Origin of the sequence: Pseudomonas sp. D47, from assembly GCF_045447305.1 — a bacterium.
Taxonomy (GTDB): Bacteria; Pseudomonadota; Gammaproteobacteria; order Pseudomonadales; family Pseudomonadaceae; genus Aquipseudomonas.
On sequence record NZ_JBJGXU010000017.1, the window covers coordinates 1 to 57671 of the forward strand.

Here is a 57671-nt window from a genome sequence, read left to right on the forward strand (position 1 = left end):
GCGACAACCCAAGAATTCACCCCATAAAAAGTTGCGTAGATACCCATGCCCAGGCCCTACCCAACCACCCTGGCACGACGCAACTCGGCTATCCGCTGAGCATCTATCCCCAGCTCAGCCAACACTTCATCCGTATGCGCCCCCACCGCCGCACCAATATGCCGAGGCTCTGGCAACCCCTCTGAAAATTTCAACGGGCAGGCGATTTGCGCCTGGGCCGAGCCATCGCCGCGTGGCACCTGGCAGACCAACTCCCGCGCTTTCAGGTGCGGATGCTCCACCGCTTCACTCAAACGGAGCACCGGCTCCACACACGCATCCACCCCGGCAAACAGCTCGCACAATTCATCAAAGCTGCGCTTTTCAAACTCAACCTGCAGCGCCCGCTTGAGGGCTTTTTGCTGTTCCGGCTGGGGAGACAGGCCGTGCGCTGCCAACTCCGGCCGCCCCAAGGCCGCGCACATTTGCTGCATAAACGCGGGTTCCAGGCTACCGACCGACATCCAGCGCCCATCCCGGGAGCGGTAGTAATCATAGAAACTGCCACCGTTAAGCACATGGGTTTCCCAACCCGGCTCGACCCCACAGGCCAGGTAACCGGCGCCGGCCATGGCGTTCAGGCTGAACGAACAATCGGTCATGCTCACGTCCAGGTATTGGCCGACCCCGCTGTGCTGCCGCGCAATCACCGCCGCCAGCAAACCCACCACCGCGTGCAGCGAGCCACCGCCGACATCCGCCAATTGCACGCCCAGCGGCAGTGGCCCGCTGTCCTGGCGCCCGGTGTGACTGGCGATGCCCGCCAGCGCGAGGTAGTTGATATCGTGCCCAGCGCGGTCCTTATAAGGCCCCGTCTGACCGTAGCCGGTGATCGACACATAAATCAGCCTGGGATTGATCGCCTTCAACGCCGCATAACCCAACCCCAGACGCTCCATCACCCCAGGGCGGAACTGCTCCAGGACGATGTCGTAGTCCTTGACCAGCGCCCGCACAATCTCCAGCGCCTCGGCCTGCTTGAGGTCCAGCGCCAAGCTGCGTTTGTTGCGATTGAGGTAGGCATGGCTCGCCGACGTGCCCTGATCATGGGGCGGCAGGACCCGCAACAAGTCCATGCGCGTGGGCGATTCGATGCGCAACACTTCAGCGCCCATGTCCGCCAGCATCAAGGACGCGAAGGGGCCAGGCAGCAAGGTGGAAAAATCCAGCACTTTGAGGGACGCCAAGGGACCTGACATGAGCACTCCAATTCGGTTTTGAATGCCCACAGCGTAGGCAGGCTTAGTGCTACCGGCAATCGTCAGAACGATCAGCGACAGTGACCGTTTTGATCACGGCGGGCTTTTTCGCGGCGGCGGCTTTATCATTGGCCCACGTTTATTTGCAGAGTGCTCCATGAAGTTTGCGATTGCGCTGTTTTCCGCCGCCCACGCGCCCTCCTCGCGCCGCGCCTTGCTGTTCGCCCAGGCGGCGCTTGCCGGTGGGCATGAGATTGTGCGGCTGTTTTTTTATCAGGACGGCGTGTACAGCGCCGCCAATAACATCGTTGCGCCCCAGGATGAGCAAGACATCGCCCGGCAATGGCGCGAGTTCGTCAGCCAGCACCAGCTCGACGCCGTGGTGTGCATCGCCGCGGCCTTGCGCCGTGGCGTGCTGAACAACGAAGAAGCCACGCGTTATCAACGCAGCGCGGTGAACCTGGCTGCGCCGTGGGCGCTGTCGGGCCTTGGGCAGTTGCATGACGCCGCCCAGGCCGCCGACCGCCTGATCTGTTTTGGAGGGCCGTGACATGTCCAAATCCTTATTGGTGATCAGCCGCCAGGCACCGTGGTCCGGGCCGAGTGCGCGCGAAGCACTGGATATCGTGCTGGCCGGTGGTGCGTTCGATCTGCCGATTGGCCTGCTGTTTATGGACGACGGCGTGTTTCAACTGGCGCCGCACCAACACGCCAAGGCCGTGCAGCAAAAAGACCTCAGCGCCAACCTGCAGGCACTGGGCCTGTTCGGCATTGATGACGTGTTCGCCTGCAGCCACAGCCTGGCCGAGCGCGGGCTCACACCTCCCGCCAGCGCTCAAGCCATGAGCAGCAACGATATTTCCAAGCTGATTGACCGTTACGACCAGGTGATTACCCTCTGATGTCGACTTTACATGTGGTGTCTCACTCCCCGTTTACCGACAGCCGCCTCGCCAGTTGCCTGCGCGTGTGCGGCGCCGCCGACGCGATCCTGCTGTGCGGCGACGGCGCCTATGGCCTGCACAACCCGGCCCTGCAAACCAAGGGCCTGAAGGTTTTTGTGCTGGCCGAAGACATGCAGGCGCGCAACTTGCCGCTACCGGACTGGGCCGACAGCGTGGACTACCCAGGCTTTGTGCAGCTGTCGATCGATTACGACAAGGTCAACACCTGGCTATGAACACCTTGACCGTAGGTTCACGCACCCTCGAACTGGACAAGGACGGCTACCTCGTCGACCTGAATGACTGGTCCGCCGAGGTCGCCACAGCCTTGGCCGCAGCCGAACCCCTGGAATTGACCGCCGCGCACTGGGAAATCCTCGAACTGCTGCGCGGTTTCTATGCACAATTCCAGCTGTCCCCCGCCACGCGCCCGCTGATCAAGTACACCGCCTTGAAGCTGGGCCCGGAAAAGGGCAACAGCCTGCACTTAAACAAACTGTTTAACGGCACTCCCGCCAAACTCGCCGCCAAGCTGGCGGGCCTGCCCAGGCCGACGAATTGCTTATGACCGACTTTGCCCCGCTGACCCTTGAAACCCCTGCCGAGCACCCGTTTGCGCAGTTCGTGCGCATCCTGGGCAAAGGCAAACGCGGCGCGCGCAACCTGACCCGTGAGGAAGCCCGCGAAGCCATGGGTATGCTGCTCGACGAAAAAGTCGAAGACACCCAGCTCGGCGCCTTCCTGATGTTGCTGCGCCACAAGGAAGAAAGCCCGGAAGAACTCGCCGGTTTCACCGAGGCCGTGCGCGAGCGTTTGAATGCGCCGGCGCTGAACGTGGATGTCGACTGGCCAACCTACGCCGGTAAAAAGCGCCACCTGCCGTGGTATTTGCTGGCAGCCAAGTGCCTGGCGCAAAACGGTGTACGCATCCTTATGCATGGCGGTGGCGCCCATACCGCTGGCCGGTTGTACACCGAGCAATTGCTGGAAGGTTTGCAAATCCCGCTGTGCCGTAACTGGCAGCAGGTCGAGACGGCTTTTGAACAAGGCAACCTGGCGTTTATCCCGCTGGGTGACTGGGCGCCGCCATTGCAGCGCATGATCGACCTGCGCAACACCCTGGGCCTGCGCTCGCCGATCCACTCGCTGGCGCGCTTGCTCAACCCGCTGAGCGCCCGTTGCGGCCTGCAAAGTATTTTCCACCCTGGCTACCAGGGCGTGCACCGCGATGCCAGCGGCCTGCTTGGCGACAACGTGATTGTGGTCAAAGGCGATGGCGGCGAGGTCGAGATCAACCCGGACACGATCAGCCACCTGTATGGCACCACCGGCGGCGCAAGCTGGGACGAAGAGTGGCCTGCGCTCTCCGCTCAACGCCATGTCAAACCCGCGACCCTTGAGCCTGAACAGTTGAAGGCGCTCTGGCGTGGCGATATCGAAGACAGCTACCCGCAACTGGCCCTGATCGCCACCATGGCCCTGGCCTTGCGCGGCCTCGGCCACCCACGCGTGCAGGCCTTCGAATTGGCCCAGCAATACTGGGACGCACGGGACAAATCGATTTAATCGATTATTCACGCCCGGTCTTTGCGCTTTTAGTTCGAACTCATCCCTTTAGACTGGGCTCCAACGCTTATTAGCCAAGGAGCCAGTCATGGGTTTGCTGATCGAAGGACACTGGAAAGACCAGTGGTACGAAAGTAGCGCAGACGGCGCGTTCCAGCGCGAACAAGCGCAGCGCCGCCACTGGGTCACCGCCGACGGCCAGCCTGGGCCGAGTGGCGAAGGTGGCTTTCAGGCCGAAGCCAGTCGCTACCATCTGTACGTTTCCCTCGCCTGCCCCTGGGCGCATCGCACTCTGATTTTGCGCAAGCTCAAGGGCCTGGAAAGCCTGATTGGCGTGTCCGTGGTCAGCTGGTTAATGCTGGAAAACGGCTGGACCTTCGACAAGGCCCACGGCTCTACCGGCGACAAGCTGGATGGTTTCGACTTTATGCACCAACGCTATACCGCCGACACCGCCGACTACACCGGGCGCGTGACCGTGCCGGTGCTGTGGGACAAAAAGCTCAAGCGCATCGTGAGTAATGAATCGGCGGAGATCATCCGCATGTTCAACAGTGCGTTTAACCAACTGACCGGCAATACCCTGGACTTCTACCCCGAGGTGTTACGCCCGAGCATCGACGCGCTGAACGATCGCATCTACCCGGCCGTGAACAATGGCGTGTACCGCGCAGGCTTTGCCACCTCGCAAAAGGCCTATGAAAGCGCGTTTGATGAGGTATTTGCCGAACTGGATCACCTGGAGCAGCACCTGGGCGAGCATCGCTACCTGGCCGGTGAGTACCTGACCGAAGCCGATGTGCGGCTGTTTACCACGCTGATTCGCTTTGACGCGGTGTATTACAGCCACTTCAAATGCAATTTGCGGCGGATTGCCGATTATCCGAATCTGTCGAATTGGTTAAGGGAGATGTATCAGTGGCCGGGAGTGGCCGAAACGGTGGATTTTGCCCACATCAAAGGGCATTACTATGCGAGCCATCGCACGATTAACCCGACGGGGGTTGTGCCGAAGGGGCCGTTGCAGCGTTTTGATGTTGGCCATGATCGTGAGCGATTAAGTGGCAAAGGCGTCTGGAACTGATGATGATCGTTCCCACGCTCTGCGTGGGAATGCCGCCCTGGACGCTCTGCGTCCGCTCTTAAAAGCATGACGCGGAGCGTCATAGGGTGCATTACCACGCAGAGCGTGGGAACGAGCGATGTCAGACCTGGGACTGAGCGCCTTCAAACCACTTCAGCTTCTCGCGCAACATAACCACCTCACCGACGATCACCAATGTCGGCGCATGCACTTCATGCTCCGCCACCATGCGCGGCAAGTCCGCCAGGGTGCCGGTGAACACTCGCTGGTTGGACGTAGTGCCCTGCTGGATCAACGCCGCCGGCGTATCCGCCGCACGCCCATGCTTGATCAGCTGTTCGCAGATGATCGGCAAACCGATCAGCCCCATGTAGAACACCAAGGTCTGCGACGGGCCAACGAGATCATGCCAAGGCAGGTCCGAGGTACCGTTTTTCAAATGCCCGGTGATAAACCGTACCGACTGCGCATAGTCGCGATGGGTCAGCGGGATCCCGGCATACGCCGCGCAACCACTGGCCGCAGTGATCCCCGGCACCACCTGAAACGGGATGCCATGGGCCGCCAGTTCTTCGATTTCTTCGCCGCCCCGGCCAAAGATGAACGGATCGCCCCCCTTGAGGCGCAGCACGCGCTTGCCTTGCTTGGCCAAGTCCACCAATTGCTGGTTGATCTGGTCCTGCGGCACAGCATGGTCGGCGCGACGCTTGCCGACATAGATACGCTCGGCATCACGACGGCACAGTTCGAGAATCGCCGGCGCCACCAAGCGGTCATACAGCACCACGTCGGCTTGCTGCATCAGGCGCAAGGCACGGAAGGTCACCAGGTCAGGATCGCCTGGGCCGGCACCCACCAAGTAGACTTCGCCCGGCGCATGCGGCGGCGCGCCGTTGACCTTGTCGATCAGCAGACGCTCGGCTTCATCGCCCTGCCCGGCCAACTGGCGGTCAGCAATCGGGCCTTGGAAAACCTCTTCCCAGAACGCACGGCGCTGCTGCACATTCGGGTACAAACCTTTGACCTGGGCACGAAAACGCGCCGCCAACCCGGCCAACTGGCCATAGGTGGACGGAATCCAGGTTTCCAGCTTGGCGCGGATCAAGCGCGCCAGCACCGGCGCATCGCCGCCGCTGGAGACTGCAATCACCAATGGCGAACGGTCGACAATCGCCGGGAAGATCACGCTGCACAAGGCCGGCGCATCCACCACGTTGACCGGTACGCAGCGACGCTTGGCATCACTGGACACTTGCGCGTTCAGTGGCTCGTCGTCGGTCGCGGCGATGATCAGGGTGCAACCGTCGAGGTCGGGCTCCTGATAACCGCGCAAAATCAGTTCCCCGCCACTGCCCAGCACCAGTTCACGCAACTGGTCTTCGATCTGGGGAGCAACCACCCGCAGCAACGCACCGGCGTCGGCCAGCAGCCGGGATTTGCGCAAGGCAATCTCCCCGCCACCGACGACCAACACACGACTGCCGCGCAGGTTATGAAACAGCGGCAGAAATTCCATTTAGCCGATGACCTCAACGCCCGCCATGTAAGGCTTAAGCACCTCAGGCACACGGATCGAACCGTCGGCCTGCTGGTAGTTTTCCAGCACCGCCACCAGGGTACGGCCTACGGCCAGGCCCGAACCGTTGAGGGTGTGTACCAGCTCCGGTTTGCCGGTTTCCGGGTTACGGAAACGCGCCTGCATGCGACGGGCCTGGAAATCACCGCAGTTGGAGCACGACGAAATCTCGCGGTATTTGTCCTGGCTCGGCACCCACACTTCGAGGTCGTAGGTCTTCACGGCGCTGAAACCCATGTCGCCGGTGCACAGCGCCAGAACGCGGTACGGCAGCTCCAGCAGTTGCAGGACGCGTTCGGCATTGGCGGTCAGGCCTTCCAAGGCCTCCATGGAGGTCGATGGCTCAACCACTTGCACCATCTCGACCTTGTCGAACTGGTGCTGGCGGATCATGCCGCGAGTATCACGACCCGAAGCACCGGCTTCACTGCGGAAGCACGGCGAATGGGCGACAAACTTCATCGGCAGTTGCTTGGCGTCGAGGATCTCGCCAGCCACGATGTTGGTCAGCGACACTTCGGCGGTCGGGATCAGGTACAGGTCGGCTTCGCCATCGCGGCTGATCTTGAACAGGTCTTCTTCGAATTTCGGCAACTGGCTGGTGCCCATCAACGCCGGCGCCTGCACCAGGTACGGGGTGTAGGCTTCTTCGTAGCCGTGCTCGCCGGTGTGCAGGTTGATCATGAACTGTGCCAGGGCACGGTGCATGCGCGCGATGGGGCCGCGCAGCAAAGCGAAGCGCGCACCGGACATTTTGGCGGCGGTTTCGAAATCCAGGCCACCGGTCAGCTCGCCCAACGCAACGTGATCCTTGATCTCGAAATCAAAGGCTTTCGGGGTGCCCCAGCGGCGCACTTCGACGTTGCCGTCTTCGTCTTCGCCAATCGGTACGGATTCGTGCGGCAGGTTGGGAATGCCCAGCAGGATCGAGTCCAGCTCGCTCTGAATGCCTTCCAACTCGACTTTACCGTCAGACAGCTCAGTGCCCATGCGCTCGACGTCCGCCATCAGCGGCGCGATGTCTTCACCGCGCTGCTTGGCCTGACCAATGGATTTGGAACGCGCATTACGCTCAGCCTGCAGTGCTTCGGTGCGGGTCTGGACGGTCTTGCGCTGTTCTTCCAGCGCTTCGATGCGCGCAACATCCAAGGCAAAGCCACGGGATGCCAGGCGGTCCGCTACGTCCTGAAGGTTGCTACGTAACAGTTTGGAATCGAGCATGTCGGTCTCTCGTTTATCAAAGTTTGGTCAAGGACAGGCCGGCCCAGGTGGCGAGCAGCCCGCCGAACACGCTGATGCCCAGGTACCCGAAGGCCACCAGAGCTTGCCCGCTTTCCAGCAGGCGCAACGTATCCAGTGAAAAGGATGAAAAGGTCGTCAGACCGCCTACAAAGCCGACAATCAAGCCGGCGCGAATCTCAATCGGCACTTCCGGGCGCAACAGGAACCAGCCGTACAACAGCCCGATAATCAAACAACCCACCAAGTTGACCGCCAAGGTCGCCGCATAAAAATGCTTTGGCCAGTTGGCGCTCACCCACGTACTGGTGGCGAAACGCAATAATGTACCAGCGATGCCGGCTACGGACACGGCAAGAATCGTCTTGAGCACTACTTTCTCCGCTGTTTGGGGCTGAGGCGATCGAGTTGAGCCAGGTGATTGAGCTTTTCGCCGATCTTCAGTTCCAGGCCACGGGGCACCGGCTGGTAGAACGGCTGTGGTTCCAGCTCATCGGGAAAATAATCTTCGCCGGCGGCATAGGCGTCCGGCTCGTCATGGGCATAACGGTATTCGTCGCCGTAGCCCAGCTGCTTCATCAGCTTGGTCGGGGCGTTGCGCAGGTGCAGCGGCACTTCCAGCGAGCCGTGTTCGGCGGCGGCGCGCAGAGCCGACTTGAAGCCCATGTACACCGCGTTGCTTTTCGGCGCGCAAGCCAAGTAGGTGATGGCCTGGGCCACCGCCAACTCGCCTTCCGGGCTGCCCAGGCGTTCCTGCACTTCCCAGGCAGCGAGGCACAGGCTCAGCGCGCGCGGGTCGGCGTTGCCGATGTCTTCGCTGGCCATGCGCACCACGCGGCGCGCCAAGTACAGCGGGTCGCAGCCGCCGTCGATCATCCGCGCAAACCAGTACAACGCACCGTCGGGGTTGGAGCCGCGTACGGATTTGTGCAGCGCCGATATCTGGTCGTAGAAGGCTTCGCCGCCCTTGTCGAAGCGCCGGCGAGTGTCGCCGAGCAGGCTTTGCAACAGGTCGACGCCAATCTCGCTGTTGTCTTCGGCCAGGTCGGAAGCGTTCTCCAACAGGTTGAGAAAGCGCCGACCGTCGCCATCGGCGGCGCTCAGCAAAATCTTGAAACCTTCGTCGCTCAAGCTCAACTGGCGCTTGCCCAAGCCCTTGTCTTCGCTCAACGCACGCTGCAACAGCTTGCGCATCGCCGCTTCGTCCAGGCTCTTGAGCACATAGACACGGGCACGCGACAGCAAAGCGTTGTTGAGTTCAAACGAGGGGTTTTCGGTGGTAGCGCCGATAAAGATCAGCGTGCCGTCTTCGACATAGGGCAAAAACGCATCCTGCTGCGACTTGTTGAAGCGATGCACTTCGTCGACGAACAAGATGGTGCGCTTGCCGTATTGCCCGGCCTGCTGCTTGGCGACTTCCACCGCCTGGCGGATCTCCTTGACCCCGGCTAGCACGGCCGACACCGTTTCGAAGTGCGCATCCGAGACTTTCGCCAGCAGCCGCGCCAGGGTGGTTTTACCCACGCCCGGCGGCCCCCAGAAAATCATCGAGTGCAGCGCACCCTGCTCCAGGGCTTCGCGCAGAGGCTTGCCGCGAGCGAGCAGGTGTTCTTGCCCGACGTACTCATCCAGGTTGGTCGAACGCAAACGCGCGGCCAAGGGTTGAGCAATCGGGTCACTTCGAAACAAATCCATGGGCAGCGCTTGAAACCTCTCGGCAGGTTATTCCTGGATCACGTCGGCACCCTTGGGGATGACGAACTTGAACTTGGATGCATCCACAACGCCGTTGGCCTTGACCGCGGAGAACAGGATATCGGTGCGCTGACCGACGCTGTCGATCAGGCGCATGTTGTTGATCACACCGTTGCCAAACGACAGTTGCAGGCTGTCAAACAGCGTGTCCTTGGATTTGGGCTTGAGGGTGAACTCAATCACGTTGCTGGTTTGCTTGGAGGTGATCTCGAAGCTGTCGCTGATCTTCGACACATCGCCCGACAGCAACAGCGCCGGGGTCTGGTTCAGGCGTGGGTCGAGTTTCTTGATGGTCGCCTGTTCCAGGTCAGGGTCCCACAGGGTGACTTTCTGGCCGTCGGACACGATGGTCTGCTCGTTCGGCGCGTCGGTTTTCCAGTAGAAAAGGCCTGGGCGCTGCACGGCCATTTCACCGGCGGTTTCCTGCAACTGAGTGCCGCCGCCATCCAGGGTCAACTGGGAGAAGCGCGCGGTCAGGGTCTTGGATTTGTCCAACAGGTTGGTCAGGCTGGCCACGGAAGCGGGGTCGGCGTGAGCCGAAACAGCGGTCAGGGCCAGGGCTGGCAACAACAGCATGCGGATAAGACGCATGGGAATCCTCATTGATGAGTCGTTAGGGCGTGCCGCGTGTTGCCACGCGGCACGTGATCAGTCGCGCATCTGCCCGGGGGCGATGACTTCGCGCGAGCCGTTAGTGTTCATTGCAGTCACGACGCCGGCGTTTTCCATGGATTCGATCATGCGGGCGGCGCGGTTGTAGCCGATTTTGAGTTTGCGCTGCACCGCGGAGATCGAGGCGCGACGGCTTTCGAGTACGAAGGCCACGGCCTCGTCGTACAGCGCATCGGTTTCAGCGTCATCATCACCGCCGCTGCCACCGTCGAAGCCGCTGCCGGCCTCTTCGACACCGGCGAGGATGTCGTCGTTGTATTCCGGTGCGCCGCGCAGTTTCCAGGCCTCCACCACACGGTGTACTTCGTCATCGGAAACGAACGCGCCGTGAACCCGGATCGGCAGGCTGGTGCCCGGCGGCATGTAGAGCATGTCACCGTGGCCCAGCAGTTGCTCGGCGCCGCCCTGATCGATGATGGTGCGCGAGTCGATCTTGCTGGAAACTTGGAACGCCATGCGCGTAGGAATGTTGGCCTTGATCAGACCGGTGATCACGTCCACCGACGGCCGCTGAGTCGCGAGAATCAAGTGAATACCGGCAGCACGTGCCTTCTGGGCGATACGTGCGATCAGTTCTTCAACCTTCTTGCCGACGATCATCATCATGTCGGCGAATTCGTCGACCACCACCACGATGGTCGGCAGCTTGACCAGCAGCGGCGCTTCGTCGTGAATATTTTCGCGTTTGTACAACGGGTCGGTCAGTGGCGTACCGGCGTCCTGGGCTTCCTTGACCTTGGCGTTGAAGCCCGACAGGTTACGTACGCCCATCTTCGCCATCAGCTTGTAGCGGCGTTCCATCTCGGCCACGCTCCAACGCAGGGCGTTGGCGGCGTCCTTCATGTCGGTGACCACCGGGCAGAGCAGGTGCGGAATGCCTTCGTAGATCGACAATTCCAACATCTTCGGGTCGATCATGATCAGCTTGGCGTCATCCGGGCCAGACTTGAACAGGATCGACAGGATCATCGCGTTCACGCCCACCGACTTACCCGAACCAGTGGTACCGGCAACCAGCAAGTGCGGCATTTTCGCCAAGTCGGTGATTACTGGCTTACCACCGATATCGTGGCCCAGGGCCAAGGTGACCGGGGATTTAAAGTTGTCGTATTCCGGCGTCGACAGCACTTCGGAGAAGCGCACGATCTGACGGTCTTCGTTGGGAATCTCGATGCCCACGGTGGTCTTGCCGGGGATCACTTCCACCACGCGCACACTGGTCACGGCCAGGGAACGGGCCAAGTCTTTCGCCAGGTTGGAGATGCGGCTGACCTTGACGCCAGCTGCCGGCTGGATTTCGTAACGGGTGATGACCGGGCCTGGGTGGATCGAGTCCACCGAAACTTCGACGCCGAATTCCTTGAGCTTGATTTCCAGCAGGTGGCCGACAGCCGCCAGGGATTCCGGGGAATAGTTGAGCTGTTTCTTTTCGGCCGGGTCGAGGATCGAGATCGGCGGCAAGGTGCCTTCCACGGCGCTGTCGACAAACAACGGCGCCTGTTTCTCTTTCTGTACGCGATGGCTCGGCTCGGGGGCTTTGGGCGGCGCCGGGGCGATCACGGGCGGCACCTGCTTCTCGCGGTCCGACATGTGTTTGCTCAGCGCCTGCTCGCGCTCGATCAAGCGCTCCTTGACCTTGGCTTGCTCGCGCCGGTCCGGTGTGCTCGGGGCCACCACCTCGTTGACGCGGGTGTCCACCTCACGCAGTTGCGCAACCATGCGTTTGCGATCAACGCGGGCCGACCACCAACGGTTGGCCGCGCTTTGGAACAATTCGAGCAGGTCGAGGGTGATCTTGCCGGTCACGTCCATCACCTTGAACCACGACAGGTCGGTGAACACCGTGAGGCCGAACAGAAACAGCGCGATAAACATCAAGGTGCTGCCCTGGATGTTCAGGGTCTTGCGTGCCAGGTCGCCCAGGCTTTCGCCCAGCGCACCGCCTGCGCCCGCCGGCAAACCGGTAGGTGCGTGGAAATGAATATGCGCCAGCGCTGCGCCAGACAGCACCAGGAACACCAGGCCGATCAGGCGCCAGGAGAACAGCCAGCCGCTCCACTGCCACGGCTCGTGACGCTGACGGAAGATCTGCCAGGTCTTGATCGCCAGCAGCAGCGGGAAGATGTAGGCGAAGTAACCCAGCACCATGAACAGGATATCGGCGCTGTAGGAGCCGGCAGGCCCGCCGAAGTTCTGCACGTCTTCGATCTTGCTGTTGTGGCTCCAGCCCGGATCGTCCTTGCCATAGGTGAGCAAGGCCATCATCAGGAACAGGCACAGGGCGCCGATGGCGATCAGCGCCCCTTCCTTGAGTCGGTAGTGCAGGTGCTGGCGCCAGGCCGGCACGACTGCTGCTTTAGGTGTTGCGGCGGATTTCTTCAAAACGGGTCTTTTCCTGCGCCTTTAGCGCGTCCATCGTTGAATGACTGCACACTACTGCTCAATCCGAGCAGCTGAAAAATGAACGAACGTCGTTGAATCTACTTTTAACACTGGGTGATGACTGGGTGAAATGGCGATAACGCCACAATGGCCGCATTGTACGGGTTTGCGCCCGCGATGCCACGCCCTTGCCTATCAGCCAGCAGCCTGGACAATTGAAGTGTCACAGCATGTTCAATTTGAGCATGCATTGTCTTTGCTGACAAAGGCTTATGAGCTGTTTTTAGCAATCCAGGCAAGCTTGGCAAATGGCCTGCATGCGCCAGACCCGATTACGACCGCGTGTACGGGGCAGAGTTGCAGCAACACGCGCTCACGCTAATCCTGATGAATACCCGATTCGGGCTGGCCCCACAGCGCTGTGTCGACAATAATCACCCCTCGCGCGGCAGGTGACATACCCGCCACTCCCCTCCCCTTCCGTAAGCCTGGATGCCATGCTGACCTGGTTGCAACGCGACTCACTGACTTTTCCACCGCTGGCCAAGGCCATGCGTGAACCCAATGGCCTGCTGGCCGCCGGTGGCGATTTGTCAGCCGAACGGCTGGTTCAGGCCTACCGCCACGGCTGCTTTCCGTGGTTCTCTGAAGGCGAGCCGATCCTCTGGTGGTCGCCGGACCCACGCACGGTGATATTTCCCGACGAGCTGCATGTCTCGCGCAGCCTTGGCAAACTGTTGCGCCAGCAGCGTTACACCGTCACCTTCGACCAGGACTTCGCTGCCGTCATCCAGGCGTGCGCTGCGCCGCGCAGCTATGCCGATGGCACCTGGATCACCGAAGGCATCCAGAGCGCCTACCTGGCGCTGCACCAGCGTGGCTACGCGCATTCCGTGGAGGTGTGGGACCAGGGCGAGCTGGTCGGCGGCCTGTATGGCCTGGCGATGGGCCAACTGTTCTTTGGCGAATCCATGTTCAGCCGTGCCGACAACGCGTCGAAATTCGGCTTCGCCACACTGACCCGGCAGTTGCAGGCCTGGGGTTTCGTGCTGATCGACTGCCAGATGCCCAATGACCACCTGCACAGCCTGGGCGCCCGCGCCATACCGCGCAGTGAGTTCGCGGCTTTCTTGCACAACCATTTGGACCAACCCAGCTCTGGACCGTGGGTTTCCTAGGCGACATCCGCGCACGTGGCTTACACTTATTTCAAAGCTTACCCCGAGGGTTGATCATGACCGAGCTGGCGCGCTTGAAGTTTTATGCCACTCAAGCCCACTCTTGCAGCTATCTGCCCGACGAGCAGGCCACCACGCTGTTCCTCGACCCCAGCCAGCCAATGGATGTGCATGTGTATGCCGACCTGTCCGAGATGGGTTTTCGGCGTAGCGGCGACCACCTGTACCGCCCCCATTGCCAGAATTGCAATGCCTGCGTGCCGGCACGTATCCCGGTTGCGCAATTTTTGCCGGACCGCAATCAGAAACGCATCCTCAAGCGCAATGCCGACCTGACAATCACCGCCACCAAGCCGCATTTCAGCGAAGAATATTTCGACCTTTACCAGCGCTACATCGAGCAACGTCATGCCGACGGCGACATGTTCCCGCCCAGCCGCGATCAGTTTTCGACGTTTCTGGTGCGTGACCTGCCCTTCTCGCGCTTCTACGAGTTCCGCCTGGACGGGCGCCTGCTGGCGGTAGCCGTAACCGACCTGCTGCCCAATGGCCTGTCGGCGGTCTACACCTTCTATGAGCCGGCCGAAGAACGCCGCAGCCTGGGACGCTTTGCGATCTTGTGGCAAATCGGCGAAGCCCTGCGCCAGGAATTGGAAGCGGTGTACCTCGGATACTGGATCAAAAACTGCAAAAAGATGAACTACAAGACCCAATATCGGCCCATCGAGCTACTAATTAATCAAAGATGGGTAACGCTTAACTAGAACCCCTTGGCTTAAACACCCTTTTTCGGGCACAATGCACGCCGCTTTTGCCTGGCGCAGTTGCACCGGGCCATTCACTGGATACCGAGGGCTTTACTGCATGTCGAAAGAAGACAGCTTCGAAATGGAAGGCACTGTCGTCGACACCCTGCCCAACACCATGTTTCGTGTGGAGTTGGAAAATGGGCACGTCGTAACCGCGCATATCTCCGGCAAGATGCGCAAGAACTACATTCGTATTCTTACCGGCGACAAAGTGCGCGTCGAGCTGACGCCCTATGACTTGAGCAAAGGGCGCATCACTTACCGCGCTCGTTAATCAAGTCAATACAAAACGCCCGGTTCTGCCGGGCGTTTTTGTGTGCGCGCTATTTCCCAAACACCTCAGGTGTCAATGTGGGAGCTGACTTGCCTGCCCCCACATTTGACCCCCATCGTTTTCAAGACAGCAAAAAGGCGCCTTTCGGCGCCTTTTGCTTTGTTGCAGCCCGCTGTCAGGCCATTTCAGCCGTGGTTTCGAACTCGAAGGTCAGCTCGCCGTCCTTCAAGTCGATGTGCACCACGCCGCCATGGTCGGCAAGCTCGCCAAACAGGATCTCTTCGGCCAATGGCCGCTTGATCTTGTCCTGGATCAGTCGCGCCATTGGGCGAGCGCCCATTGCCGCGTCGTAGCCACCTTCGGCCAGCCAATTGCGCGCCGCGTCCGTGACGTCCAGCTGCACGCGCTTGTCTTCCAACTGCGCTTGAAGCTCGGTAAGGAACTTGTCCACCACGCTTTTGATGACCTCATGGCTGAGGCGACCAAACTGGATAATGGTGTCCAGGCGGTTGCGGAACTCCGGCGTGAAGCTCTTCTTGATCACTTCCATCGCATCGGATGAGTGATCCTGATGCGTAAAGCCAATCGAAGCCCGCGCGGCCGTTTCGGCACCGGCGTTGGTGGTCATGATCACGATCACGTTGCGGAAGTCGGCCTTGCGCCCGTTGTTGTCGGTCAGGGTCCCGTGGTCCATGACCTGCAGCAGCAGGTTGAAGACTTCCGGGTGGGCCTTCTCGATTTCATCGAGCAGCAATACGCAGTGCGGCTGCTTGGTGATTGCCTCGGTCAACAGACCGCCCTGGTCGAAACCGACATAGCCCGGAGGCGCACCGATCAGGCGCGACACAGTGTGACGCTCCATGTATTCGGACATGTCGAAGCGTACCAGCTCGATGCCCATGGCCTTGGCCAACTGCCGCGCCGCTTCGGTCTTGCCGACGCCGGTCGGGCCTGCGAACAGGAACGAACCGACTGGCTTGTCCGGCGACTTGAGGCCCGCACGCGACAACTTGATCGCGGTGGACAGCGCGTCAATGGCAGCATCCTGGCCGAACACGGTGAGCTTGAGGTCGCGCTCCAGGTTACGCAGCAGCTCCTTGTCGGAACTGTTGACGTGTTTTGGCGGAATACGCGCGATCTTCGCCACGATGTCCTCGACTTGAGGCACGTCGATGCGCTTCACGCGCTTCTCGACCGGCTGCAGGCGCTGGTAGGCACCTGCCTCGTCAATCACGTCGATGGCCTTGTCGGGCATGTGCCGGTCATTGATGTAGCGCGATGCCAGCTCAGCAGCGGCACGCAACGCTTCATCGGTGTACTCGATGCCGTGGTGCGCTTCGAAACGCCCTTTGAGCCCGCGCAGAATGCCGATGGTGTCTTCTACCGAAGGCTCGGACACGTCGACTTTCTGGAAGCGGCGCGCCAAGGCACGGTCTTTCTCGAAAATGCCGCGGAATTCCTGGAACGTAGTCGAACCGATGCAGCGGATATCACCCGACGACAGCAACGGCTTGAGCAGGTTGGAGGCGTCCATCACCCCACCGGAGGCCGCACCGGCACCGATGATGGTGTGGATCTCATCGATAAACAGGATCGCCTGCGGGCGTTTTTTCAGCTCGCCGAGCAGCGCCTTGAAGCGCTTCTCGAAATCGCCACGGTACTTGGTCCCGGCGAGCAACGCGCCCAGGTCCAGGGAGTAGACGACGCTGTTAGCCAGCAGGTCAGGCACCTGATTATCGACAATGCGCTTGGCCAGGCCTTCGGCAATCGCGGTCTTACCCACGCCCGCCTCACCCACCAGCAACGGATTGTTCTTGCGACGACGCGCGAGGATCTGCGCTACACGCTCAACCTCAAGCTCGCGCCCCACCAGCGGATCGATCCGCCCCTGGCGCGCCAGTTCATTGAGGTTGCTGGCATAGGCATCCAGTGGATTGCCCGAAGAAGAAGACTCACCACCCTCGTCGTCCTGCATCTCTTGCTCACCCTCGGAATGATCGCCGTGCCCAGGCACTTTGGAGATACCGTGGGCGATGTAGTTGACGACATCAATACGGGCAACGCTCTGCTGTTTGAGCAGGAACACCGCTTGGCTTTCCTGTTCGCTGAAGATCGCCACAAGCACATTGGCGCCTGTGACTTCACGCTTACCGGAGCTCTGTACGTGGAACACAGCGCGCTGCAATACCCGCTGGAAGCCCAGGGTTGGCTGGGTTTCGCGGTCCTCGTCGTGCACGGGGATCAGTGGCGTAGTGGAGTCGATAAACTCCTGCAGGTCATGCTTGAGTTTGTCGAGGTTGGCGCCGCACGCACGCAGAACGGTGGCGGCAGCTTCGTTATCCAAAAGTGCCAGCAGCAGGTGTTCGACGGTCATGAATTCATGACGCTTCGAACGAGCCTCCTTGAAGGCAAGATTGAGGGTGACTTCGAGCTCGCGGTTTAACATAGCTTCACCTCATACCCAAGTGGTCGGCGTTAACCGTCCTTCTCGATTTCACAGAGTAGCGGATGCTGGCTTTCCCTGGCGTACTGGTTGACCTGCATTGCCTTTGTCTCGGCGATGTCACGGGTAAACACTCCACATACTGCCCGTCCTTCTGTGTGAACGGCCAGCATTACCTTGGTCGCCAACTCGCGGTTCAGGTTAAAAAACACCTCGAGCACTTCGACCACGAAATCCATCGGTGTGTAGTCATCATTGAACAAAACCACCTTGTACATCGGCGGCGCCTGTAGAGCGGGCTTCGCCTCCTGAACAGCAATGCCTGCAGAGCCGTCCTCGTCATGTTCCTGATCCGGGCGATCCTGATTGAATGTTAGTCGAATCTGGCTGTTTGCATGCATGGAAAGAAAGGTTCGTCAGTGGTTCAAATACAGTGGTGGGGGCGACCTGCCGGAATTTCAACTCTGACTATACGGTCGCCTTGACTATCGGCAAATCGGTGTTACAACCAATAGAGCCCACAGTGGGTAAAAAAGGTCCGCGCAGTCAACCTTATTTATTCGGGTTAGGACGGATAAACTGGATGATACTCCAGTGATGGAGTCTGGTGCAGAGGGATATGGTTATGTCTGGCGTCAAGATCAACGGCAAGGTCAAGTGGTTCAACAATGCCAAGGGGTATGGATTCATTAATGCCGAAGGAAATCCCGATGAGGATCTTTTTGCGCATTACTCAGCGATTACCATGGAGGGATACAAGACGCTGAAGGCGGGTCAAAAGGTGGAGTTTGACATCATTCAGGGCCCCAAAGGCCTGCACGCTGTCGAAATCTGCGCAGCATGCGCGGCCGAACCTGGAAAGGCCCACGACGAAACCCACGAAAAGGAACTAAAGGCTACCCCTTCAAAACAGAAACAAACGGCCTGATCAGCGCTTGAGCAACTCAAAAAAAACCGGCTGTCCTGATTCTTCAGGATCGCCGGTTTTTTTATAGCCTTAGACTCACATATGCGAAATCAACGCATCGCCAAAGCCAGACGACGACACCAACTTGGCACCCTCCATCAAGCGCTCAAAGTCGTAGGTCACGGTCTTGGCCGAAATGGCGCCATTCGTGCCTTTAATGATCAAGTCTGCCGCTTCAGTCCAGCCCATATGACGCAGCATCATTTCCGCCGACAGAATCAATGAACCCGGGTTTACCTGGTCCTTGCCTGCGTATTTGGGCGCGGTGCCATGGGTGGCCTCGAACATGGCCACGGTATCCGACAGGTTGGCACCCGGCGCAATACCGATACCGCCCACTTCCGCCGCCAGGGCATCGGAGAGGTAGTCACCATTCAAGTTAAGGGTGGCGATCACGTCATATTCGGCCGGACGCAGCAGAATCTGCTGGAGCATGGCATCAGCAATAGCGTCCTTTACCACCACATTCTTGCCGGTCTTCGGGTTCTTGAACTGCATCCAAGGGCCACCATCGAGCAAGGTCGCACCAAATTCTTTCTCGGCGATACCGTAGGCCCACTCTTTGAAGGCACCTTCGGTGAACTTCATAATGTTGCCTTTGTGCACGATGGTCAGCGAATCACGGTCGTTATCCACTACATATTGCAGGGCTTTACGCACCAGGCGCTCGGTGCCTTCTTTGGAAACCGGCTTGATGCCAATCCCGCAATCCTGGTCGAAACGGATCTTGGTGACGCCCATTTCCTCCTTGAGGAATTTGATCACCTTGATCGCTTCCGGCGAGCCGGCCTTCCATTCGATACCGGCGTAAATATCCTCGGAGTTCTCACGGAAGATAGTCATATCGACGTCGCCAGGTTTCTTGACCGGGCTGGGCACGCCTTCAAACCAACGCACCGGGCGCAGGCAAACATACAGGTCGAGCTGTTGGCGCAGGGCCACGTTCAGCGAACGAATGCCACCACCGACCGGCGTGGTCAGCGGACCCTTGATGGAAACCACGTAATCTTTGACCGCATCCAGGGTTTCCTGGGGCAGCCAGGTATCCTGATCGTAGACTTGAGTCGCTTTCTCGCCGGCGTAAACCTCCATCCAGGAGATTTTTCGCTTGCCGCCGTAGGCCTTTTCAACAGCTGCGTCGACCACCTTGATCATCACCGGGCTGATGTCGACGCCAATACCGTCGCCTTCTATATAAGGGATGATCGGTTGGTCAGGAACATTGAGAGAATGGTCTGCATTGACGGTGATTTTGTCGCCGACTGCCGGAACCTGAATCTTCTTGTATCCCATGCTGAACTCCATCTATGGATTGAACATCTGGCTGCGTTCGAGCCTACTCCAGATAAATGGCGACTGAAACCTCGCGCCATGCTCATTTGCATCGAAAACAGCATATTTAGTCGCCTACAAGCCTGAAAGCAAAGGCAAAATCGCCAATCTTGAGCACATCGTGCGACTTTGGTCGCACTTGGGCCCCTGCGACCTTTAGACCAATGGACGACACACCTTTTGTATGAAGGCTCGGCGTAAGCATAGCGACCTATGTATAATGCCGCCGCTGACCCAAGAGTCACGACCGCTGACCGCTCTAGACAGTAGCCTTCAGCCAGAAAGCAGGGCTATTACAATAGCCCACCCGCTTGACGCTCGACTGATGCAACCCAACATCACCGCGAAGAAACCTCGACATTTCGCTCATGGATGACTTTGAACGAACGCGCTCCACCCGGCGCATCTCGAGTTTCTGCGCACGCTTTCAGCAAAGAAGAGAGTTAATCCGAATATGCCCACCCGCTCGAAGATCATCTACACCTTCACCGACGAAGCCCCAGCCCTCGCCACCTATTCACTGCTGCCTATCGTAGAGGCCTTCACCGCTTCCGCTGATATTGCTGTGGAAACCCGCGACATCTCCCTCGCCGCGCGCATCCTCGCAAGCTTCCCCGAGCAACTGGGTACCCAGGCTATCCCGGACCACCTCGCCGAACTGGGCGACCTGGCCGTTACGCCTGAAGCCAACATCATCAAGCTGCCTAACATCAGCGCCTCGACCCCGCAGCTGCAAGCCGCGATCAAGGAACTGCAGGCCCAGGGCTACGCCCTGCCGGACTACCCGGAAACCGTAACCACCGACGCGGAAAAAGAAACCCGCGCACGTTACGACAAGGTCAAGGGCAGCGCCGTGAACCCGGTACTGCGCGAAGGCAACTCCGACCGCCGCGCACCGCTGTCGGTCAAGAACTATGCGCGCAAGCACCCGCACAAAATGGGCGCCTGGGCTGCCGACTCCAAGTCGCACGTCGCGCACATGAACAACGGCGACTTCTACGGCAGCGAAAAAGCCGTACAGATCGAAGCCGCTGACGCCGTGAAGATCGAGCTGATCGCCAAAGACGGCACTGCGACCGTCTTGAAAGAAAAGACCTCGGTAAAGGCCGGCGAGATTATCGACACCGCCGTGCTGAGCAAAAAAGCCCTGCGCAGCTTCATCGCCGCTGAAATCGAAGACGCCAAGAAACAAGGCGTGCTGTTGTCGGTTCACCTGAAAGCCACCATGATGAAGGTCTCCGACCCGATCATGTTCGGCCAGATCGTTGCCGAGTTCTACAAAGACGCCCTGGCCAAGCACGCCCCGTTGCTTGCACAGATCGGCTTCAACCTGAACAACGGCATCGGCGACCTGTACGCTCGTATCAAGGCTTTGCCTAGCGATCAACAAGCGCAGATCGAAGCTGACATTCAAGCGGTCTACGCCGCTCGCCCATCGCTGGCGATGGTCAACTCCGACAAAGGCATCACCAACCTGCACGTGCCGAGCGACGTCATCGTCGACGCCTCGATGCCGGCCATGATCCGTGACTCCGGCAAAATGTGGGGCACCGACGGCCAACTGCACGACACCAAGGCTGTGATCCCGGATCGCTGCTACGCCACCATCTACCAGGCGGTGATCGAAGAGTGCAAAGCCAACGGCGCCTTCGACCCAACCACCATGGGCAGCGTGCCAAACGTTGGCCTGATGGCGAAAAAAGCCGAAGAGTACGGTTCCCACGACAAGACCTTCCAGGTCAAGGCTGACGGCGCTGTCCGCGTCACCGACAGCAAGGGCAACCTGCTGATGGAACAGAAAGTCGAAGCCGGCGATATCTTTCGCATGTGCCAGACCCAGGACGCGCCGATCCAGGACTGGGTCAAGCTGGCCGTCAACCGTGCCCGTGCCAGCAACACCCCAGCCATCTTCTGGCTGGACCCACAGCGCGCGCACGATGGTGTAGTCGTCGAGAAGGTTCAGACCTACCTCAAAGACCACAACATCGAAGGCCTGGACATCCGCATCATGTCGCCGGTCGACGCGATGAAGTTCACGCTGGAGCGTACCCGCAAGGGCCTGGACACCATCTCGGTGACCGGTAACGTATTGCGCGACTACCTGACCGACCTGTTCCCGATCATGGAACTGGGCACCAGCGCCAAGATGCTGTCGATCGTGCCGCTGATGAACGGCGGTGGCCTGTTCGAAACCGGCGCCGGCGGTTCGGCACCGAAACACGTGCAGCAACTGGTTGAAGAAAACTTCCTGCGCTGGGATTCCCTGGGCGAGTTCCTGGCCCTGGCAGCCTCCCTTGAGCATTTGGGTGTTACTTACAACAACCCGAAAGCCCTGGTGCTGTCCAAGACCCTGGACCAGGCCACCGGCCAGTTCCTCGACAACAACAAGTCGCCATCGCGCAAAGTCGGCAACATCGACAACCGCGGCAGCCACTTCTACCTGGCGCTGTACTGGGCTCAAGCCCTGGCCGCCCAGACCGAAGACACTGCACTGCAAGCGCAGTTCGGCGAACTGGCCAAAACCCTGAGCGACAACGAGGCGACCATCGTTGCCGAACTGAACGCCGTACAGGGCAAGCCAGTGGATATCGGCGGCTACTACGCGCCGAGCCCAGAGCTGACCAGCAAAGCCATGCGCCCAAGCGACACCCTCAACGCGGCGATTGCCAAGTTGAAGTAAGGTTGTAAGGATGCAAAGAAGCCCCGGCCCCGCGCCGGGGTTTCTGTTTGTGCCCAGCACCGATTTGATTGGGTTTCTCCAGCCACCCCCAACTTGAGGCCGCTTTATGACCTGGCAACCCCACATCACCGTCGCCACCATTGTCGAAGACAACGGCCGCTTCCTGATGGTCGAAGAGCTCAAGGGCGGGCGCGCCGTGCTCAATCAGCCGGCCGGCCACCTGGACCCGCATGAAACCCTGACCGAGGCCGCCGTGCGTGAAACCCTCGAAGAAACCGGTTGGGACGTGGAAGCCACCGGCATCGTCGGGATCTACCTGTACACCGCACCCAGCAATGGCGTGACCTATCAGCGCGTGTGCTTCATCGCCAAGCCCCTGAAACACCACCCGCACTACCAGCTCGACGAAGGCATCGTGCGCGCCCGCTGGCTGACCCGTGATGAGCTGATGGCCCTGCGCGACGACTGGCGCAGCGAGCTGATCATCCGCTGCATCGATGATTATCTGGCAGGTGTGCGCCACAGTCTGGAATTGATCCGCCCTTCTCTTTAGCCTTGCGGGCGCGAGCCTGCTAGAATCGCGTCCTTTTTCAAGACACCCGTTGAAACCCTATGCGTGATCCAGCCCCTTCTGACACACAAAAGAAGCGCGTCATCGTCGGTATGTCCGGCGGCGTGGATTCTTCCGTTTCCGCCGTTCTGCTCATGGAGCAGGGTTATGAGGTGGAAGGCCTGTTCATGAAGAACTGGGAAGAAGACGATGGAACGGAATATTGCACCGCCATGGACGACCTGGCCGACGCCCAGGCCGTTTGCGACAAGATTGGCATCAAGCTGCACACCGCCAACTTCGCCGCCGAGTACTGGGACAACGTGTTCGAGCACTTCCTGGCCGAATACAAGGCCGGCCGCACGCCGAACCCGGACATCTTGTGTAACCGCGAAATCAAGTTCAAGGCGTTCCTCGACTACGCCATGATCCTCGGCGCCGACCTGATCGCCACTGGCCACTACGTGCGCCGTCGCGACATCGACGGTCGCACCGAACTGCTCAAGGGCCTGGACCCGAACAAGGACCAGAGCTACTTCCTGCACGCCGTCGGCGGCGAACAGATCGCCAAGACCCTGTTCCCGGTGGGCGAGCTGGAAAAACCCGAAGTGCGCAAGATCGCCGAGAAACACGGCCTGGCCACCGCCAAGAAAAAGGATTCCACCGGGATCTGCTTTATCGGCGAGCGCCGCTTCAGCGACTTCCTCAAGCAGTACCTGCCGGCACAGCCGGGCGAAATCAAGACCACTGAAGGCGACGTCATCGGCCGCCACCATGGCCTGATGTACCACACCATCGGCCAACGCCAGGGCCTGGGCATCGGCGGCTTGAAAGACGCCGGTGAAGAGCCGTGGTACGTGCTGGTTAAGGATCTTGAGAACAACGTGCTGATCGTTGGCCAAGGTAATGAACACCCGCTGCTGTTTTCCGGCGCCCTGCTCGCTTCCGAGATCTATTGGGTCAACCCGATCGACCTGAGCACCCCACGCCGCCTGACCGCCAAAGTGCGTTATCGCCAGAGCGACCAGCCCTGCACCCTGGAAAAAACTGCCAACGGCTATCGCGCCACCTTTGATGACCCGCAACGCGCGGTCACGCCTGGCCAGTCCGTGGTGTTCTACGACGGCGAAATTTGCCTGGGCGGCGGCGTGATTGAAGTCGCCGAAGCCTGGAGCAACCCAGCATGAGCCCGACCCAGGAGCAATTGACCGCACTGGGCGGGGTTTTCCTAGCCGCGGTGCTGGTGGACAAGATCGCCAAGACCGGCCAGGTCACCGAGGCGGGCCTGACCTGCATGCTCGGCAGCCTGCTGATCCGCGACCCCAAGGACACCCTGGAAGTCTACGGCGGCGACGATCTGACACTGCGTGAAGGCTATCGCGCGCTGATTGGCGCGCTGGAGCGCGACCCCAGCACCCTGCAGCGCGAGCCCTTGCGCTACGCCCTGTCGATGCTCGGCCTGGAGCGCCAATTGGCCAAGCGCGAGGACATGCTGGAAACCATCGGCAAACGCCTGCCGCAGATCCAATCCCAAGTGGAACACTTCGGCCCGGCTCACGAAAACGTGATTGCCGCCTGTGGCGCGCTGTACCAGGACACCTTGAGCACCTTGCGCCAACGGATCCAGGTGCACGGCGACATGCGCAACCTGCAGCAACCTAACAACGCCTCGAAAATCCGCGCCCTGCTCCTGGCCGGTATTCGTTCGGCACGGTTGTGGCGGCAGTTGGGCGGTCATCGCTGGCAGCTGGTGATCAGCCGGCGCAAATTGCTTAAAGAGCTTTACCCGTTGATGCGCAACGAATAAGTCGCAGCAACCCGATTTTTATAGCCTCACGCGTAATACGCCGGTCAGTTGGCAACGGACCGGCGGATTTTTTCATGTATGATACGCGCCCCATTTCGTTGCCCGACTGTCCGAGAACACCCCATGCAGCTCTCTTCGCTCACTGCGGTTTCCCCTGTAGACGGCCGCTACGCCGGCAAAACCCAGGCCCTGCGCCCTATTTTCAGCGAATACGGCTTGATCCGTGCTCGTGTTCTGGTTGAAGTGCGCTGGCTCCAGCGCCTGGCCGCTCACCCTGCCATCAGCGAAGTGCCGGCGTTTTCCGCCGAAGCCAACGCTGTGCTGAACACCCTGGCGGAAAACTTCTCCCTGGAGCACGCCGAGCGTGTGAAAGAGATCGAGCGCACCACCAACCACGACGTTAAAGCCATCGAATACCTGCTCAAAGAGCAAGCGGCCAAGCTGCCGGAACTGGCCAAGGTCAGCGAGTTCATCCACTTTGCCTGCACCAGCGAGGACATCAACAACCTGTCCCACGCCCTGATGCTGCGCGAAGGCCGTGATGAGGTGATGCTGCCGCTGATGCGCCAGACCGCCAACGCCATCCGCGAACTGGCGATCCGTTTCGCCGACGTGCCGATGCTGTCGCGCACCCACGGTCAGCCGGCCTCGCCGACCACCCTGGGCAAAGAATTGGCCAACGTGGTGTACCGCCTGGAGCGCCAGATCGCTCAAGTGGCCGCTGTACCGCTGCTGGGCAAGATCAACGGCGCCGTGGGCAACTACAACGCCCACATATCGGCCTACCCGGAAATCGACTGGGAAGAAAATGCCCGCGCCTTCATCGAAGACGAGCTGGGCCTGGGCTTCAACCCGTACACCACGCAGATCGAACCGCACGACTACATCGCCGAGCTGTTCGACGCCATTGCGCGCTTCAACACCATCCTGATCGACTTCGATCGCGATATCTGGGGCTACATCTCCCTGGGCTACTTCAAGCAGCGCACCATTGCCGGTGAAATCGGTTCCTCGACCATGCCGCACAAGGTCAACCCGATCGACTTCGAAAACTCCGAAGGCAACCTCGGCATCGCCAACGCCCTGTTCCAGCACCTGGCCAGCAAGCTGCCGATCTCCCGCTGGCAGCGCGACCTGACCGACTCCACCGTACTGCGCAACCTCGGTGTGGGCTTTGCTCACAGCGTGATCGCGTACGAAGCCAGCCTCAAAGGCATCAGCAAGCTGGAACTCAACGAGCAGAAAATCGCCGCTGACCTGGATGCGTGCTGGGAAGTATTGGCTGAGCCGATCCAGACCGTGATGCGCCGCTATAACATCGAAAACCCCTACGAGAAGCTGAAAGAATTGACGCGCGGCAAGGGCATCAGCCCTGAAGCACTGCAAACTTTCATCGACGGCTTGGATATGCCAGCCGCCGCCAAGGCCGAGCTGAAACTGCTCACCCCGGCCAACTACATCGGCAACGCGGTGGCCCAAGCCAAACGCATCTGATCTAGCGCAAGCCCTCTTGAGACGCCCGGCCGCGCCGGGCGTTTTTATTCCTGTCTTAAAAGTGCTTTCTTTCAATAGGTTACACATGAATCCTGATATTCCTCTTCAACTTCTGGGCGGCATCACGGCACGCGAGTTCCTGCGCGACTATTGGCAGAAAAAACCGCTGCTGATCCGCCAGGCCATCCCTGATTTCGAAAGCCCGATAGACGCCGACGAACTGGCAGGCTTAGCCCTGGAAGAGGAAGTCGAATCGCGCCTGGTGATCGAACACGGCGAGCGCCCGTGGGAGCTGCGCCGCGGCCCGTTCGCCGAGGACGCCTTCAGCACCCTGCCGGAGCGTGAGTGGACCCTGCTGGTGCAGGCCGTCGACCAGTTCGTGCCGGAAGTGGCCGAGCTGCTGGAGCACTTCCGCTTCCTGCCAAGCTGGCGCATCGACGATGTGATGATCAGCTTCGCCGCACCCGGCGGCAGCGTTGGCCCGCACTTCGATAACTACGACGTGTTCCTGTTGCAAGCCCAAGGCAAGCGCAACTGGAAGATCGGCCAGATGTGCAACTCCGAAAGCCCGTTGCTGCAACACGCCGACCTGCGCATCCTCGCCGAATTCGAACAAAGTGAAGAATGGGTGCTGGAACCGGGCGACATGCTCTACCTGCCGCCGCGCCTGGCGCACTTCGGCATTGCCGAAGATGACTGCATGACCTACTCGGTCGGCTTTCGCGCGCCGAGCGCCGCTGAAGTGCTGACCCACTTCACCGACTTCCTCAGCCAATACCTGACGGACGAAGAGCGTTACACCGACGCCGACGCCCAGCCGGTCAGCGACCCGCACCAGATCCAGGGCGACGCGCTCGACCGCCTGAAAAGCCTGCTGGCCGAGCACATGAGCGATGAGCGCATGCTGCTGACCTGGTTCGGCCAGTTCATGACCGAGCCACGCTACCCGGAACTGGTGGCGGGCGAAGAATTGGGCGAAGAAGACTTCCTCAGCAGCCTGGAAGGCGGCGCGATTCTGGTGCGCAACCCAAGCGCGCGCATGGCGTGGTCGGAAGTCGACGACGACGTACTGCTGTTTGCCAGCGGCCAGAGCCGTTACCTGCCAGGCAAGCTGCGCGAGTTGCTGAAGCTGGTGTGCTCGGCGGATGCATTGCACAGCGAAAACCTTGGCGCATGGCTCGCAGACGAAGATGGCCGCGACCTGCTGTGCGAACTGGTCAAGCAAGGAAGCCTGGGATTTGCCGATGAATAAGATTCACGTAAGTGTCGCGGACTGGCAAAAGGATATCGCTGAGATTCGGCGCATTCGTGAAGCGGTATTTATCGCCGAACAATCGGTTCCACCTGAGCTGGAGTGGGATTCGGACGACGCCGACGCGGTGCATTTTCTCGCGTTCGAAGGCGACTTTCCGATTGGCACTGCGCGCCTGCTGCCCAGCGGCGAAATCGGCCGCGTATCGGTACTCAAGGACTGGCGCGGGCTGAAGGTCGGCGACAAGCTGATGGAAGCCGTGATTGGGCTGGCCGAGCAACGCGGCCAGACCAAGCAGTTCCTGAGTGCGCAGGTGTATGCGGCGCCGTTTTATGAGCGGCTGGGCTTCAAGATCGTCAGTGATGAGTTTCTTGAAGTTGGGATTCCGCATGTGGATATGGTGCGCGAGGGCTGATCCGAGACCTGCGATAGCGCCATCAGCAACACCCAAAATGCCCTGCCTGCCAGGGCATTTTGCCGTCTAAGATTCAACTTGCGACCTGCCAGGCCGACAAACTGGCACTATCACGCTAAATGACTCGCAGAGATAACGGACATGTCCCTACGCAACCTGCTCACCGCCCTCCTCCTGACTGCCAGCACCTGGGCAATCGCCGACACCGCAGTCGTCAACCTGAGCAATCGCACCAGCGCCGACCTGCTGCCGGTGGCGCAGAACTTCATCGGCAAGGACGGCAGCGTCAGCGCCTACGGCAACCAGCTGATTGTGAAAGCTGACCCCGATAAGATCGAGGGGTTGCGCGCACTGCTCGCGCAGCTGGACACGCCCGCCAAACGCCTGCTGATCACCGTCGACACCAACGAAAACAATCAGCAGAACAGCGGCGACAGCCAGACCCGCATCATCAGTTACGGCACCGCCAGCCGCGATGGCGGCATCCAGCAGATCCAAGCCAGCGAAGGCGTGCCCGCACTGATCCAGGTGGGCCAGAGCGTACCTCTAACCACGACGCAGCAGGACAGCTATGGCCGCCTGCAAAACCAGACCCAGTATCGCAACGTCACCCAGGGCTTTTACGTGACCGCCAGCGTCACCGGCGAGACCGTACACTTGGCGATCAGTACCAACCGTGACCGTATGAGCCAAGAACGTCCTGATGTAGTGAACGTGCAAAGCACCGACACAACGGTCAGCGGCCGCCTGGGGGAATGGATCCCGCTGGCCGGCATCAACCGTGAGACCCAAGCCGACAAATCCTCTACAACCCGCAACTACTCTACTCAGGGCCGCGACGACCTGACTTTACGGGTCAAGGTCGACACCCTGAACTGAAGCACCAAAAACTGACTGATGAGTCGTCTTAGACTAAAGATGTAGTGCTTTAAAATAAGCACTACAAAACATTTGACGATCCCAAAAAGCCTGGGCATGATGGCCTCGCTCCCGCTAATCAGGGGCCCTGGCAAGGGCCTTCGGATCGCCGCTCTAAACGTTACCCACCTGAGCCGATTCGTGTCTGTACCGCCCACAAGGTGTGTTTGACGAGGTTGCGACTGGAACGAAGTTGTCCCGAGGGACGGAAGCTAACCAGGTAACCCGGCTACACACTGATGAACCGTACAAAGGCCCACGATGCCCGAAGACCGTTCGCAGTTCGCCCTTACCTGCTCAACTCCTCCTCTCGCAACGCGTTCATCCCGTCGCCTTCCCCGCCAAACCTGACTTGACCGCCTAAGCTTCTGGTCAGCGAGCAGCCATAACCACGCACTGATTACGTGGTAGGCAAACGGAATTTTCAACCTAGTAGATTTTCCATAAAAGACGCGACGAGGTTTTTCCCCATGGCACTGACACGCGAACAGCAAATTGCAGCCCTTGAAAAAGATTGGGCTGAAAACCCACGCTGGAAAGGCGTAACCCGCGCTTATTCCGCTGCTGACGTCGTCCGCCTGCGTGGCTCGGTTCAACCTGAGCACACCTTTGCAAAACTCGGCGCCGAGAAACTGTGGAAGCTGGTCACCCAGGGTGCCAAGCCGTCCTTCCGTCCCGAGAAAGATTTCGTCAACTGCATGGGCGCCCTCACTGGCGGCCAGGCAGTCCAACAGGTGAAAGCCGGCATCCAGGCGATCTACCTGTCCGGCTGGCAAGTGGCAGCGGACAACAACTCCGCTGAATCCATGTACCCCGACCAATCGCTGTACCCGGTGGACTCGGTGCCAACCGTGGTCAAGCGCATCAACAACTCGTTCCGCCGTGCCGACCAGATCCAGTGGAAAGCCGGCAAAGGGCCGGGCGACGAAGGCTACATCGACTACTTCGCACCGATCGTGGCTGATGCCGAAGCCGGTTTCGGCGGCGTACTGAACGCCTACGAACTGATGAAGAGCATGATCGAGGCTGGCGCTGCCGGCGTGCACTTCGAAGACCAACTGGCATCGGTGAAGAAATGCGGCCACATGGGCGGCAAAGTACTGGTACCGACCCAAGAAGCCGTACAGAAGCTCACTGCTGCGCGCCTGGCTGCCGACGTGGCCGGTACACCGACCATCATCCTGGCCCGTACCGACGCTAACGCGGCTGACTTGCTGACGTCCGATTGCGACCCGTACGACCAGCCATTCGTGACCGGCGAACGCACCCAGGAAGGCTTCTATAAAGTTCGCGCCGGTCTTGACCAGGCCATCGCTCGCGGCCTGGCCTACGCGCCGTACGCTGACTTGATCTGGTGCGAAACCGCCAAGCCGGACCTGGACGAAGCCCGTCGCTTCGCCGAAGCGATCAAGAAGGAATACCCGGACCAACTGCTGTCCTACAACTGCTCGCCGTCTTTCAACTGGAAGAAGAACCTGGACGACGCAACCATCGCCAAGTTCCAGCGCGAACTATCGGCCATGGGCTACAAGCACCAATTCATCACCCTGGCTGGCATTCACAACATGTGGCACAGCATGTTCAACCTGGCGCACGACTACGCCCGCAACGACATGACCGCCTACGTGAAGCTGCAGGAGCAGGAATTTGCCGACGCCTCCAAAGGCTACACCTTTGTGGCGCACCAGCAGGAAGTGGGCACCGGCTACTTCGACGACATGACCACCGTGATCCAGGGCGGCACCTCGTCCGTGACTGCGCTGACCGGTTCGACCGAAGAAGAGCAGTTCCACTAAGCACCGAGTACACGGCCACTGCGGCCGCATGGAAGACCTAACCGCAGTGCCGCACAACAATCACGCCCCGACTGGTTCGGGGCGTTTTTTTTGCAACAGTTTTATCCAGCACGGTACTACCGGCGTCAAACGGCACTGGATAGTGCAGATGCGCCACTCTGCGCGCTCTGCAACGCTGAGTGGCTACCAACTAAACATGCCCTCTAGCGAAGAAAACGGGCAAAATTACCACCTTATAAAATGGAGTGAAGGTATGAAGTTGCTCAAAGGCGTAATTCTGGGTGCAGTGCTGCTTATCGTCAGCGCTGGCGCACTGGGGCTTTTCTACGTCCTCCCTCAACACGAGGTGGTGCTGATCACCGGAGGCGAGGTCAAGCGGGTCGACCACGATGGCGTGATCAATGCCGAGAACCCGGCTGATGGCCCGACCCGAGACGTTTACTTCATCAACACCGAGCACCCTGACTCTAAAGACGTCATGGTCTACCGCAATGAAGACACCGGCTGGTCGTTCCCCTGGTATTTCAAGTTCGACTCTGCGGACATTCAGGCCAAGGCCCAGGGTTACTCTCGTAACGCTGAACAACTGGCGCTCATTCGGTACTACGGGTGGCGCATCAAAATATTTTCGGTGTTCCCGAACGTCACAGATATCGAAGCCACCAACAGCCGTGAAGAACCCTTCCCGCTGTTCAATACGGTGTTCCTCAGCATCATCGCGCTGGTACTTATTATCGTAGCGGTGTTCATCAAGCGGCGTCTGAAGCGGCGTCATCAGACTGTCGTAAGTTGACCCAAGCCCTGATTGCTTAAAAGGCAGACAAGAAAAAGCCCCGCTCGAAAGACGGGGCTTTTTGTTAACCCGATGGGTTAGCCAATGCTAACGCCATGGGCTTCAGCCAGAGGCTTCAAGCCACCAGCAAAACCCTGACCGATCGCTTTGAACTTGAACTCTTCGCCGCTGCGATAAAGCTCGCCGAAGATCATCGCAGTTTCAGTCGAAGCGTCTTCGCTCAGGTCGAAACGCGCCAGCTCTTTACCGTCAGCCTTGTTCACCACACGAATGAAGCTGTTGGCAACCTGACCGAAGGTCTGTTTGCGGGTTTCGGCGTCGTGAATGGTGACGGCAAATACCAACTTCTTCACCAGCGGAGCCAGGGAAGTCAGTTTTACTGTCACTTGTTCATCATCGCCCTCGCCAGCACCGGAGCGGTTATCGCCCATGTGCTCGACGGAACCGTCAGCCGACTTCTTGTTGTTGTAGAAAATGAAGCTGTTGTCGTCGAGCACCTTGCCGTTTTCACCCACGATGAAAACCGATGCATCGAGGTCGAACTCGGTGCCGTCCGTGACACGAGGGTCCCAGCCCAGACCTACAACTACTTCGGTCAACCCAGGCGCTTCTTTGGACAACGATACGTTGCCGCCTTTGGAAAGACTTACAGCCATGATTAATTTCCTTGTTCCAGACGTGGGGGTTAGAAGCTCATACCGTACGAGTTGGCCACCGCTTTCAGGCCGCCCGCGAAGCCCGAACCAACGGCGCGGAATTTCCACTCGCCGTTGTTACGATAAAGCTCGGCGAAGATCATCGCGGTTTCGGTAGAAGCGTCTTCAGCGAGGTCATAACGAACAATTTCAGCACCGCTGATCTCGTTGACTACGCGAATGAACGAGCCACCGACCTGGCCGAAGTTCTGCTTGCGAGCGTCTGCATCGTGAATCGTAACGGTGAACGCGACCTTGTCGATATCCGCAGGAACGCGGCTCAGATCAACTTTCAGCACTTCATCATCTCCATCGCCAGCACCGGTGCGGTTGTCGCCAGTGTGCTCGATGGAACCATCAGCGCTTTTGAGCTGATTGTAGAAAATAAAGTCGGCATCGCTACGCACTTTACCATTGGCACCCAGCAGGAACGCGCTGGCGTCCAAGTCAAACTCAGTGCCGTCAGTCGCGCGAGGATCCCAACCCAGACCGATCAGGATCTTGGTCAGTGTCGGGTCGGTCTTCGAGAGGGACAGGTTGCCGCCTTTTTGAAGGGTCAGTGCCATGAGTACAACTCCTTGTGGATAATGTGTTTGACGTTAAGGTTTTTCAGCTTCTGTTTCTTCCTTTTGCGGGAAGAGCGCGCTGGCAAAAATACCGATGGCCAGAACTACGACAACGATGATCAAGCTGGTGTTCGGATCAATGGTGTAGCCGTGCTGGAAAATATGGTTCGTTGCGTTCAAGCCAAGTTTTACGGCAATGAAGAACAGCAGTGCGATGACAGCTTTTTCCAGGTGTACCAGATAGCGTTTCAAGGCTTCGAGCACGAAGTACATGGTCCGCAGTCCGAGAATAGCGAAGAGCATTGCCGAGAACACAATCAATGGTTCGCGGCTGACAGCGATGATTGCCGGGACAGAGTCGAACGCAAACAGCACATCGGACACCTCCATCACCACCAGGCACAGAAACAGCGGCGTAGCGAACAAGCCGCCTTTGGCGGCCAGAGACATGCCTGCGTTTTCCGGTTTGGTCAGCTCGGCTTCCAGGGTCTTGCGACGCACGAAGAAGTCATGGCCATGTAGTTTCGGCCATACAGGAAACAGTTTCTTGGCGAAACGGTAAGCCATGTGCGTGGAGTAATCCTCTTCTTCTTCGTCATCTCCCCCGCTTCTGAGCATCATCACAGCGGTCCAGGCGACAATCAGGGCAAAGACCACCTCGACCCACGGCCCCAGGGCCAAGAGGCCAGTACCAATGGCAACGAAGATCAGGCGGAATACGATCGCGCCGAGAATCCCCCAGTACAGCACGCGGTGACGCAGACCATTCGGCACCTTGAACCAGGCGAAGATCGCCATGAACACGAATAGGTTGTCCACGCTCAGCACTTTTTCAAGGGCATAGCCGGTGATGAACAGCGTAGCGACTTCAGAACCGTGCTCGACGTACAGGAATCCTGCAAAGGCGAACGAGATGAGAATCCAGAATATCGACCAGGCCGAGGCACGAGCCAGGCTGATGGGCTGGTCGCCACGGTGGGTAAACATGTCGAGCACCATCGCCCCAATCGCCAATGCCACAAACACGGCAATGGTCAGCGGGGGGAAACCCAGTTGGCTAACTTCCACAGTCATGTTCCTTTAGAGTTCAAAGTCAGCTGGGGGAAGACCCAGCTCGAGACAAATCAGACGGCAAACGGCTTTTTCTTTGTCATCGAAATCACCGTCCGACGCGCCAATGGCGCAGGCGACACGAACGAGCAAACGTCCAGCTCCCTCCTTGCCTTTAATCTTGCTGATGTTTTTCAGGGCTTCGGCCTGACCGATCTGGAAGTCAAACTCGAACTTGGCACACGCGTCGTTAAAGACCTTGATGACATCGGTCAGGTTGAACACTTTCAGTTCGGGCGAGTTGCTGATGAATCCCGCCATCTTAGTTTTTTCTGCAGAGGTCACTTCACCATCGGCCGCCGCGACCATGGCGCAGCTGTTGGCGACCGCTTCCATGAACTCTCTGTTTTTGAACTTGCTCACCTCAGTGGTCAGCTTCTCGCGGGCAAGCGCTGCGTTCGTTTTCAACCATGACAACATGTCGTTCACCTCAAGGACGAGCCGGTCTGGCCCGCCGTATCAATTGCAGTTTGATAACAGGATTACTTGGAACCTGCCGCCCAGCGCATACCCCAGCCGTAAGCCTTGTCCATCGGCGAATGGCCCTTGTGAAAGTCGACACGTCGGCTCACCTTGACGCTGCCACCGACGTTTTCCAGCAGGGCAATTGCACACATACCCAGGCGACCGCCCTCTTCATTCAGGCGAACTTCAATAGGGGGCTGACCCGGGACATGGATAGTCACAACGCCATCGGTTTCCCGCCAATTCGGTGCACCTTCATAAATGAACGCGAACACCAGGACCCGTCGAATTTCACCCCAGTGCTTACCGTTGATGTGGAGCCACTCACCATCGCTGACGGCGCCGGTACGGTCATCACCTTTGAGTTGAATGTAAGGGTCGTAATCCAACTCGCCGAAGCAATTGCCCAGCGCCTGAACGACGCCCTTGGAACCGTCCTGCAATTCGTAAAGGCACCCGACATCCAGGTCGATGGAGGTATTGCGCGAGAAGAAGCCGCCACCGCCCTTGCCTTTGTTCCAGTTCAGGTTGACCTTGATTTCGCCAAAGCCTTCGGAAGTTTTTTCCAGGCTGATCGAGGAGCGAGTCTTGTCGAGGGTGATTTTGCTGAGGCTGACCGAAGGCTTCGGCGCCTCTGGCGCAGTAGGTGCAGGCGTTGCGACCGGAGCTGGCGCCGCGACTTCAACACCAAAGTGCTGAGCCAGCGGCTCCAGGCCGCCAGCGAAACCCTGGGCCACACAGCGGAATTTCCACTCACCCTGACGACGATAAAACTCGCCCAGGATCAGTGCGGTTTCTTTCATGCCGCCAGTGGGTATCTGCGCCTCAATGCCGCCGGTTACGGTCAGCGCGAGGTGAGATACGCGATCGAAGCTGGCCTTGTTCTCATAAATCGTTGCGGTCAACGCCACTTTCTCGACCACCGCCTCAAGGCGCGACAGATCAAGTGTGAACACCGCGCGACCGGCCGAGGACTCGGTCATCTGCACCGCACCGCCCAGTACATTGGTCTGCCCGTAGAAACACATATCGGCGTCGCCACGGACCTTTCCGGTAGCCCCAAGAACAAACGCAGACACGTCGATATCAGCACCCGCAATTGCCGAGTAGCTGATATCAACCCGCACCTGGCCGGTGGCGACCGGCGCGTTTGCGCCCGGCCCCAAGGTCGTCATGAGCGCACTGCCTGAATAGCCAGGTTGACCAGGTCGTCAGCGGTGCGGCCGTTAGTCACTTGGCCGATAGCCTTGAATTCCCAGCCGCCGGCTTCGCGCACCAGGCTTGCCATGACCACGCCGGTGTGACGGCCCTTCTCGGACAGATTGAAGCGCGCCAGTTCAGTCTTGTTGTTCGCGTTAACGATACGGCAGTAGGCATTGGCAATTTTTTCGAAGTTTTGCCCCGTGAAACTGTTCACGGTGAACACCAGCGATTTGACCGTGGCCGGCAGGCGCTGCAGGTCAACATTTATGGTTTCGTCGTCACCATCGCCTTCGCCGGTACGATTGTCGCCGGAGTGCTTTATGGAACCGTCGCGCGATTGCAATTGGCGGAACCACACCAGATCCACTGGCTGCAGGTCTGCATCAAAAAGGATGCAGGAGGCGTCCAGGTCGATCTCACCGCTGTTACCCATCAACCGTCCCAGGAACCCGGTTTTCTCCGGATCCCAGCCCAGTCCGAGACTGATTGCTGTAAGGCCACCACCGCCTGCTGTTTTTTCCAGAGAGATTGTTTGGTTTTTAGTCAGAGTCAGGGCCATCGGTACGCTCCTTGTTAGTCGTCATTTTCTGGTGTTTATCGTGCTGCCTTCAGCCATGTAGGCGGTCAGTGCTTTCAGGCTAAAAAGCAGGCATGTCTTGAGTCATCGGCCGGCCTCAGCGAGACGGATCGGTTGATCGGTGTGGCTGGTCTCGGTATGCCTTACGCCATGCCATTTGGCACGTTCGAGGATATTGGTTGCCCATTTAAAATGAGTCGCTGGTTCGCACATCGCATCATTGTGTTTGAAAACAGCAGGCGCGATATCATTCAGCATTAATTTGGCACAATTTAAATCTTCAAGGCTAACACCCAGACTGTCCTGAATAGTGTCGATCTGGCTTGGGTGAATAGCGGTTTTACCTACCAGACCATGAGCAATATCAAGGCCCAGTTCTTCCAGCAGCAGATGCGGTGTCGCCAGTTGCTCGAACACCGGCGCAGTCAAGGCAAACCCTTGCGAGCCCATAACCCCGGCCAACATCGGAATCACATAGCCCATGGGTGTGTCGTACAGCGTCATACCCGGGTTACGCCTCAACCCCAGGCAACCCAGCAAGTCATTGCCGCCGATGCGCAGCGCGATGATGCGTTGAAATAGCGTTTCGTTGAGCGCCGTACCCAGCTCGACCATTGCCTGTGGATTAAAGACTTCGCGGGTTTCAAGGGTCGGCATCAGCAAGATCTGCGGATTGGTTACCGCCGACTCCCACGCACGCAAGTTGGACAGGCTCAACTTGGGCACGACAAAACCATCGACATGAGCCATCAGCGGCCAATCGTTCAGCACCGCAGCCATCTGCCAATCCCGCGGGCGCACAAACAGCATCGGCCCGTCTTCCGACCGACCGCCCTGCTGGTCAATGGCACTCAACAACCGATGGAGATTACGCAAAGCGGTGTCGACATCGATTTCGGCAACCGCGTCCTCAAGACACACCACCATAGACCGCAGTTGAGGCAACTTCTTGCGAAATACCACCTCCAGAATGTCCTCCCGGGTGGCCGGCATGTAGAGCGTGGCACCGAGTGCGTAAGGCGATATTTTTTTCATCAACTCAAACTCCGGATGACGGTCACTGCACGGTAGGGGCCAAGGGCTGCACCCACCTCTTCCACCGTCACACCGGCCCGCTCAGTCAGGTGCATCAGCAACTGGACGTCCGGGTCGCTGCGATCACGCACCAGCACCTGGTCCGGCACACGGCGTAATACTGCACGGGTAGCCTCGGCGATACCGGGCTTTACGCGGTTCAAATTGGTAATGCCAAAACGCTCGGCAATCACCTCAATCACCTCCTGCGCCGCAGACTGCAACTCGGTGCGCTGCGCTAGCGTCCATGGTGAGGCTGGCGCGACTACAGGCAATGCCCGGCGCACGGCGTCGATCTGGTCAACAAAGTCGCAGGTCACATCGTGCTCGTGCAGGTGCTCGTAAACCACGCACCCATGCAGCCCACCCTCGGCGGGCCAGATGGAGCGCGAGACCAGCCCGGAAACCGTGGCGCCCAAGATGCCCGATGGAATCACCCAATCTTCGGCGGAAGCAGCCAGCCAGGCGCAGCCACACGGATCGGCCAGCACCACAAGGCGTGGCTGCTCAGGGAAACGCGCATCGCCCTTGAGGCTGCGCTGGATCTCGCCGGAGATTGCGCCCTTTCCGGTCCAGCCATCCACAAACACAATGTTTTCGGCGCCGTGCGCAGCAATCACAGCATCCAAGGCAACCATGTCGATGCCACGGTCACGTACGATACTGATGCCGTAATGATGGGCATCACGCCCGACGTCGAGGAGCGCGCGACGCAGCAGTACACCCAGCGGAAGGCCCGCCCGAACGAAAGATACGAGTGCAATCGATGGACCGTTACAGGTGTGGTCCAGGGCAAGGGCCAAGGACTGAACGTCGCGGGCCATCCTGGCCGCGTTCTGCTGCATGGCCCGCTGGTACAGCTGCTTGTGAACCTCGGTGGGTGCCGACTCCTGGCTGATCATCTCCGAGTAATGCTTTTGTTTTGTCTGAATCAGGCGCTCTTTCTCAAGAACATCCGTCACTTCGATTTCGACGGGCTGCAATAGGAAAAGCACATCATCGGTCTGGTAGCTGCCACTACCGACGGTTACCAAATGGGCGAAGGCATCACGCATGAATCATTGCCTCCACGACCTTTGCGAGTTGGCTATTGGCCGGCGTCGCCCAGAAATTGCACTCGTTCATAAAACCCAGGTCGGTCACGCTGTCGCCAAATCCCAACACCGGGCGCTCACCGTTAACGGCCTGGTCTCGACGCAGCAATTCCTGGACCGCATGGCGCTTGGCCAGACCATTGGGCAGGAACGCAAGGTTGTTGCCGTTGCCGTGAATGTGCATGTCTTCCAGAAGGCCGCGAGCCTGAACTTCTGCCAGCACCTTTTGCAGCACCGAGTCGTCGGACTCGTTGTGTTTGGTCACGACATAGTTGAGCAGGCCTTGTTCTTCGACCACCCAGCCGCGCAGGGAAAAGCCCATTTCCTGGCCGATCGCCAAGGTTGCTGCGCTGAGCGCAGGCAAACGGTTTTGATAGGCTGCGAGCAGCTCAGTCATCTGCCTATGCCAATCCTGGTCCAACGCCCCGTCGGGCTGAAGAATCACTCCACCGTGGGAGCACACCGCCCCCGCGACAAAGGGCAATTGCACGCGGCTGTAAGCCTCGACGCTGCGCGCGGTGACCGGAACTACGTCGGCCGATTCCAGCAGCCACTCGACAAAGGTTTTCTGCACCGCACTCATGTAACCGTTGGGCCGTCCATCAATATCCAGCGTCGCCGTGTGCCGGGCACAGCCTTCGGGCATCTTGCGTGCCGTCTGGAACAAGGTGTCATCAAGGTCGATGAGTATCAGGGGACGTTTACTGCTCATCGACGATGACCTCTGCGTTCAATGCATCTATTAACGATTGGGGAACCGCCTGTGCAGGTGTTTCGCTACAGATCAACACCCGGTCGAATTGGCCTGGCCGCACGTTGTAAAGAAAATTGGGGATGCCCAGGCCATAGTTGTCGGAGAACGACAACGCGTGCCCGATCTCATGCCCCAAGGCAATCGGCGAACGCGTGGTGGAGCTGAAATGAACGTCAGCCCCCGCCTGCTCAAGGCGTTCGGCCAACAGAAACGGACGCCACACGAATTCCCCGGTGCCCACGACGAGAATCCGCTCGCCCGGTTTGGCCTGAATATCCGGTGCAAGCGTGTCATCCACATGACACACGCCCAAACGTCCCCAATCATTGCGCGGATCAATTGGCCAGTCGCCCACCGCCACCGCCCCGACATCGGGCATGTGCGGCAACGGCGCGCTCACATCTTCAAGAAAGCGGTACGTGCCCTGAAGCAACGACACCTCATCGGCCGTCTCGCCGAGGGCGTTACGCACAGCCCCTTGGGACCAGTCGGTCAGCACGCACGTCACCACCCGCTCGACCTTGCTCAGCCCGGCCTCTATCAGCGCGCGGTACAGATTGATGAACGTCTTGCCGGTTGAGGCCTCATCGTCCACCAGCACCAAGGAACGCGCCTGGTGCATCATTTCCCGAATAGCAGGATCGGTTGGCTGATGAATCAGATGTGCACTGGCGTGGCTGTGTTCCTCTTCGAAACGGGCAAACATCTCAGTGCCCACCGGATGCCGGGTGCTCACTAGATAGACCGTGTCCTGGCGAGTCTTGCTATATACACGGTGCACGCCGGCGCCAAGGCCCACGGCGGTCTCGGCCATGCCGATCACCAGCACCGGCCCAGGTAAATCTGCGGGAATCCTGGCGGCAAGGCTTGCGTAACTGGCCTGCATGGTCGATGGACGCACAGGAATATGCTTGCCCAACACCCGCGACACAAACAGGAACGCGCGCTTTGGATTGCGTCGTTCAGCGAATCCAAAGAGCGATTCGGGTTCGAAGGCGCATTGGTCTATATCAACCTCCATCAACCCGCGCTTGAGCTGCGCGCTGAGTCGGCGTGTCGATGTTTTTACTACTGCGGATTCCATGTACGACATTCCTAAAAGAGGCGTGTAGTGAGTGCAATGCCCCTCACTATTTCTTAAAGCCGGGTGCCTCTACGGGTTTCTGGCTTCGATTCGCCAGAGCGAGGATTGAGCTTCACGGGCCATTTCCGAAGTCGAATACATTCGGCCCGTTGGGGATTTGGAAGGCGACACCTGGCAGGCATCCAGAAAGGCTAGGAGCAGGCCTGCCTTGACGGCAAAGTTCATGTTTTGCGCGTCCGGCAGGGTCGACGTCACCATCGCGATGACCCCGCCACTGGTATCAAACAGCGGGCTGCCACTGGACCCAGGCTGAATCGCCGCGGTGAACTGCAGCAAACTGGCATCGTTGTGCAACCCGAACAAACTCGACACGCCTCCCTGAGTCACATGCACACCGCCTCCCGCCAGGCCCGCCATTGGGAAGCCCAGGGCAATCACTGACTCGCCCAACGCACAACCCGCGCCGTCCTTGAAAAGCACGGGCGATAATGTCGGGCAGTCCTGAATCCGCAACAGCGCGATATCGTTACGTTGATCGACCAGGACCACTTCAGCGCGATAACGGCCTGCAAAAGAAGAAATGTGCAGTTCCTGCATGTCCTCAATCACATGGGCACATGTCATTACGTGGTTGGGTGAAACGGCAAAGCCGGTGCCAGTGGCAGAACCACGGTTTCTTGGAGAGTCGCCGGAATAAGGGCGGCGATTGGGGTGTGCGTCATCAATGTTAATGCCCATGCGCCGCCCCATCGCGGCGAGGCCATAGGCGGAACCTTCTGCGAGCGCGCGGAACTTCCACTGATCGTTACGCTTATAAAATTCGCCGATGACAATGGCCGACTCGCCGTTGTTACGCAAATCCAGGTGCAACTCCACCTCATTGTCGACTTGAAGACGCAACTCTTTGAGTTCACTGACAGGGCCTGCTGCCGCAAAGGTGTAAACGACCAGCAACACCGCTTCACTGCCACCAGGCAACGCAGACAAATCAAGGGAGCAACCAATCAAGGCTTGCTTGCCGCTCCACTCCATCCACTTCTGGGTGATTTGAAACAGCGCGGGATCGCCCGTTGGCAGGCGCTTCTCGGTGACTGGGAGCAACGCCACGGCAGCGTACTCACCGAAAGCGGTGGCGTTACCGGAGTCGAGTGTCCATGCAGTCTTTACACCTGAAATAGCGGTGTTTGCTCCGGGCGTAAGCGCCTTCATCCTAACCTTCCCTGATCGACGTGGCGGCAATTATGTCAATACAGACACAATAATTCACTCTTTGTCTGGCGCTGTGACATCAAGAAGACGCTATCACGGCAACCGTGATGGGCTTCACGCGTACGCCCCCGACCCATCGGCTGGGCGGTTCTGGAAGGCCCAACCGACGAGTGGCGAATATTCCGGCCAGATTTACCCCGGTCGCGCGGGTATAGCCGATACCGCCGGAATAGCGCGGATTGATCTCCAACAAATAGGGAACGCCCAAGTCGTCGTCCCGCGTCTGCACATTCACCAAACCATCGCACTTGAAATGCGCCGCAGCCTTGAGGGCCAACTCCACGGCCGCTGATTCGCGCTCGAATGTCTGGTGAACGCCCTGCTTCCTTCTACCCACAAATGCCACGGGCCTACCCGCCTCGCACACCATGTCGACCGAACACTCGCTGCCGGCCAAGTAGGGCATGACCAGCATAGGCGCATGCTCTGCGCCCGACATGTAGATCTTCAGGTAGGTGTCGAAATCGACTTCCCGCGCGTCCGGATTTTGCAAACAGCGGAACGGGTCGACATCCGACTTGAACCGCCAGAACCCCTGGCCGTAGATCCCGACCACAGGCTTGATGCAAACCTCTCCCTGAGCCGACAACACCTCGTAAGCCGCAGCCAGCTCCTGGGCATTGGTGACCGTTATCGCGGGGGTGCAAGCAAGCCCCGCCCGTTCAGCCTCGGCGATGAACAGGCTTTTATCGTCCACCTTGTCAAAGGTGTCCATGGACATACCGCCGGTGACCAGGCGCAAACCTGCAGCCTCGAATCGGCCCCGTGCCGCTTCATACTGGCTGCCAATACGCCCCGCAAGGATGACTTCTATACGCTGCTCAAGTGCCGTCTCGATCACCCAGTCAATACGCGCCTGGTTATCCTGTGGCTCTTGAAAGCCAACGTCGGCCTGCCCTGTGATCTCAGGTCGATCCTGGCGGTGGGAGGCAAAAACCCTGACACTCGCCGGTAATGCCTCACGCGCACCGATAATAATGTCGCGCTGGCTGGATTGACCTTCAAGAAACCAGATCACGTGTAAGCTCCTAAATGAACATCGGCGAAAATCGCCGCACTCGTTGGGCAAAAGCTCCCAACGCCATGTAATTTTTCCGACACAATAAAGAACATCAGGCAAAAGGCTACTTAAATCCTGTTTCGCGATATGCCTCCACCCCATGCAGCGTCGCGCGCTCATCGCTGCGGCGAAAGGGACTCGCCCCTGATGATCCTGTGAACCAAGACGATTTGCGCAAAACATTGATCCAGAGCGGTATGTGCTCGGATCAAATCGGTTAAAAGGTCCCTTCAAGCAACTAGCGGTACTCAAGCAAGTAACGGCAACTTCCCCCGCTACACGAGAAGCATTCGCTTAAATCCCGCGCAAACAATATTCATTATCATTTGGCGGATGAAAACTTCGTTACTCATTAAACAAAACAGAATTGATTAAATGCCCGCTAATCCCCGTCCCATAAGGGCTACAGCCCCAAAGAGGTGCACTATGTCCTTATTCCATCGAATAATTTCGCTATCGAAATTTTACTTGCCCGGTGTTTAGCCATAAAATCACCGCGATTGATTGCAGTGCGACATATCGTCACTGCATCGTTACTTTTTCGAGCTCAGAGACCTTTGCTCTCTGTTAAGGATTTCCAGCATGACCGAAGCGACAGGACTCATGGCCCACAACTGGGGCTTTGCCATTTTCCTCCTCGGTGTTGTCGGCCTTTGTGCCTTCATGCTCGGTGTCTCCAGCCTCCTCGGGTCAAAAGCCTGGGGCCGCAGCAAAAATGAACCGTTCGAGTCCGGCATGCTGCCTACAGGTGGCGCCCGCTTGCGGCTCTCAGCCAAATTCTATCTGGTCGCGATGCTGTTCGTGATCTTCGATATCGAAGCCCTCTTTCTCTTTGCCTGGTCTGTGTCCGTCCGCGAAAGCGGCTGGACCGGATTCGTCGAAGCCCTCGTTTTCATAGCAATTCTGTTGGCAGGCCTTGTCTACCTATTTCGAGTGGGCGCCCTTGATTGGGCTCCGGAAGCTCGTCGCAAGCGGCAAGCGAAGCTGAAACAATGAGGCTTTGGCGATGCAATACAATCTCACCAGGATCGACCCGGATGCTCCTAACGATCAGTACCCTATCGGCGAACGGGAAACCGTTTCCGATCCGTTAGAAGATCAAGTCCACAAAAACATCTACATGGGCAAGCTGGAAGACGTGCTGAGTGGCGCGGTCAACTGGGGACGTAAGAACTCCCTGTGGCCGTACAACTTCGGTCTTTCTTGCTGCTACGTGGAAATGACCACCGCCTTCACGGCGCCCCACGACATCGCGCGCTTTGGCGCCGAAGTTATCCGGGCATCACCGCGCCAGGCGGATTTCATGGTTATCGCCGGAACCTGCTTTATCAAGATGGCGCCGATCATTCAGCGTCTCTACGAGCAAATGCTCGAGCCAAAGTGGGTCATCTCCATGGGTTCGTGCGCCAACTCCGGTGGCATGTACGACATCTACTCCGTCGTTCAAGGGGTGGACAAGTTCCTGCCCGTGGACGTCTACGTGCCTGGCTGCCCGCCCCGCCCTGAAGCTTTTCTGCAAGGCTTGATGCTGTTGCAGGAATCGATTGGCAAGGAGCGTCGCCCACTTTCCTGGGTCGTCGGCGATCAAGGCGTGTACCGCGCCGAGATGCCTTCGCAAAAGGATGCGCGCCGCGAACAGCGAATCGCAGTCACCAACCTGCGCAGCCCCGACGAAGTCTGATCCAGCACCGCTTCTTAAATAGAACGAAAACCTGGCTTCATTCTTTACGTTGACCGAAAGCGATAAAAAACCATGACTACAGGCAGTGCTCGACGCATCCCGCCTTATAAGGCAGACGACCAGGATGTGGTTGTCGAACTCAATAACCGTTTTGGCCCTGACGCCTTCACCGCCCAGGCCACGCGCACCGGTATGCCGGTGCTGTGGGTGGCGCGTGCCAAGCTCGTCGAAGTCCTGAGCTTCCTGCGCAACCTGCCCAAGCCGTACGTCATGCTCTATGACCTGCATGGCGTGGACGAGCGTCTGCGCACCAAGCGCCAAGGGCTGCCGAGCGGCGCCGATTTCACCGTGTTCTATCACCTGCTGTCGATCGAGCGTAACAGCGACGTGATGATCAAGGTCGCCCTGTCCGAGAGCGACCTGAGCGTACCGACCGTCACCGGTATCTGGCCGAACGCCAGCTGGTACGAGCGTGAAGTCTGGGACATGTTCGGCATCGACTTCCCCGGCCACCCGCACCTGACGCGCATCATGATGCCGCCGACCTGGGAAGGTCACCCGCTGCGCAAGGACTACCCTGCGCGCGCCACCGAATTCGATCCCTTCAGCCTGACCCTGGCCAAGCAACAGCTTGAAGAAGAAGCAGCACGCTTCCGCCCGGAAGACTGGGGCATGAAGCGCTCCGGCACCAACGAGGACTACATGTTCCTCAACTTGGGCCCGAACCACCCTTCGGCTCACGGTGCCTTCCGTATCATCCTGCAACTGGACGGCGAAGAAATCGTCGACTGCGTGCCGGACATCGGCTACCACCACCGTGGTGCCGAGAAGATGGCCGAGCGCCAGTCGTGGCACAGCTTCATCCCGTACACCGACCGTATCGACTACCTCGGCGGCGTGATGAACAACCTGCCGTACGTGCTCTCGGTCGAGAAGCTGGCCGGCATCAAGGTGCCAGACCGCGTCGACACCATCCGCATCATGATGGCCGAGTTCTTCCGGATCACCAGCCACCTGCTGTTCCTGGGTACTTACATCCAGGACGTCGGCGCCATGACCCCGGTGTTCTTCACCTTCACCGACCGTCAGCGCGCCTACAAGGTCATCGAAGCCGTTACCGGTTTCCGCTTGCACCCAGCCTGGTACCGCATCGGCGGTGTGGCCCACGACCTGCCGAATGGCTGGGAACGCTTGGTCAAGGAGTTCATCGACTGGATGCCCAAGCGTCTGGACGAGTACCAGAAAGCCGCCCTGGACAACAGCATCCTCAAGGGCCGCACCATCGGCGTCGCGCAGTACAACACCAAAGAAGCCCTGGAATGGGGCGTCACCGGTGCCGGTCTGCGCTCAACGGGTTGCGATTTCGACCTGCGTAAAGCGCGCCCGTACTCCGGCTACGAGAACTTCGAATTCGAAGTCCCGCTGGCGGCCAACGGCGATGCCTACGACCGTTGCATCGTGCGCGTCGAAGAAATGCGCCAGAGCCTGAAGATCATCGAGCAGTGCATGCGCAACATGCCGGCAGGCCCGTACAAGGCGGATCACCCGCTGACCACGCCGCCGCCTAAAGAACGCACGCTGCAGCACATCGAAACCCTGATCACGCACTTCCTGCAAGTTTCGTGGGGCCCGGTGATGCCGGCCAACGAATCCTTCCAGATGATCGAAGCGACCAAGGGTATCAACAGTTATTACCTGACGAGCGATGGCGGCACCATGAGCTACCGCACCCGGATTCGCACCCCAAGCTTCCCGCACTTGCAGCAGATCCCTTCGGTGATCAAAGGCGAGATGGTCGCGGACTTGATTGCGTACCTGGGTAGTATCGATTTCGTTATGGCCGACGTGGACCGCTAAGCATGAACAGCACGCTTATCCAAACAGACCGTTTCACCCTGAGTGAAACCGAGCGCTCGGCCATCGAGCACGAGTTGCATCACTACGAAGACCCGCGCGCGGCGTCGATCGAAGCCCTGAAGATCGTCCAGAAGGAACGTGGCTGGGTGCCCGACGGCGCCCTCTACGCCATCGGCGAGATCCTCGGCATCCCGGCCAGCGACGTTGAAGGTGTGGCCACGTTCTACAGCCAGATCTTCCGCCAACCAGTGGGCCGCCACATCATTCGCGTGTGCGACAGCATGGTTTGCTACATCGGCGGCCACGAGTCCGTGGTCAGCGAGATCCAGAACAAGCTGGGCATTGGCCTCGGCGAAACCACCCCGGACGGCCGCTTCACGCTGCTGCCGGTGTGCTGCCTGGGCAACTGCGACAAGGCGCCGGCGTTGATGATCGACGACGACACATTCGGTGACGTGCAGCCTGCTGGCGTGACCCAATTGCTCGAGGGCTACCCATGACCCTGACTTCCTTCGGCCCGGCCAACCTGATCAAGCGTTCGGCCGAGACTCACCCGCTGACCTGGCGCCTGCGTGACGACGGCGAAGCCGTTTGGCTCGACGAGTACCAGGCCAAGAACGGTTACGCGGCTGCGCGTAAAGCCTTCGCCGACATGGCCCAGGACGATATCGTCCAGACCGTGAAAGACGCCGGCCTTAAAGGTCGCGGCGGCGCCGGCTTCCCCACCGGCGTCAAATGGGGCCTGATGCCCAAAGACGAATCCATCAACATCCGCTACCTGCTGTGCAACGCGGATGAAATGGAGCCGAACACCTGGAAAGACCGCATGCTGATGGAGCAACTGCCCCATCTGCTGATCGAAGGCATGCTGATCAGCGCCCGCGCGCTGAAAACCTACCGTGGCTACATCTTCCTGCGTGGCGAATACACCACCGCCGCCAAGCACCTCACCCGTGCCGTGGAAGAAGCCAAGGCCGCCGGCCTGTTGGGCAAGAACATCCTCGGTTCCGGTTTTGACTTCGAACTGTTCGTGCACACCGGCGCCGGGCGTTACATCTGCGGTGAAGAAACCGCACTGATCAACTCCCTCGAAGGCCGCCGCGCCAACCCGCGTTCCAAGCCGCCCTTCCCTGCCGCCGTGGGCGTGTGGGGCAAGCCGACGTGCGTGAACAACGTTGAAACCCTGTGCAACGTGCCGGCGATCATCGCCGACGGCGTGGACTGGTACAAATCGTTGGCCCGCGAAGGCAGCGAAGACATGGGCACCAAGCTCATGGGCTTCTCCGGCAAGGTCAAGAACCCAGGTCTGTGGGAACTGCCGTTCGGCGTGACCGCTCGCGAGTTGTTCGAGGACTACGCCGGCGGCATGCGCGACGGCTACACCCTCAAGGCCTGGCAGCCAGGCGGTGCCGGCACCGGTTTCCTGCTCCCTGAGCACCTCGATGCACAAATGTATGCCGGCGGCATCGGCAAAGTCGGCACCCGTATGGGGACTGGCCTGGCGATGGCAGTGGACAACACCGTGAACATGGTCTCGTTGCTGCGCAACATGGAGCAGTTCTTCTCCCGCGAATCCTGCGGTTTCTGCACCCCGTGCCGTGACGGTTTGCCCTGGAGCGTGAAGCTCTTGATGGCGATCGAGAAAGGCGAAGGCCAGCCAGGTGACATTGAGACCCTGCTGGGTCTGGTCGGTTTCCTCGGCCCAGGCAAGACTTTCTGTGCTCACGCACCGGGCGCCGTGGAACCATTGGGCAGCGCAATCAAATACTTCCGCTCGGAGTTCGAAGCCGGCATCGCGCCTACCAGCGCCGCCGTCCCGCCTCTGGCAAGGCCGATCGTAGTCGGCGCGTAACGCTTTAAAAGGCGAAGGGTCCGTGCCCTTCGCTTTCTCATGTGCTGACGCCTTTATGGCTGTGTTGATGCACATGAATAACAAGATTCCATTAGCCACGCCCGCTGACAACGGGCCAACGAAGAACTTTGAACCATGGCCACTATCCACGTAGACGGCAAAGCGCTCGAAGTCGATGGGGCAGACAACCTGTTACAGGCATGTCTCTCACTAGGCCTCGACATCCCTTATTTCTGCTGGCACCCAGCCCTCGGTAGCGTTGGCGCCTGTCGCCAGTGTGCGGTCAAGCAGTACACCGACGAAAACGACACCCGTGGTCGTATCGTCATGTCCTGCATGACCCCAGCCACCGACAACACCTGGATCTCCATCGAAGATGAAGAATCCAAGGCGTTCCGCGCCAGCGTTGTCGAATGGCTGATGACCAACCACCCCCACGACTGCCCGGTCTGTGAGGAAGGCGGTCACTGCCACCTGCAAGACATGACGGTGATGACCGGCCACAACGAGCGCCGTTATCGCTTCACCAAGCGTACCCACCAGAACCAGGACCTCGGCCCGTTCATTTCCCACGAAATGAACCGCTGCATCGCCTGCTACCGTTGCGTACGTTTCTATAAAGACTACGCTGGCGGCACCGACCTCGGCGTATTCGGCGCCCACGACAACGTGTACTTCGGTCGCGTTGAAGACGGCGTGCTCGAAAGCGAGTTCTCCGGCAACCTCACCGAGGTCTGCCCGACCGGTGTGTTCACCGACAAGACCCACTCCGAGCGCTACAACCGTAAGTGGGACATGCAGTTCTCGCCAAGCATCTGCCATGGCTGCTCCAGCGGTTGCAACATCTCCCCGGGCGAGCGCTACGGCGAACTGCGTCGCATCGAAAACCGCTTCAACGGTTCGGTCAACCAATACTTCCTGTGCGACCGTGGCCGTTTCGGCTACGGCTACGTCAACCGCGAAGACCGCCCGCGCCAGCCACTGCTGGCCGATGGCGCCAAGCTGAGCCTGGACGACGCGCTGGATAAAGCCGCCGACCTGCTGCGCGGCCGCAACATCGTCGGTATCGGTTCGCCACGCGCCAGCCTCGAAAGCAACTACGCGTTGCGCGAACTGGTCGGCGCAGAGCACTTCTACTGCGGTATCGAAGCCGCAGAGCTGGAGCACATCCGCCTGGTCCTGCAAGTGCTGAACGACAGCCCGCTGCCGGTTCCGAACATGCGTGACATCGAAGACCACGACGCGATCTTCGTGCTCGGCGAAGACCTGACCCAGACCGCCGCGCGTATCGCGCTGTCGCTGCGCCAGTCGGTCAAAGGCAAGGCCGAAGAGATGGCCGACGCCATGCGCGTACAGCCTTGGCTCGACGCCGCGGTGAAAAACATCGGCCAGCACGCGCTGAACCCGCTGTTTATCGCCAGCCTTGCAGAAACCAAACTCGACGACATCGCCGAAGAATGCGTCCACGCCGCACCTGACGACCTGGCCCGCATCGGTTTCGCCGTGGCCCACGCCCTGGACGCCAGCGCGCCTGCCGTCGAAGGCCTGGACACTGAAGCCGTTGAACTGGCCCAACGCATCGCCGACGCCCTGCTTGCCGCCAAGCGCCCGCTGATCATTGCCGGTACCTCGTTGGGCTCCAAAGCGCTGATCGAAGCCGCCGCCAACATCGCCAAAGCCTTGAAGCTGCGCGACAAGAACGGCTCCATCAGCTTGGTCGTGCCGGAAGCCAACAGCCTCGGCCTGGCCATGCTCGGTGGCGAATCGCTGGACGCAGCCCTGCAAGCCGTGATCGACGGCAACGCTGACGCCATTGTGGTACTGGAAAACGACCTGTACACCCGCACGGATTCGGCCAAGGTCGACGCCGCGCTGGATGCCGCCAAAGTGCTGATCGTTGCCGACCACCAGAAGACCGCCACCAGCGATCGCGCCGACCTGGTACTGCCAGCCGCCACCTTCGCCGAAGGCGACGGTACCCTGGTCAGCCAGGAAGGCCGCGCCCAGCGCTTCTTCCAGGTGTTCGATCCGAAGTACATGGACGCCAGCATTCTGGTTCACGAAGGCTGGCGCTGGCTGCATGCCCTGCGCGCAACCTTGCTGAACCAGCCGATCGACTGGACCCAGCTCGACCACGTAACAGCCGCCGCCGCTGCCAGCGCGCCGCAGCTGGCGCGGATTGTCGACGCTGCACCGTCTGCATCGTTCCGCATCAAGGGCATGAAACTGGCCCGTGAACCGCTGCGTTACTCCGGCCGTACCGCCATGCGTGCTGATATCAGCGTGCATGAACCGCGTACGCCGCAAGACATCGACACCGCGTTCGCCTTCTCCATGGAAGGTTACTCGGGTTCGGTCGAGCCACGTCAGCAGGTGCCATTTGCCTGGTCGCCGGGCTGGAACTCGCCGCAAGCCTGGAACAAGTTCCAGGACGAAGTCGGTGGTCACATCCGCGCTGGCGACCCGGGCACCCGCCTGATCGAAAGCACCGGTGACTCGCTGAACTGGTTTGCCGCCGTACCGCGTCCATTCAACCCGGCACAGGGCACCTGGCAGGTTGTGCCGTTCTTCCACCTGTTCGGCAGCGAAGAGACCTCTTCCAAAGCCGCACCGGTTCAACAGCGCATCCCCGCCGCTTATGTGTCCGTGGCCAAGTCCGAAGCCGACCGCCTGGGCGTCAACGACGGTGCCCTGCTCAGCTTGAACGTGGGTGGCAAGACCCTGCGTCTGCCGCTGCGCATCAGCGATGAGTTAGGTGCCGGCCTGGTTGCACTGCCAAAAGGCCTCGCGGGTATTCCACCGGCGATCTTTGGCCAAACCGTTGACGGTCTGCAGGAGGCAGCGCAATGACCTGGTTCACCCCTGAAGTGATCGACGTGATCATCTCGGTCGTCAAGGCCATCGTGATCCTGTTGGCCGTGGTCGTCGCGGGCGCTTTGCTCAGCTTCGTCGAACGTCGCCTGCTGGGCTGGTGGCAGGACCGTTACGGTCCGAACCGCGTCGGCCCATTCGGCATGTTCCAGATCGCTGCCGACATGCTCAAAATGTTCTTCAAGGAAGACTGGACCCCGCCGTTTGCCGACAAGGTGATCTTCACCCTGGCACCGGTCGTGGCCATGAGCGCTTTGCTGATTGCCTTCGCCGTTATCCCGATCACCCCGACCTGGGGCGTGGCGGACCTGAACATCGGCTTGCTGTTCTTCTTCGCCATGGCCGGTCTGTCGGTCTATGCGGTGCTGTTCGCCGGTTGGGCCAGTAACAACAAGTTCGCCCTGCTGGGCAGCTTGCGGGCGTCGGCCCAGACCGTGTCCTACGAAGTGTTCATGGGCCTGGCGCTGATGGGCATCGTGGTGCAGGTTGGCTCGTTCAACATGCGCGACATCGTCGAGTACCAGGCGCAGAACCTGTGGTTCATCATTCCGCAGTTCTTTGGCTTCTGTACGTTCTTCATCGCTGGCGTCGCCGTGACTCACCGTCACCCGTTCGACCAGCCGGAAGCGGAGCAGGAACTGGCCGACGGTTACCACATTGAATACGCCGGCATGAAATGGGGCATGTTCTTCGTCGGTGAATACATCGGCATCATCTTGATCTCGGCATTGCTGGTCACGCTGTTCTTCGGCGGCTGGCACGGCCCTTTCAACATCCTGCCGCAACTGGCGTTCTTCTGGTTCTTCTTGAAGACGGCGTTCTTCATCATGCTGTTCATCCTGCTGCGCGCGTCTATTCCGCGCCCACGCTATGACCAAGTGATGGATTTCAGCTGGAGATTCTGCCTGCCGCTGACCCTGATCAATTTGCTGGTGACGGCTGCTGTTGTGTTGTTGAACACGCCAGCCGGCGCGGTTCAGTGAGGATTTGACCCATGTTCAAATATATTGGCGACATCGTTAAGGGTACCGGTACCCAGTTGCGAAGCCTGGTGATGGTTTTCGGCCATGGCTTTCGCAAACGCGACACCCTGCAATACCCGGAAGAAGCGGTGTACCTGCCGCCGCGCTATCGCGGCCGTATCGTGCTGACCCGCGACCCCGATGGCGAAGAGCGTTGCGTAGCTTGCAACCTGTGCGCCGTGGCGTGCCCGGTGGGTTGTATCTCCCTGCAGAAAGCTGAAACCGAAGACGGTCGCTGGTACCCGGACTTCTTCCGCATCAACTTCTCGCGCTGCATTTTCTGCGGCCTCTGCGAGGAAGCTTGCCCGACCACCGCGATCCAGCTGACACCGGATTTCGAGATGGCCGAGTTCAAACGTCAGGACCTGGTGTACGAGAAAGAAGATCTGCTGATCTCTGGTCCCGGTAAAAACCCTGATTACAACTTCTATCGTGTTGCAGGTATGGCCGTTGCCGGTAAGCCGAAGGGCGCCGCACAAAACGAAGCCGAGCCGATCAACGTGAAGAGCTTGCTGCCTTAAGGAAGAAAGATGGAATTCGCTTTCTATTTCGCGTCGGGTATTGCAGTGGTGTCCACGCTTCGCGTGATCACCAACACCAACCCCGTGCACGCCCTGCTCTACCTGATCATTTCGCTGATCGCCGTGGCCATGACCTTTTTCAGCCTCGGCGCACCGTTCGCCGGTGTGTTGGAAGTGATCGCCTACGCCGGCGCCATTATGGTGCTGTTCGTGTTTGTGGTGATGATGCTCAACCTGGGGCCGGCTTCGGTCGCCCAGGAACGCGTCTGGCTCAAGCCCGGCATCTGGCTCGGCCCGGTCATCCTGGCAGCCCTGCTGCTGGGTGAACTGTTGTATGTGCTGTTCGCTCACCAGAGCGGCCAGGCCATCGGCCACACCACCGTAGACGCCAAGGCCGTGGGCATCAGCCTGTTCGGCCCGTACCTGCTGGTGGTCGAACTGGCTTCGATGCTGCTGCTGGCTGCAGCCATCACCGCCTTCCACTTGGGCCGCAACGAAGCCAAGGAGCAATGACGATGCCTGCTATCCCTTTGGAGCATGGTCTGGCGGTCGCCGGCATCCTGTTCTGCCTTGGCCTGGTCGGCCTGATGGTTCGCCGTAACATTTTGTTCGTGTTGATGAGCCTGGAAATCATGATGAACGCCGCCGCACTGGCCTTCATCGTTGCAGGTGCACGTTGGGGCCAGCCGGATGGGCAAGTCATGTTCATCCTGGTGATCAGCCTGGCAGCCGCCGAGGCCAGTATTGGCCTGGCGATCCTGCTGCAACTGTATCGTCGCTTCCACACGCTTGATATCGACGCTGCCAGTGAGATGCGCGGATGAACATGATCTTTCTGACTTTCGTATTTCCCCTGATCGGTTTCCTGCTGCTGTCGTTCTCCCGTGGACGCTGGTCGGAAAACCTGTCCGCCCTGGTGGGTGTGGGCTCCATTGGCCTGTCGGCAATTGTCGCCGCCTACGTCATCTGGCAATTCAACGTGGCGCCGCCGGAAGGCGGCCACTACACCCTGGTGCTGTGGCAGTGGATGTCGGTGGAAGGCTTCAAGCCCAACTTCGCCCTCTACGTCGACGGCCTGTCGATCACCATGCTCGGCGTGGTGGTGGGTGTGGGCTTCCTGATCCACCTGTTCGCGTCCTGGTACATGCGCGGTGAAGCCGGTTACTCGCGTTTCTTCGCCTACACCAACCTGTTTATCGCCAGCATGCTGTTCCTGGTGCTGGGCGATAACCTGTTGTTCCTGTACTTCGGCTGGGAAGGCGTGGGCCTGTGCTCCTACCTGTTGATCGGTTTCTACTACAGCAACCGCAACAACGGTAACGCGGCACTCAAGGCGTTCATCGTCACCCGCATCGGCGACGTGTTTATGGCCATCGGCCTGTTCATCCTGTTCCAACAAGTGGGCACGCTGAACATCCAGGAACTGCTGGTGCTGGCACCGCAGAAGTTCCAGGTCGGTGACTTCTGGATCACCCTGGCGACCCTGATGCTGCTGGGTGGCGCCGTGGGTAAATCCGCGCAACTGCCGCTGCAAACCTGGCTGGCGGATGCGATGGCCGGTCCTACTCCCGTTTCCGCACTGATTCACGCGGCAACCATGGTAACTGCCGGTGTCTACCTGATTGCACGTACCCATGGCCTGTTCACCCTGGCGCCGGAGATTCTGCATCTCGTCGGCCTGGTGGGTGGCGTGACCCTGGTACTGGCCGGCTTCGCCGCGCTGGTGCAGACCGACATCAAGCGTATCCTCGCCTACTCGACCATGAGCCAGATCGGCTACATGTTCCTGGCCCTGGGCGTGGGTGCCTGGGACGCGGCGATCTTCCACCTGATGACCCACGCCTTCTTCAAGGCCCTGCTGTTCCTTGCCTCCGGTGCGGTGATCGTTGCCTGCCACCACGAGCAGAACATCTTCAAGATGGGTGGCCTGTGGAAGAAACTGCCGTTGGCCTACGCCAGCTTCATCGTCGGTGGTGCCGCACTCGCTGCCCTGCCATTGGTGACCGCAGGTTTCTACTCCAAAGACGAAATCCTCTGGGAAGCCTTTGCCAGCGGCAACCAGAACCTGCTGTACGCAGGCCTGGTGGGTGCCTTCATGACCTCGCTGTACACCTTCCGCCTGATCTTCATCACCTTCCACGGTGAAGCCAAGACCGAAGCACACGCAGGCCACGGTATCTCCCACTGGTTGCCACTGTCGGTGCTGATCATCCTGTCGACCTTCATCGGCGCCATGATCACCCCACCACTGGCCGGTGTACTGCCGGAAAGCGCCGGCCATGCCGGTGGCGCCGCCAAGCACAGCCTGGAGATCGCCTCGGGCGCCATCGCCATCGCGGGTATCCTGCTGGCGGCCCTGCTGTTCCTCGGCAAGCGTCGCTTCGTTACGGCTGTTGCCAACAGCGGCATCGGGCGCTTCCTGTCGGCCTGGTGGTTCGCTGCCTGGGGCTTCGACTGGATCTACGACAAACTGTTCGTCAAGCCTTACCTAGCCATCAGCCATGTACTGCGCAAAGACCCGCTCGACCAGACCATCGGTTTGATCCCGCGCGCTGCCAAGGCCGGTCACACCGCCCTGAGCCGCAGCGAGACTGGCCAACTGCGCTGGTATGCAGCTTCCATGGCGGCCGGTGCCGTTCTGGTGATCGGCGCCATCGTGGTGGTAGCGGTCTGACTATGTCTATGCACTTTGCGAACTTGCGAAAGGAAACGAGCCCGTCATGATTCTGCCCTGGCTAATCCTGATCCCCTTTATCGGCGGCCTGCTCTGCTGGATGGGTGAACGCTTCGGCGCCACCCTGCCCCGCTGGATTGCGTTGCTGACCATGTCCCTGGAACTCGCGCTCGGCCTCTGGCTGTGGGCCCATGGTGACTATTCATTCGCTCCGGCACCGGGTGCCGATCCAACCTTCGCGCTTGAATTCAAGCACGTGTGGATCCAGCGCTTCGGCATTAACGTGCACCTGGCCCTCGACGGTCTGTCGCTGTTGATGATCCTGCTGACCGGCCTGCTGGGTATCCTCTCGGTACTCTGCTCCTGGAAAGAGATTCAGCGTCACGTGGGCTTCTTCCACCTGAACCTGATGTGGATTTTGGGCGGTGTTGTCGGCGTGTTCCTGGCGCTGGACCTGTTCATGTTCTTCTTCTTCTGGGAAATGATGCTGGTGCCGATGTACTTCCTCATCGCGCTCTGGGGTCACAGTTCTTCGGACGGCAAGAAAACCCGGATCTACGCGGCGACCAAGTTCTTCATCTTCACCCAGGCTTCCGGCCTGATCATGTTGGTGGCGATCCTGGGTCTGGTATTGGTCAACTTCAACAGCACGGGCGTGATTACCTTCAACTACGCCGACCTGTTGAAAACCAAGATGTCCCTGACCACCGAGTACATCCTGATGCTGGGCTTCTTCATCGCCTTCGCGGTGAAGCTGCCGGTGGTGCCGTTCCACTCCTGGCTGCCGGATGCTCACGCCCAGGCGCCGACTGCGGGCTCCGTGGACTTGGCGGGCATCCTGCTGAAAACCGCGGCCTACGGCCTGCTGCGTTTCGCCCTGCCGCTGTTCCCGAATGCCTCGGCCGAGTTTGCGCCGATCGCCATGACCCTGGGTCTGATCGGGATCTTCTACGGTGCGTTCCTGGCCTTCGCCCAAACCGACATCAAGCGTCTGATTGCCTTCTCGTCCGTTTCCCACATGGGTTTCGTACTGATCGGCATCTACTCCGGCAGCCAGCTGGCGTTGCAAGGCGCAGTGATCCAGATGTTGGCCCACGGTGTTTCGGCCGCCGCGCTGTTTATCCTCAGCGGCCAGTTGTACGAGCGCCTGCACACCCGTGACATGCGTGAGATGGGTGGCGTGTGGTCGCGGATTGCGTACCTGCCGGCGATCAGCCTGTTCTTTGCCGCCGCGTCCCTGGGCTTGCCGGGTACCGGTAACTTCATCGGCGAGTTCCTGATCCTGATGGGTTCGTTCGTGCACACGCCGTGGATCAGCGCCATTGCTACTTCCGGCCTGGTGTTCGGTTCGGTCTACTCGCTGATCATGATCCACCGCGCGTACTTCGGCCCGGCCAAGTCCGACACCGTTCTGCAAGGGATGGATGCTCGCGAACTGATCATGGTGCTCGGCCTTGCGGTACTGCTGATCTACATCGGCGTGTACCCGCAACCGTTCCTGGACACTTCTGCCGCGACGATGCATGGCGTGCAGCAGTGGTTCAGCACCGCCTTCACTCAACTCGCTTCGGCACGGTAAGAGCGCTATGGAATTCACGATCCAACACTTTATCGCGCTTGCGCCGCTGCTGATCACCAGCCTCACCGTTGTAGCGGTGATGCTGGCGATCGCCTGGCGCCGCAATCACTCACAAACGTTCCTGCTGTCCTGTGCCGGTTTGAACCTGGCCCTGCTGTCGATCATCCCGGCCCTCAAGGTTGCACCACTGGCGGTCACCCCGCTGATGATGGTCGATGACTTCGCGCTGCTGTATATCGCGTTGATCCTCGTCGCCACCCTGGCCTGCGTCACCCTCGCCCACGCCTACCTCGGCGAAGGCGGCACCGGTTACCCAGGCAACAAGGAAGAGCTGTACCTGCTGATCCTGCTGGCTGCGGCCGGCGGTATCGTGCTGGTCAGCGCGCAGCACCTGGCCGGCTTGTTCATCGGCCTGGAGCTGCTGTCGATCCCGACTTACGGCTTGGTGGCCTACGCCTTCTTCAACAAGCGCTCCCTGGAAGCCGGCATCAAGTACATGGTGCTGTCGGCCGCCGGTTCCGCGTTCCTGTTGTTCGGTATGGCCCTGCTTTACGCAGAAGCCGGCAGCCTGAGCTTCACCGGTATCGGTCACGCCCTGGCGACTACCAATAGCCCTGCACCGATTGCCCAACTGGGCCTGGCGATGATGCTGATCGGCCTGGCGTTCAAGCTGTCCTTGGTGCCTTTCCACCTGTGGACCCCGGACGTGTACGAAGGCGCCCCGGCGCCAGTGGCCGCGTTCCTGGCCACCGCGTCGAAGGTTGCGGTGTTTGCGGTGATGGTGCGTCTGTTCCAGATCTCCCCTGCCGCCAACACCGGCGTGCTGAGCAACGTGCTGACCATTATCGCGATTGCGTCGATCCTGTTCGGTAACCTGCTGGCCCTGACCCAGAACAACCTCAAGCGTCTGCTGGGCTATTCGTCCATCGCCCACTTCGGTTACCTGCTGATCGCCCTGGTGGCGAGCAAAGGCCTGGCCGTGGAAGCCATGGGCGTGTACTTGGTCACCTACGTGATCACCAGCCTCGGCGCGTTCGGTGTGATCACGCTGATGTCCTCGCCGTTCAAAGGCCGTGATGCCGACGCTCTGTACGAATACCGCGGCCTGTTCTGGCGCCGTCCGTACCTGACCGCCGTACTCACCGTGATGATGTTGTCCCTGGCGGGTATCCCGCTGACCGCAGGCTTTATCGGCAAGTTCTACATCGTTGCCACCGGCGTTGAAGCCCACGAATGGTGGTTGGTTGCGTCCTTGGTACTGGGCAGCGCCATCGGCGTGTTCTACTACCTGCGCGTGATGGTCACCCTGTACCTGATCGAGCCAAACCTGCGCCGTGTGGATGCCGAGCTGCACTGGGAACAGAAAGCCGGTGGCGTGATGCTGCTGGCTATCGCCCTGCTCGCGTTCTTCCTGGGTGTGTACCCACAACCGTTGCTCACCCTGGTGCAGCACGCGGTGCTGGGCGTTTGATCGCTTAGTAACATGCGGTAAACAGAAC

At 59.5% G+C, this 57671-nt stretch carries 55 protein-coding genes; 33 read left to right on the forward strand and 22 right to left on the reverse strand.

The genetic code is table 11. From position 1 onward, the window contains the following. Positions 1-56: 56 nt before the first annotated feature. Positions 57-1238: a CaiB/BaiF CoA transferase family protein gene (locus ACI77I_RS13670; protein ID WP_406997779.1), complete on the reverse strand. Its 1182-nt coding sequence runs from the start codon at positions 1236-1238 to the stop codon at positions 57-59. Between the two features lie 157 nt (positions 1239-1395). Between ACI77I_RS13670 and tusD the strand changes: the two genes are divergently transcribed. The 6 genes from tusD (at position 1396) to ACI77I_RS13700 (ending at position 4832) form a co-directional block, all read left to right on the forward strand. Then, a complete protein-coding gene (tusD, locus tag ACI77I_RS13675) occupies positions 1396-1788 on the forward strand; it encodes a sulfurtransferase complex subunit TusD (protein ID WP_406997780.1) in 393 nt (130 codons plus the stop codon). 1 nt (position 1789) lies between these two features. Further along, a complete protein-coding gene (tusC, locus tag ACI77I_RS13680; protein ID WP_406997781.1) occupies positions 1790-2140 on the forward strand; it encodes a sulfurtransferase complex subunit TusC in 351 nt (116 codons plus the stop codon). Continuing rightward, the gene (gene tusB, locus ACI77I_RS13685) at positions 2140-2418 is read left to right on the forward strand and encodes a sulfurtransferase complex subunit TusB (RefSeq protein ID WP_094950642.1); all 279 of its coding nucleotides are present in this window, start codon (positions 2140-2142) and stop codon (positions 2416-2418) included. The genes tusC and tusB overlap by 1 nt, the downstream gene beginning before the upstream one ends. Then, entirely contained in the window at positions 2415-2750 is a 336-nt protein-coding gene (locus ACI77I_RS13690; protein WP_094950641.1) for a TusE/DsrC/DsvC family sulfur relay protein, read from the forward strand. Before tusB ends, ACI77I_RS13690 begins: the two co-directional genes overlap by 4 nt. Next, positions 2747-3748 carry a glycosyl transferase family protein gene (locus tag ACI77I_RS13695; RefSeq protein ID WP_242150585.1) on the forward strand — a complete coding sequence of 334 codons (1002 nt, stop codon included), beginning with the start codon at positions 2747-2749 and terminating at the stop codon, positions 3746-3748. The genes ACI77I_RS13690 and ACI77I_RS13695 overlap by 4 nt, the downstream gene beginning before the upstream one ends. Positions 3749-3836: 88 nt before the next feature. Next, positions 3837-4832: a glutathione S-transferase family protein gene (locus ACI77I_RS13700; protein ID WP_406997782.1), complete on the forward strand. Its 996-nt coding sequence runs from the start codon at positions 3837-3839 to the stop codon at positions 4830-4832. A gap of 121 nt (positions 4833-4953) precedes the next feature. Here ACI77I_RS13700 and cysG read toward each other — a convergent pair whose 3' ends face one another. Genes cysG through ACI77I_RS13730 form a run of 6 tightly spaced genes read right to left on the reverse strand, consistent with a single transcriptional unit; the run spans position 4954 to position 12456 of the window. Continuing rightward, positions 4954-6348, reverse strand: coding sequence for a siroheme synthase CysG (gene cysG, locus ACI77I_RS13705; protein ID WP_094950638.1), 1395 nt, complete (start codon positions 6346-6348; stop codon positions 4954-4956). Next, positions 6349-7629 (reverse strand): serine--tRNA ligase, encoded by a 1281-nt coding sequence (gene serS / locus ACI77I_RS13710; protein ID WP_094950637.1) that lies wholly within the window; start codon positions 7627-7629, stop codon positions 6349-6351. It lies immediately after the preceding gene. 16 nt (positions 7630-7645) lie between these two features. Continuing rightward, positions 7646-8020 (reverse strand): fluoride efflux transporter CrcB, encoded by a 375-nt coding sequence (gene crcB / locus ACI77I_RS13715; protein WP_034120232.1) that lies wholly within the window; start codon positions 8018-8020, stop codon positions 7646-7648. Next, entirely contained in the window at positions 8020-9342 is a 1323-nt protein-coding gene (locus ACI77I_RS13720; RefSeq protein ID WP_094950636.1) for a replication-associated recombination protein A, read from the reverse strand. Before ACI77I_RS13720 ends, crcB begins: the two co-directional genes overlap by 1 nt. 27 nt (positions 9343-9369) lie before the next feature. Beyond that, entirely contained in the window at positions 9370-9993 is a 624-nt protein-coding gene (gene lolA / locus ACI77I_RS13725; protein ID WP_094950635.1) for an outer membrane lipoprotein chaperone LolA, read from the reverse strand. A 57-nt stretch (positions 9994-10050) separates the two neighbouring features. Then, on the reverse strand, positions 10051-12456 hold the full coding sequence (locus ACI77I_RS13730) for a DNA translocase FtsK (protein WP_094950634.1): 2406 nt from the start codon (positions 12454-12456) through the stop codon (positions 10051-10053). Positions 12457-12953: 497 nt separating this feature from the next. Between ACI77I_RS13730 and aat the strand changes: the two genes are divergently transcribed. The 3 genes from aat (at position 12954) to infA (ending at position 14717) form a co-directional block, all read left to right on the forward strand. Continuing rightward, complete coding sequence (aat, locus tag ACI77I_RS13735; RefSeq protein ID WP_406997783.1) at positions 12954-13634, forward strand: leucyl/phenylalanyl-tRNA--protein transferase; 681 nt, start codon at positions 12954-12956, stop codon at positions 13632-13634. A gap of 56 nt (positions 13635-13690) precedes the next feature. Further along, positions 13691-14398, forward strand: coding sequence for an arginyltransferase (locus ACI77I_RS13740; RefSeq protein ID WP_242150595.1), 708 nt, complete (start codon positions 13691-13693; stop codon positions 14396-14398). A gap of 100 nt (positions 14399-14498) precedes the next feature. Further along, entirely contained in the window at positions 14499-14717 is a 219-nt protein-coding gene (gene infA / locus ACI77I_RS13745; protein WP_002553999.1) for a translation initiation factor IF-1, read from the forward strand. Between the two features lie 175 nt (positions 14718-14892). On the opposite strand, the gene clpA is transcribed toward infA, so the two are convergent. Both clpA and clpS read right to left on the reverse strand, forming a co-directional pair. Further along, entirely contained in the window at positions 14893-17163 is a 2271-nt protein-coding gene (clpA, locus tag ACI77I_RS13750; RefSeq protein WP_094950631.1) for an ATP-dependent Clp protease ATP-binding subunit ClpA, read from the reverse strand. A gap of 29 nt (positions 17164-17192) precedes the next feature. After that, positions 17193-17561, reverse strand: a complete 369-nt coding sequence (gene clpS, locus ACI77I_RS13755) for an ATP-dependent Clp protease adapter ClpS (protein ID WP_060755656.1) — start codon at positions 17559-17561, stop codon at positions 17193-17195. 224 nt (positions 17562-17785) lie between these two features. Here clpS and cspD point away from each other — a divergent pair, with 224 nt between their 5' ends. After that, positions 17786-18088, forward strand: a complete 303-nt coding sequence (cspD, locus tag ACI77I_RS13760) for a cold shock domain-containing protein CspD (protein WP_094950647.1) — start codon at positions 17786-17788, stop codon at positions 18086-18088. A gap of 75 nt (positions 18089-18163) precedes the next feature. Here the strand turns inward: cspD and icd are convergent, their stop codons facing one another. Beyond that, entirely contained in the window at positions 18164-19420 is a 1257-nt protein-coding gene (gene icd / locus ACI77I_RS13765; RefSeq protein WP_094950630.1) for an NADP-dependent isocitrate dehydrogenase, read from the reverse strand. Positions 19421-19913: 493 nt separating this feature from the next. Here icd and ACI77I_RS13770 point away from each other — a divergent pair, with 493 nt between their 5' ends. From ACI77I_RS13770 to ACI77I_RS13815, 10 genes are all read left to right on the forward strand, one after another. Continuing rightward, positions 19914-22139 (forward strand): NADP-dependent isocitrate dehydrogenase, encoded by a 2226-nt coding sequence (locus ACI77I_RS13770; RefSeq protein WP_406997784.1) that lies wholly within the window; start codon positions 19914-19916, stop codon positions 22137-22139. A 106-nt stretch (positions 22140-22245) separates the two neighbouring features. After that, entirely contained in the window at positions 22246-22692 is a 447-nt protein-coding gene (locus ACI77I_RS13775) for an NUDIX hydrolase (protein ID WP_406997785.1), read from the forward strand. 59 nt (positions 22693-22751) lie between these two features. After that, positions 22752-23876, forward strand: coding sequence for a tRNA 2-thiouridine(34) synthase MnmA (mnmA, locus tag ACI77I_RS13780; RefSeq protein ID WP_094950627.1), 1125 nt, complete (start codon positions 22752-22754; stop codon positions 23874-23876). Next, positions 23873-24496, forward strand: a complete 624-nt coding sequence (gene hflD / locus ACI77I_RS13785; RefSeq protein ID WP_094950626.1) for a high frequency lysogenization protein HflD — start codon at positions 23873-23875, stop codon at positions 24494-24496. The genes mnmA and hflD overlap by 4 nt, the downstream gene beginning before the upstream one ends. Before the next feature lie 123 nt (positions 24497-24619). Continuing rightward, on the forward strand, positions 24620-25990 hold the full coding sequence (gene purB, locus ACI77I_RS13790) for an adenylosuccinate lyase (protein ID WP_242150608.1): 1371 nt from the start codon (positions 24620-24622) through the stop codon (positions 25988-25990). Between the two features lie 85 nt (positions 25991-26075). Continuing rightward, on the forward strand, positions 26076-27242 hold the full coding sequence (locus ACI77I_RS13795; RefSeq protein ID WP_242150611.1) for a cupin domain-containing protein: 1167 nt from the start codon (positions 26076-26078) through the stop codon (positions 27240-27242). After that, on the forward strand, positions 27235-27657 hold the full coding sequence (locus ACI77I_RS13800; protein WP_094950623.1) for a GNAT family N-acetyltransferase: 423 nt from the start codon (positions 27235-27237) through the stop codon (positions 27655-27657). The genes ACI77I_RS13795 and ACI77I_RS13800 overlap by 8 nt, the downstream gene beginning before the upstream one ends. 141 nt (positions 27658-27798) lie before the next feature. Beyond that, positions 27799-28536, forward strand: coding sequence for a secretin N-terminal domain-containing protein (locus ACI77I_RS13805; protein WP_263273446.1), 738 nt, complete (start codon positions 27799-27801; stop codon positions 28534-28536). A 509-nt stretch (positions 28537-29045) separates the two neighbouring features. Next, positions 29046-30371 (forward strand): isocitrate lyase, encoded by a 1326-nt coding sequence (gene aceA / locus ACI77I_RS13810; RefSeq protein WP_094950621.1) that lies wholly within the window; start codon positions 29046-29048, stop codon positions 30369-30371. 253 nt (positions 30372-30624) lie between these two features. Further along, a complete protein-coding gene (locus ACI77I_RS13815; RefSeq protein ID WP_094950620.1) occupies positions 30625-31164 on the forward strand; it encodes a DUF1523 family protein in 540 nt (179 codons plus the stop codon). 77 nt (positions 31165-31241) lie between these two features. Here ACI77I_RS13815 and ACI77I_RS13820 read toward each other — a convergent pair whose 3' ends face one another. The 12 genes from ACI77I_RS13820 to ACI77I_RS13875 form a co-directional block, all read right to left on the reverse strand. Beyond that, a complete protein-coding gene (locus ACI77I_RS13820; RefSeq protein ID WP_094950619.1) occupies positions 31242-31820 on the reverse strand; it encodes a TerD family protein in 579 nt (192 codons plus the stop codon). Between the two features lie 29 nt (positions 31821-31849). Beyond that, positions 31850-32425: a TerD family protein gene (locus tag ACI77I_RS13825; protein ID WP_094950618.1), complete on the reverse strand. Its 576-nt coding sequence runs from the start codon at positions 32423-32425 to the stop codon at positions 31850-31852. Between the two features lie 33 nt (positions 32426-32458). Further along, positions 32459-33499 (reverse strand): TerC/Alx family metal homeostasis membrane protein, encoded by a 1041-nt coding sequence (locus ACI77I_RS13830; protein ID WP_406980060.1) that lies wholly within the window; start codon positions 33497-33499, stop codon positions 32459-32461. A gap of 6 nt (positions 33500-33505) precedes the next feature. Then, positions 33506-33955, reverse strand: coding sequence for a tellurite resistance TerB family protein (locus tag ACI77I_RS13835; protein ID WP_094950617.1), 450 nt, complete (start codon positions 33953-33955; stop codon positions 33506-33508). Positions 33956-34017: 62 nt separating this feature from the next. Beyond that, positions 34018-35175 carry a TerD family protein gene (locus ACI77I_RS13840; protein ID WP_094950616.1) on the reverse strand — a complete coding sequence of 386 codons (1158 nt, stop codon included), beginning with the start codon at positions 35173-35175 and terminating at the stop codon, positions 34018-34020. Beyond that, positions 35172-35762 carry a TerD family protein gene (locus tag ACI77I_RS13845; protein ID WP_094950615.1) on the reverse strand — a complete coding sequence of 197 codons (591 nt, stop codon included), beginning with the start codon at positions 35760-35762 and terminating at the stop codon, positions 35172-35174. Before ACI77I_RS13845 ends, ACI77I_RS13840 begins: the two co-directional genes overlap by 4 nt. Before the next feature lie 102 nt (positions 35763-35864). Next, the gene (locus tag ACI77I_RS13850) at positions 35865-36815 is read right to left on the reverse strand and encodes an HpcH/HpaI aldolase/citrate lyase family protein (protein WP_094950614.1); all 951 of its coding nucleotides are present in this window, start codon (positions 36813-36815) and stop codon (positions 35865-35867) included. After that, the gene (locus ACI77I_RS13855) at positions 36815-37909 is read right to left on the reverse strand and encodes a cysteine protease StiP family protein (RefSeq protein ID WP_094950613.1); all 1095 of its coding nucleotides are present in this window, start codon (positions 37907-37909) and stop codon (positions 36815-36817) included. The genes ACI77I_RS13850 and ACI77I_RS13855 overlap by 1 nt, the downstream gene beginning before the upstream one ends. Then, a complete protein-coding gene (locus tag ACI77I_RS13860; protein WP_406997786.1) occupies positions 37902-38660 on the reverse strand; it encodes a trehalose phosphatase in 759 nt (252 codons plus the stop codon). Before ACI77I_RS13860 ends, ACI77I_RS13855 begins: the two co-directional genes overlap by 8 nt. After that, on the reverse strand, positions 38650-39786 hold the full coding sequence (locus ACI77I_RS13865; RefSeq protein WP_406997787.1) for a phosphoribosyltransferase domain-containing protein: 1137 nt from the start codon (positions 39784-39786) through the stop codon (positions 38650-38652). The genes ACI77I_RS13860 and ACI77I_RS13865 overlap by 11 nt, the downstream gene beginning before the upstream one ends. Before the next feature lie 69 nt (positions 39787-39855). Then, entirely contained in the window at positions 39856-40995 is a 1140-nt protein-coding gene (locus tag ACI77I_RS13870) for a trypsin-like peptidase domain-containing protein (protein WP_406997788.1), read from the reverse strand. Between the two features lie 79 nt (positions 40996-41074). After that, complete coding sequence (locus tag ACI77I_RS13875) at positions 41075-42073, reverse strand: ATP-grasp domain-containing protein (RefSeq protein WP_263273449.1); 999 nt, start codon at positions 42071-42073, stop codon at positions 41075-41077. A 624-nt stretch (positions 42074-42697) separates the two neighbouring features. Between ACI77I_RS13875 and ACI77I_RS13880 the strand changes: the two genes are divergently transcribed. The 13 genes from ACI77I_RS13880 (at position 42698) to nuoN (ending at position 57643) form a co-directional block, all read left to right on the forward strand. Next, positions 42698-43111, forward strand: a complete 414-nt coding sequence (locus ACI77I_RS13880) for an NADH-quinone oxidoreductase subunit A (protein ID WP_003219575.1) — start codon at positions 42698-42700, stop codon at positions 43109-43111. 10 nt (positions 43112-43121) lie between these two features. After that, on the forward strand, positions 43122-43796 hold the full coding sequence (locus ACI77I_RS13885; RefSeq protein WP_094950608.1) for an NADH-quinone oxidoreductase subunit B family protein: 675 nt from the start codon (positions 43122-43124) through the stop codon (positions 43794-43796). A gap of 72 nt (positions 43797-43868) precedes the next feature. Continuing rightward, entirely contained in the window at positions 43869-45653 is a 1785-nt protein-coding gene (gene nuoC, locus ACI77I_RS13890; RefSeq protein WP_094950607.1) for an NADH-quinone oxidoreductase subunit C/D, read from the forward strand. Positions 45654-45655: 2 nt separating this feature from the next. Then, positions 45656-46153: an NADH-quinone oxidoreductase subunit NuoE gene (gene nuoE / locus ACI77I_RS13895; RefSeq protein WP_094950606.1), complete on the forward strand. Its 498-nt coding sequence runs from the start codon at positions 45656-45658 to the stop codon at positions 46151-46153. Next, positions 46150-47505 (forward strand): NADH-quinone oxidoreductase subunit NuoF, encoded by a 1356-nt coding sequence (nuoF, locus tag ACI77I_RS13900; protein ID WP_242150623.1) that lies wholly within the window; start codon positions 46150-46152, stop codon positions 47503-47505. Before nuoE ends, nuoF begins: the two co-directional genes overlap by 4 nt. A 135-nt stretch (positions 47506-47640) precedes the next feature. After that, entirely contained in the window at positions 47641-50355 is a 2715-nt protein-coding gene (gene nuoG / locus ACI77I_RS13905; protein WP_094950604.1) for an NADH-quinone oxidoreductase subunit NuoG, read from the forward strand. Continuing rightward, positions 50352-51359 carry an NADH-quinone oxidoreductase subunit NuoH gene (gene nuoH / locus ACI77I_RS13910; protein WP_083357964.1) on the forward strand — a complete coding sequence of 336 codons (1008 nt, stop codon included), beginning with the start codon at positions 50352-50354 and terminating at the stop codon, positions 51357-51359. The genes nuoG and nuoH overlap by 4 nt, the downstream gene beginning before the upstream one ends. 11 nt (positions 51360-51370) lie before the next feature. Next, complete coding sequence (gene nuoI, locus ACI77I_RS13915) at positions 51371-51919, forward strand: NADH-quinone oxidoreductase subunit NuoI (protein ID WP_003174725.1); 549 nt, start codon at positions 51371-51373, stop codon at positions 51917-51919. A 9-nt stretch (positions 51920-51928) separates the two neighbouring features. Then, the gene (gene nuoJ / locus ACI77I_RS13920) at positions 51929-52432 is read left to right on the forward strand and encodes an NADH-quinone oxidoreductase subunit J (RefSeq protein WP_003219561.1); all 504 of its coding nucleotides are present in this window, start codon (positions 51929-51931) and stop codon (positions 52430-52432) included. A gap of 2 nt (positions 52433-52434) precedes the next feature. Then, positions 52435-52743: an NADH-quinone oxidoreductase subunit NuoK gene (gene nuoK, locus ACI77I_RS13925; protein WP_003174727.1), complete on the forward strand. Its 309-nt coding sequence runs from the start codon at positions 52435-52437 to the stop codon at positions 52741-52743. Further along, on the forward strand, positions 52740-54593 hold the full coding sequence (nuoL, locus tag ACI77I_RS13930) for an NADH-quinone oxidoreductase subunit L (protein WP_094950602.1): 1854 nt from the start codon (positions 52740-52742) through the stop codon (positions 54591-54593). The genes nuoK and nuoL overlap by 4 nt, the downstream gene beginning before the upstream one ends. 46 nt (positions 54594-54639) lie before the next feature. Further along, positions 54640-56172 (forward strand): NADH-quinone oxidoreductase subunit M, encoded by a 1533-nt coding sequence (gene nuoM, locus ACI77I_RS13935; protein ID WP_064452906.1) that lies wholly within the window; start codon positions 54640-54642, stop codon positions 56170-56172. Positions 56173-56179: 7 nt separating this feature from the next. After that, on the forward strand, positions 56180-57643 hold the full coding sequence (gene nuoN, locus ACI77I_RS13940; RefSeq protein ID WP_094950601.1) for an NADH-quinone oxidoreductase subunit NuoN: 1464 nt from the start codon (positions 56180-56182) through the stop codon (positions 57641-57643). The last annotated feature ends 28 nt before the right edge of the window (positions 57644-57671 follow it).

Coding starts and splice junctions, on each gene's coding strand:
- ACI77I_RS13670 (WP_406997779.1), bottom strand. CDS start 1,238: ATGTCAGGTCCCTTGGCGTCCCTCAAAGTGCTGGATTTTTCCACCTTG.
- tusD (WP_406997780.1), top strand. CDS start 1,396: ATGAAGTTTGCGATTGCGCTGTTTTCCGCCGCCCACGCGCCCTCCTCG.
- tusC (WP_406997781.1), top strand. CDS start 1,790: ATGTCCAAATCCTTATTGGTGATCAGCCGCCAGGCACCGTGGTCCGGG.
- tusB (WP_094950642.1), top strand. CDS start 2,140: ATGTCGACTTTACATGTGGTGTCTCACTCCCCGTTTACCGACAGCCGC.
- ACI77I_RS13690 (WP_094950641.1), top strand. CDS start 2,415: ATGAACACCTTGACCGTAGGTTCACGCACCCTCGAACTGGACAAGGAC.
- ACI77I_RS13695 (WP_242150585.1), top strand. CDS start 2,747: ATGACCGACTTTGCCCCGCTGACCCTTGAAACCCCTGCCGAGCACCCG.
- ACI77I_RS13700 (WP_406997782.1), top strand. CDS start 3,837: ATGGGTTTGCTGATCGAAGGACACTGGAAAGACCAGTGGTACGAAAGT.
- cysG (WP_094950638.1), bottom strand. CDS start 6,348: ATGGAATTTCTGCCGCTGTTTCATAACCTGCGCGGCAGTCGTGTGTTG.
- serS (WP_094950637.1), bottom strand. CDS start 7,629: ATGCTCGATTCCAAACTGTTACGTAGCAACCTTCAGGACGTAGCGGAC.
- ACI77I_RS13720 (WP_094950636.1), bottom strand. CDS start 9,342: ATGGATTTGTTTCGAAGTGACCCGATTGCTCAACCCTTGGCCGCGCGT.
- lolA (WP_094950635.1), bottom strand. CDS start 9,993: ATGCGTCTTATCCGCATGCTGTTGTTGCCAGCCCTGGCCCTGACCGCT.
- aat (WP_406997783.1), top strand. CDS start 12,954: ATGCTGACCTGGTTGCAACGCGACTCACTGACTTTTCCACCGCTGGCC.
- ACI77I_RS13740 (WP_242150595.1), top strand. CDS start 13,691: ATGACCGAGCTGGCGCGCTTGAAGTTTTATGCCACTCAAGCCCACTCT.
- infA (WP_002553999.1), top strand. CDS start 14,499: ATGTCGAAAGAAGACAGCTTCGAAATGGAAGGCACTGTCGTCGACACC.
- clpA (WP_094950631.1), bottom strand. CDS start 17,163: ATGTTAAACCGCGAGCTCGAAGTCACCCTCAATCTTGCCTTCAAGGAG.
- clpS (WP_060755656.1), bottom strand. CDS start 17,561: ATGCATGCAAACAGCCAGATTCGACTAACATTCAATCAGGATCGCCCG.
- cspD (WP_094950647.1), top strand. CDS start 17,786: ATGTCTGGCGTCAAGATCAACGGCAAGGTCAAGTGGTTCAACAATGCC.
- icd (WP_094950630.1), bottom strand. CDS start 19,420: ATGGGATACAAGAAGATTCAGGTTCCGGCAGTCGGCGACAAAATCACC.
- ACI77I_RS13770 (WP_406997784.1), top strand. CDS start 19,914: ATGCCCACCCGCTCGAAGATCATCTACACCTTCACCGACGAAGCCCCA.
- ACI77I_RS13775 (WP_406997785.1), top strand. CDS start 22,246: ATGACCTGGCAACCCCACATCACCGTCGCCACCATTGTCGAAGACAAC.
- mnmA (WP_094950627.1), top strand. CDS start 22,752: ATGCGTGATCCAGCCCCTTCTGACACACAAAAGAAGCGCGTCATCGTC.
- hflD (WP_094950626.1), top strand. CDS start 23,873: ATGAGCCCGACCCAGGAGCAATTGACCGCACTGGGCGGGGTTTTCCTA.
- purB (WP_242150608.1), top strand. CDS start 24,620: ATGCAGCTCTCTTCGCTCACTGCGGTTTCCCCTGTAGACGGCCGCTAC.
- ACI77I_RS13795 (WP_242150611.1), top strand. CDS start 26,076: ATGAATCCTGATATTCCTCTTCAACTTCTGGGCGGCATCACGGCACGC.
- ACI77I_RS13800 (WP_094950623.1), top strand. CDS start 27,235: ATGAATAAGATTCACGTAAGTGTCGCGGACTGGCAAAAGGATATCGCT.
- ACI77I_RS13805 (WP_263273446.1), top strand. CDS start 27,799: ATGTCCCTACGCAACCTGCTCACCGCCCTCCTCCTGACTGCCAGCACC.
- aceA (WP_094950621.1), top strand. CDS start 29,046: ATGGCACTGACACGCGAACAGCAAATTGCAGCCCTTGAAAAAGATTGG.
- ACI77I_RS13815 (WP_094950620.1), top strand. CDS start 30,625: ATGAAGTTGCTCAAAGGCGTAATTCTGGGTGCAGTGCTGCTTATCGTC.
- ACI77I_RS13820 (WP_094950619.1), bottom strand. CDS start 31,820: ATGGCTGTAAGTCTTTCCAAAGGCGGCAACGTATCGTTGTCCAAAGAA.
- ACI77I_RS13825 (WP_094950618.1), bottom strand. CDS start 32,425: ATGGCACTGACCCTTCAAAAAGGCGGCAACCTGTCCCTCTCGAAGACC.
- ACI77I_RS13830 (WP_406980060.1), bottom strand. CDS start 33,499: ATGACTGTGGAAGTTAGCCAACTGGGTTTCCCCCCGCTGACCATTGCC.
- ACI77I_RS13835 (WP_094950617.1), bottom strand. CDS start 33,955: ATGTTGTCATGGTTGAAAACGAACGCAGCGCTTGCCCGCGAGAAGCTG.
- ACI77I_RS13840 (WP_094950616.1), bottom strand. CDS start 35,175: ATGACGACCTTGGGGCCGGGCGCAAACGCGCCGGTCGCCACCGGCCAG.
- ACI77I_RS13845 (WP_094950615.1), bottom strand. CDS start 35,762: ATGGCCCTGACTCTGACTAAAAACCAAACAATCTCTCTGGAAAAAACA.
- ACI77I_RS13850 (WP_094950614.1), bottom strand. CDS start 36,815: ATGAAAAAAATATCGCCTTACGCACTCGGTGCCACGCTCTACATGCCG.
- ACI77I_RS13855 (WP_094950613.1), bottom strand. CDS start 37,909: ATGCGTGATGCCTTCGCCCATTTGGTAACCGTCGGTAGTGGCAGCTAC.
- ACI77I_RS13860 (WP_406997786.1), bottom strand. CDS start 38,660: ATGAGCAGTAAACGTCCCCTGATACTCATCGACCTTGATGACACCTTG.
- ACI77I_RS13865 (WP_406997787.1), bottom strand. CDS start 39,786: ATGGAATCCGCAGTAGTAAAAACATCGACACGCCGACTCAGCGCGCAG.
- ACI77I_RS13870 (WP_406997788.1), bottom strand. CDS start 40,995: ATGAAGGCGCTTACGCCCGGAGCAAACACCGCTATTTCAGGTGTAAAG.
- ACI77I_RS13880 (WP_003219575.1), top strand. CDS start 42,698: ATGACCGAAGCGACAGGACTCATGGCCCACAACTGGGGCTTTGCCATT.
- ACI77I_RS13885 (WP_094950608.1), top strand. CDS start 43,122: ATGCAATACAATCTCACCAGGATCGACCCGGATGCTCCTAACGATCAG.
- nuoC (WP_094950607.1), top strand. CDS start 43,869: ATGACTACAGGCAGTGCTCGACGCATCCCGCCTTATAAGGCAGACGAC.
- nuoE (WP_094950606.1), top strand. CDS start 45,656: ATGAACAGCACGCTTATCCAAACAGACCGTTTCACCCTGAGTGAAACC.
- nuoF (WP_242150623.1), top strand. CDS start 46,150: ATGACCCTGACTTCCTTCGGCCCGGCCAACCTGATCAAGCGTTCGGCC.
- nuoG (WP_094950604.1), top strand. CDS start 47,641: ATGGCCACTATCCACGTAGACGGCAAAGCGCTCGAAGTCGATGGGGCA.
- nuoH (WP_083357964.1), top strand. CDS start 50,352: ATGACCTGGTTCACCCCTGAAGTGATCGACGTGATCATCTCGGTCGTC.
- nuoI (WP_003174725.1), top strand. CDS start 51,371: ATGTTCAAATATATTGGCGACATCGTTAAGGGTACCGGTACCCAGTTG.
- nuoJ (WP_003219561.1), top strand. CDS start 51,929: ATGGAATTCGCTTTCTATTTCGCGTCGGGTATTGCAGTGGTGTCCACG.
- nuoK (WP_003174727.1), top strand. CDS start 52,435: ATGCCTGCTATCCCTTTGGAGCATGGTCTGGCGGTCGCCGGCATCCTG.
- nuoL (WP_094950602.1), top strand. CDS start 52,740: ATGAACATGATCTTTCTGACTTTCGTATTTCCCCTGATCGGTTTCCTG.
- nuoM (WP_064452906.1), top strand. CDS start 54,640: ATGATTCTGCCCTGGCTAATCCTGATCCCCTTTATCGGCGGCCTGCTC.
- nuoN (WP_094950601.1), top strand. CDS start 56,180: ATGGAATTCACGATCCAACACTTTATCGCGCTTGCGCCGCTGCTGATC.